The organism is Staphylococcus auricularis (assembly GCF_051172115.1).
Taxonomy (GTDB): Bacteria; Bacillota; Bacilli; order Staphylococcales; family Staphylococcaceae; genus Staphylococcus; species Staphylococcus auricularis_A.
This window is the reverse complement of record NZ_JBPIZN010000002.1, coordinates 113947-171617: the sequence shown is the minus strand read 5'-3', so window position 1 is coordinate 171617 and position 57671 is coordinate 113947. Positions and strand designations below refer to the sequence as shown.

42 protein-coding genes, 1 pseudogene and 1 riboswitch (1 of these 44 running past the window's edge) are annotated in these 57671 nt (G+C 38.6%); of the genes and pseudogenes, 10 read left to right on the top strand and 33 right to left on the bottom strand.

Features of this window, described 5'->3' with window-relative positions; translation table 11 throughout:
- The 5 genes from ACSBRB_RS05040 to pbp4 form a co-directional block, all read right to left on the bottom strand.
- On the bottom strand, positions 1-1837 hold the start of the coding sequence (locus tag ACSBRB_RS05040; RefSeq protein WP_435031880.1) for a YPDG domain-containing protein. The gene continues 3161 nt to the left of window position 1, outside the view; 1837 of the gene's 4998 nt are visible here — the first part of the coding sequence; the start codon lies at positions 1835-1837; its stop codon lies beyond the left edge, outside the window.
- 414 nt (positions 1838-2251) lie between these two features.
- Complete coding sequence (locus tag ACSBRB_RS05035; protein ID WP_435031879.1) at positions 2252-3397, bottom strand: bifunctional cystathionine gamma-lyase/homocysteine desulfhydrase; 1146 nt, start codon at positions 3395-3397, stop codon at positions 2252-2254.
- Between the two features lies 1 nt (position 3398).
- The gene (locus ACSBRB_RS05030; RefSeq protein ID WP_435031878.1) at positions 3399-4295 is read right to left on the bottom strand and encodes a PLP-dependent cysteine synthase family protein; all 897 of its coding nucleotides are present in this window, start codon (positions 4293-4295) and stop codon (positions 3399-3401) included.
- A 261-nt stretch (positions 4296-4556) separates the two neighbouring features.
- Positions 4557-5372, bottom strand: coding sequence for a MetQ/NlpA family ABC transporter substrate-binding protein (locus ACSBRB_RS05025; protein WP_150888129.1), 816 nt, complete (start codon positions 5370-5372; stop codon positions 4557-4559).
- A 151-nt stretch (positions 5373-5523) separates the two neighbouring features.
- Positions 5524-5612: riboswitch (SAM riboswitch) on the bottom strand.
- Between the two features lie 158 nt (positions 5613-5770).
- Entirely contained in the window at positions 5771-6946 is a 1176-nt protein-coding gene (gene pbp4, locus ACSBRB_RS05020) for a penicillin-binding protein PBP4 (protein WP_435031877.1), read from the bottom strand.
- Positions 6947-7319: 373 nt separating this feature from the next.
- On the opposite strand from pbp4, the gene ACSBRB_RS05015 reads away from it, so the two are divergent.
- From ACSBRB_RS05015 to ACSBRB_RS05005, 3 genes are all read left to right on the top strand, one after another.
- A complete protein-coding gene (locus ACSBRB_RS05015; RefSeq protein ID WP_059106345.1) occupies positions 7320-8678 on the top strand; it encodes an FAD-dependent oxidoreductase in 1359 nt (452 codons plus the stop codon).
- A gap of 225 nt (positions 8679-8903) precedes the next feature.
- Positions 8904-10133: an MFS transporter gene (locus tag ACSBRB_RS05010; protein WP_435031876.1), complete on the top strand. Its 1230-nt coding sequence runs from the start codon at positions 8904-8906 to the stop codon at positions 10131-10133.
- A gap of 101 nt (positions 10134-10234) precedes the next feature.
- Positions 10235-11467, top strand: a complete 1233-nt coding sequence (locus ACSBRB_RS05005; protein ID WP_203070587.1) for an MFS transporter — start codon at positions 10235-10237, stop codon at positions 11465-11467.
- 73 nt (positions 11468-11540) lie between these two features.
- Here ACSBRB_RS05005 and ACSBRB_RS05000 read toward each other — a convergent pair whose 3' ends face one another.
- The 4 genes from ACSBRB_RS05000 to ACSBRB_RS04985 all read right to left on the bottom strand — a co-directional run bounded on the left by ACSBRB_RS05000 (position 11541) and on the right by ACSBRB_RS04985 (position 15376).
- Positions 11541-12275: an amino acid ABC transporter ATP-binding protein gene (locus tag ACSBRB_RS05000; protein WP_435031875.1), complete on the bottom strand. Its 735-nt coding sequence runs from the start codon at positions 12273-12275 to the stop codon at positions 11541-11543.
- Positions 12272-12991 carry an amino acid ABC transporter permease gene (locus ACSBRB_RS04995; protein WP_435032096.1) on the bottom strand — a complete coding sequence of 240 codons (720 nt, stop codon included), beginning with the start codon at positions 12989-12991 and terminating at the stop codon, positions 12272-12274. Before ACSBRB_RS04995 ends, ACSBRB_RS05000 begins: the two co-directional genes overlap by 4 nt.
- Positions 12972-13772 carry an amino acid ABC transporter substrate-binding protein gene (locus ACSBRB_RS04990; protein WP_435031874.1) on the bottom strand — a complete coding sequence of 267 codons (801 nt, stop codon included), beginning with the start codon at positions 13770-13772 and terminating at the stop codon, positions 12972-12974. The genes ACSBRB_RS04995 and ACSBRB_RS04990 overlap by 20 nt, the downstream gene beginning before the upstream one ends.
- A gap of 461 nt (positions 13773-14233) precedes the next feature.
- Entirely contained in the window at positions 14234-15376 is a 1143-nt protein-coding gene (locus ACSBRB_RS04985; protein WP_435031873.1) for a CapA family protein, read from the bottom strand.
- Positions 15377-15664: 288 nt separating this feature from the next.
- Between ACSBRB_RS04985 and ACSBRB_RS04980 the strand changes: the two genes are divergently transcribed.
- From ACSBRB_RS04980 to ACSBRB_RS04970, 3 genes are read left to right on the top strand one after another with little or no spacing between them, the layout of a single operon-like run.
- Positions 15665-16594, top strand: a complete 930-nt coding sequence (locus tag ACSBRB_RS04980; RefSeq protein WP_435031872.1) for a VOC family protein — start codon at positions 15665-15667, stop codon at positions 16592-16594.
- A gap of 15 nt (positions 16595-16609) precedes the next feature.
- A complete protein-coding gene (locus ACSBRB_RS04975) occupies positions 16610-17671 on the top strand; it encodes an LLM class flavin-dependent oxidoreductase (protein WP_435031871.1) in 1062 nt (353 codons plus the stop codon).
- A gap of 11 nt (positions 17672-17682) precedes the next feature.
- Positions 17683-18249 carry an NADPH-dependent FMN reductase gene (locus ACSBRB_RS04970; protein WP_059106337.1) on the top strand — a complete coding sequence of 189 codons (567 nt, stop codon included), beginning with the start codon at positions 17683-17685 and terminating at the stop codon, positions 18247-18249.
- A 158-nt stretch (positions 18250-18407) separates the two neighbouring features.
- On the opposite strand, the gene betA is transcribed toward ACSBRB_RS04970, so the two are convergent.
- From betA to ACSBRB_RS04955, 3 genes are all read right to left on the bottom strand, one after another.
- Complete coding sequence (gene betA, locus ACSBRB_RS04965) at positions 18408-20108, bottom strand: choline dehydrogenase (protein WP_203070579.1); 1701 nt, start codon at positions 20106-20108, stop codon at positions 18408-18410.
- Between the two features lie 54 nt (positions 20109-20162).
- Positions 20163-21656, bottom strand: a complete 1494-nt coding sequence (betB, locus tag ACSBRB_RS04960; RefSeq protein ID WP_435031870.1) for a betaine-aldehyde dehydrogenase — start codon at positions 21654-21656, stop codon at positions 20163-20165.
- 490 nt (positions 21657-22146) lie between these two features.
- The gene (locus ACSBRB_RS04955) at positions 22147-23763 is read right to left on the bottom strand and encodes a BCCT family transporter (RefSeq protein WP_059106354.1); all 1617 of its coding nucleotides are present in this window, start codon (positions 23761-23763) and stop codon (positions 22147-22149) included.
- A 535-nt stretch (positions 23764-24298) separates the two neighbouring features.
- Between ACSBRB_RS04955 and ACSBRB_RS04950 the strand changes: the two genes are divergently transcribed.
- The gene (locus ACSBRB_RS04950) at positions 24299-25189 is read left to right on the top strand and encodes a fructose bisphosphate aldolase (protein WP_059106334.1); all 891 of its coding nucleotides are present in this window, start codon (positions 24299-24301) and stop codon (positions 25187-25189) included.
- 340 nt (positions 25190-25529) lie between these two features.
- Positions 25530-26537, top strand: a complete 1008-nt coding sequence (locus ACSBRB_RS04945; protein WP_435031869.1) for a PTS sugar transporter subunit IIC — start codon at positions 25530-25532, stop codon at positions 26535-26537.
- A 71-nt stretch (positions 26538-26608) separates the two neighbouring features.
- On the opposite strand, the gene cls is transcribed toward ACSBRB_RS04945, so the two are convergent.
- The 17 genes and pseudogenes from cls to ACSBRB_RS04860 form a co-directional block, all read right to left on the bottom strand.
- Positions 26609-28093, bottom strand: coding sequence for a cardiolipin synthase (gene cls / locus ACSBRB_RS04940; protein ID WP_435031868.1), 1485 nt, complete (start codon positions 28091-28093; stop codon positions 26609-26611).
- Between the two features lie 380 nt (positions 28094-28473).
- Positions 28474-30117, bottom strand: coding sequence for an alpha-keto acid decarboxylase family protein (locus ACSBRB_RS04935; protein WP_435031867.1), 1644 nt, complete (start codon positions 30115-30117; stop codon positions 28474-28476).
- 51 nt (positions 30118-30168) lie between these two features.
- Positions 30169-31104: a ketopantoate reductase family protein gene (locus ACSBRB_RS04930; RefSeq protein WP_435031866.1), complete on the bottom strand. Its 936-nt coding sequence runs from the start codon at positions 31102-31104 to the stop codon at positions 30169-30171.
- A gap of 340 nt (positions 31105-31444) precedes the next feature.
- Positions 31445-31912, bottom strand: coding sequence for a MarR family winged helix-turn-helix transcriptional regulator (locus tag ACSBRB_RS04925; RefSeq protein ID WP_150888147.1), 468 nt, complete (start codon positions 31910-31912; stop codon positions 31445-31447).
- Between the two features lie 168 nt (positions 31913-32080).
- Complete coding sequence (locus tag ACSBRB_RS04920; protein WP_435032095.1) at positions 32081-32983, bottom strand: glucosaminidase domain-containing protein; 903 nt, start codon at positions 32981-32983, stop codon at positions 32081-32083.
- Positions 32984-33029: 46 nt separating this feature from the next.
- Entirely contained in the window at positions 33030-33971 is a 942-nt protein-coding gene (locus ACSBRB_RS04915; RefSeq protein ID WP_435031865.1) for a hypothetical protein, read from the bottom strand.
- Between the two features lie 135 nt (positions 33972-34106).
- Positions 34107-34835, bottom strand: a complete 729-nt coding sequence (gene srtB, locus ACSBRB_RS04910) for a class B sortase (protein ID WP_435031864.1) — start codon at positions 34833-34835, stop codon at positions 34107-34109.
- A complete protein-coding gene (locus ACSBRB_RS04905) occupies positions 34829-35608 on the bottom strand; it encodes an ABC transporter ATP-binding protein (RefSeq protein WP_435031863.1) in 780 nt (259 codons plus the stop codon). Before ACSBRB_RS04905 ends, srtB begins: the two co-directional genes overlap by 7 nt.
- Complete coding sequence (locus tag ACSBRB_RS04900; protein ID WP_435031862.1) at positions 35589-36563, bottom strand: FecCD family ABC transporter permease; 975 nt, start codon at positions 36561-36563, stop codon at positions 35589-35591. Before ACSBRB_RS04900 ends, ACSBRB_RS04905 begins: the two co-directional genes overlap by 20 nt.
- A 10-nt stretch (positions 36564-36573) precedes the next feature.
- Positions 36574-37431, bottom strand: a pseudogene (gene isdE / locus ACSBRB_RS04895) (heme ABC transporter substrate-binding protein IsdE).
- Positions 37432-37469: 38 nt separating this feature from the next.
- Complete coding sequence (locus ACSBRB_RS04890; RefSeq protein WP_435031861.1) at positions 37470-39548, bottom strand: NEAT domain-containing protein; 2079 nt, start codon at positions 39546-39548, stop codon at positions 37470-37472.
- Entirely contained in the window at positions 39549-40247 is a 699-nt protein-coding gene (gene isdC, locus ACSBRB_RS04885; RefSeq protein WP_435031860.1) for a heme uptake protein IsdC, read from the bottom strand.
- Between the two features lie 268 nt (positions 40248-40515).
- Positions 40516-43089, bottom strand: a complete 2574-nt coding sequence (locus tag ACSBRB_RS04880; protein WP_435031859.1) for a CDP-glycerol glycerophosphotransferase family protein — start codon at positions 43087-43089, stop codon at positions 40516-40518.
- A gap of 214 nt (positions 43090-43303) precedes the next feature.
- Positions 43304-44227 (bottom strand): ribokinase, encoded by a 924-nt coding sequence (rbsK, locus tag ACSBRB_RS04875; RefSeq protein WP_435031858.1) that lies wholly within the window; start codon positions 44225-44227, stop codon positions 43304-43306.
- Between the two features lie 50 nt (positions 44228-44277).
- The gene (gene rbsU / locus ACSBRB_RS04870; protein WP_435031857.1) at positions 44278-45162 is read right to left on the bottom strand and encodes a ribose/proton symporter RbsU; all 885 of its coding nucleotides are present in this window, start codon (positions 45160-45162) and stop codon (positions 44278-44280) included.
- Positions 45163-45463: 301 nt separating this feature from the next.
- Complete coding sequence (gene mqo / locus ACSBRB_RS04865; RefSeq protein WP_059106320.1) at positions 45464-46942, bottom strand: malate dehydrogenase (quinone); 1479 nt, start codon at positions 46940-46942, stop codon at positions 45464-45466.
- A gap of 375 nt (positions 46943-47317) precedes the next feature.
- A complete protein-coding gene (locus tag ACSBRB_RS04860; protein ID WP_059106319.1) occupies positions 47318-47632 on the bottom strand; it encodes a hypothetical protein in 315 nt (104 codons plus the stop codon).
- Positions 47633-48060: 428 nt separating this feature from the next.
- On the opposite strand from ACSBRB_RS04860, the gene mbcS reads away from it, so the two are divergent.
- On the top strand, positions 48061-49653 hold the full coding sequence (gene mbcS / locus ACSBRB_RS04855) for an acyl-CoA synthetase MbcS (RefSeq protein WP_435031856.1): 1593 nt from the start codon (positions 48061-48063) through the stop codon (positions 49651-49653).
- A gap of 71 nt (positions 49654-49724) precedes the next feature.
- On the opposite strand, the gene ACSBRB_RS04850 is transcribed toward mbcS, so the two are convergent.
- Complete coding sequence (locus tag ACSBRB_RS04850; protein WP_059106317.1) at positions 49725-51212, bottom strand: aldehyde dehydrogenase family protein; 1488 nt, start codon at positions 51210-51212, stop codon at positions 49725-49727.
- A gap of 406 nt (positions 51213-51618) precedes the next feature.
- The gene (locus ACSBRB_RS04845; protein ID WP_435031855.1) at positions 51619-52596 is read right to left on the bottom strand and encodes a choloylglycine hydrolase family protein; all 978 of its coding nucleotides are present in this window, start codon (positions 52594-52596) and stop codon (positions 51619-51621) included.
- Positions 52597-52717: 121 nt separating this feature from the next.
- Between ACSBRB_RS04845 and ACSBRB_RS04840 the strand changes: the two genes are divergently transcribed.
- Positions 52718-54337: a glucosaminidase domain-containing protein gene (locus tag ACSBRB_RS04840; RefSeq protein ID WP_435031854.1), complete on the top strand. Its 1620-nt coding sequence runs from the start codon at positions 52718-52720 to the stop codon at positions 54335-54337.
- A gap of 131 nt (positions 54338-54468) precedes the next feature.
- On the opposite strand, the gene ACSBRB_RS04835 is transcribed toward ACSBRB_RS04840, so the two are convergent.
- On the bottom strand, positions 54469-56928 hold the full coding sequence (locus ACSBRB_RS04835; protein WP_435031853.1) for a Rib/alpha-like domain-containing protein: 2460 nt from the start codon (positions 56926-56928) through the stop codon (positions 54469-54471).
- Positions 56925-57671 (bottom strand): Rib/alpha-like domain-containing protein (locus ACSBRB_RS04830; protein ID WP_435031852.1); only part of this gene is annotated, 747 nt, incomplete at its 5' end. The genes ACSBRB_RS04835 and ACSBRB_RS04830, both read right to left, overlap by 4 nt.

Below are 57671 nucleotides of genomic sequence, written 5' to 3'. Positions count from 1 at the left end.
CGATGAGATTGTTTTCTTCGTAATTGCTGCCAGGTGTACGATGTTCATCAGAAGTAGCCAAAAATTGTGATCGTTGTCCTACAACAAACGCACTATTTCTACCCATATCAACAATGTTACCGTTACCTTTTTGCGTCACACGAATGAGTGAACCTTGACCAGTTTGCAATCTTCCATGATCACTGAAACTGAAGATATTTTGACCAGTAATTTGAACATTTGAATGATTACCAAATATCACTCTAGCACCTTGATTTAATTTAAATGCCGTATGTCCATTTGTATGTTTAAATGCATCAACTGGTGAAACATCGACACTAATGTTTGCGTTAGAACCAGTGAGGAATTCACCGTATTTATCTACCTCAAACACATTTCCTAAACCTGTACGTTGGCCTTTAATCACTGCATCATCACTGACAATAATCGACTTTGCAGTAATATTTGAACGAGATGCATGATTATCGTTACTTATCGTAGTGAAGTGTCCAACTAAATTCACATCCACATTGCTTTTACCATTTACCAAGCTATGGCCTGTATGTGTGACATTTTCAAAAGTAAGTTCTTGATTATCATGTTTTGAACGGTTGAAATAAATGAGACCTTTATCATGATTTGTTTGAATATTCGCATTTTTAAATGTAATATCAAAACGCCCTGAGTTAGGTAAAGCCTCAACGAAATATCGACCTGTGTTAATTGTATGATTGTTACCTTCTACTACGATATAACGTCCCACACCGTCTTTCAAACGTGTGTTGCTACGTGCAGTAATATCTTGGTTTAATACAATCGTTTGTACACGCTTATCATTTAACGCGTTTACAAAGCTTTGGAAATCGTTGACTTCAGCACGTTTCATCGTGTCCACTCGATGATTACCATTAGTAGCGTTAGGTTCTCTAACAGCTCTTGAAAGTATTTGAGGTGCTACAGCTTTCACTTTACTTTGTTCTTGTTCATTCGCTAAATCTTTCAATACCGCCGACACTTCTGAAGGCGATAAATCATTTAGATCTGCAGTTTGAACATTCGTCACATCATCATTTTCTGCAGGTGTAACTGCATGTTTAGGTTTAAAAACATCGTCTGCTTGTTCCACTGTTGAAGTCTCAACTTGTGCTTTTACTTCAAGTGCTTCAACGGGTTGCGTAACCGGTACTACAACATGAGTGTCAGCTTTAGGGATTGGGTTTACATCTTCTTGAGATAAATCAACTGAAGCTTTTGGTTGGTCTTCTTGTTGTTCATATTTAGAAGGTACGGGTTCACTTTGATCATTTGAATCCGCTTGTACATCTTCAACAGCTTGCTCATGATGTTGCACGACATCTTCAACGTGCATATCTGATGCTTCAGATGCTGCTTGTTTCTCCTCTTGATCGTTAGGTGTTGCTTCTGTAGGTTGTTCTGTCTCTTCGTTTACGTTTCCTTCACTTTCTGGTTGCTCCGTTGCTTGATCTGATGTTGTCACTTCATCAGATGGTGCTTGGAATGATGATGTTGTGTCTTTCGAAACGTCTGGTTCATTCTCATCTGTATCTGTAGCAGCTTCAAGAGATGGTTCAGTTGGGGCTGATGCATCAACTTCAGGGGAATCGGTTGCTGCGTCTGTGTCTACTGATTCTGCTTCATCTTCATTCGATGCATCGACGGCTTGCGTTTGTTCTTCAGTTTCTGCCGCTTCAACTTCTTGATGCGAACCAAAGATTAGCAATGTACCGATTAAGATAGAAGCTGTACCGACCGTAAATTTACGTATCGAATACTTATTCTGACGGTTAGGTAAGAAATCGAGACGTCTCTTTGATGACTTTTGATTTCGCTTGCTCATCCAAGTCTTCCCTCCATTATTAAATTATAAATATACAACATTTCTGCTGTATCACTCAAAATCGTACTATAACTCCTTCCCTTGCACAATAAAGATGTATGTTCATTTTTTTACTGTTTTTATTCTTTAAAATGAATCCAAACTAACATTATTAACGTATATTTTTAACTAATAATAAATATTAATGCATAAATCTATGTATTTAAATGATACTGAAACTTAAAATGGAAAAGATTGAACATCCCAGATATAAAAATATTTTTCTACAAAGTAGTCACACATATCGATTAATTTTTTAAAATATTAACGGTCTCCTGCATCTTTTGGAAAAATAGATAGCAAAAAAATTAAGCCGAAATCCCTATATCATAGAAATTCCGACTCTTGAAAACTGCATTTTTAAATTGGTCCGAATTATTGAAGTTGATCTAGCGCATGTTGTAAATCAGCAACTAAGTCATCTGTATCTTCAATACCTACTGACAGACGAATTAATCCATCTGCAATGCCTTGTTCTTCTCTAACTTGTTGTGGAATAGAGGCATGTGTCATCAGTGCAGGTACTGAAATTAAACTTTCTACTGCACCTAAACTTTCGGCTAATGTGAAATACTGTGTATTTGAAATGACTTTTTTCGCAGCTTCTGTATCTGCAACGACAAATGAAACAACACCTGTATGACCATCTGCTTGTTGTGTGTGAACGTCACTATTTTTATGGCTTTCTATACTAGGATGATAAACGTGTTCCACCGCGCCATGTTGTTGTAATAACTCAACGAGCGCTTGTGCATTACGTTGAATTTGTTCCATACGTAAACCGAGTGTTTTAATTCCTCTAATCAATAAATAACTATCTTGTGGTCCAAGTACCCCACCAGTAGAATTTTGAATGAATCCTAATTGTTCTGCGATGTCATCATCGTTTGTGGCAACAAGTCCAGCAACAACGTCACTATGTCCTCCGATATATTTCGTTGCAGAATGTAACACGATATCTGCACCGAGTTTAAGTGGATTTTGGAAATAAGGTGTCATAAATGTATTATCAACCACTGAGATCAAATCATGTTGTGCAGCAATATCAGCCACTTTTTTAATATCTGTCACTTGTAATAATGGATTAGATGGAGTCTCAATGTATAACATTTTTGTTTTATCTTTAATATAAGATTCAATTTGATCTACATCTGTCGTATCAACGAAATCCGCTTCGATACCAAAGCGATTAAAGACTTGGGTTAACGCACGATATGTTCCACCGTAGACGTCAGAGTTGATGATTAAATGATCGCCTTCATCAAGTAACATGATCACAGCACTAATCGCTGCCATGCCTGAACCAAAAGCGAAACCATGTTGTCCATATTCTAAATCAGCGATTAAATCTTCTAGCGCGTGACGGGTTGGATTCCCAGAACGGGAGTATTCATAACCTTTTCTTAAATCACCAATATCATCTTGTAAAAAGGTGCTTGTTTGGTAAATCGGTGTAGTCACTGCACCTGTATCTTCATCTGTTGTATGACCTCCATGGATCATGCGTGTTTTTTTATTCATATTATTCCTCCTCATAGTTAAAAATACGTTGAGACATATATCGATCACTACCATCTGGAAAAATAGTGACGATAACACCTTTTGTAATTTCATTCTTCAACTCGAGCGCACCTTGTAATGCAGCTCCTGAAGAACTACCTACGAGTAATCCTTCTCGCTTTGCCAACCGCTTTACATTGTCAAAAGCTGCTTTGTCGCTCACTGTCTTAATACCGTCAACGAGCGCTTTAGGTAAAAATGTCGGCCATTTTTCTGAACCAATGCCTTCAATATCATGATCATGTTGCGGTCCACCATTCAATATCGAGCCTTCTGGTTCAACAATAATATTCTTGACATCAAAGTTTTGAAGATGTTGCGCAACCCCTGTAAACGTACCACCTGAACCGACACCAGCCACAAAGTAATCAATGTGGTCTAATGCATCGGTTAACTCTGGTCCGAGTGTATGCACATATGCTTGCGGATTGTAGGCTGTCTCAAATTGTTGTGTATAAAAGGCATCATGTTCTTTAGCATAAGCTTTTGCAGCTTGTTGTGCACCAGTCATCCCCTCTGATTGCGCCGTACGATAAACCGTCGCACCGAGTGCTTTCATGATGTCAATCTTCTCTTCAGAAAAGCCTTCAGGTGCAAAAATAACCGTTTTGATGTTTTGTCTATTTGCCGCGAGCGTTAAACCAATACCAGTGTTTCCTGCCGTTGCTTCAACAATGGTGCCACCGGGTTTTAACGCGTCATCTTCCATCGCTTGTTCTATTAAAAATTTACCCAAACGATCTTTGACACTTCCACCTGGATTAAATTGTTCTAACTTGGCATAGATTTGTACATTTTCATCGCTAAATGACGTTAATAATACCAGTGGCGTATGCCCGATTAAGTCATATGTATTCATAGCAAATCTCCAGTTTCCTTAATTTCTGACATGTTTCATGTCTTTTGCCATCTGTTTAATTCTTACTTATATGATAAGAATTATAAACTAATAGCCAGATAAATACAACTATTTGTAAGTTGCTAATAATAATGTCCATTATTATATTTTGGCTATAACAAAAAGGACTCATGACCCTGTTTTGCAAGGTTCACAAGCCCGTAGTATGCCGTATTCAATGAAGCTCTAGTTGAAAATAAAATTCTTTATGGTCATCCCGAATTATTTTCCTTCATACGGAATGACATCTTTATCAAATTCATCTCTAATAAATTGTTTGGTATCTTCTGATTGCAATAATTTAATCAGTGTTTGGAATTTTTCATCATCTTTATGTCCTTCTTTAACGGCTAAAATATTCGCAAACGGTGAGGATTCATCTTCTACAGCAATCGCATCTTTATGCGGTGTCAATCCGTTATCTATCGCATAATTTGAGTTCATAATCACTGCGTCACCTTCATTGTTGTTGTACGTTTTCGGTAAAAATTCAGCGCCTTGTTGGTGATTGAACTCTAAATGTTTTTTGTTCTCTGCAATATCCTCAAATTTCGCATTTTCTGGTTTAACCCCATCTTTTAATTTAATGAGCCCTTCATTTACGAAAAATGATAAGAAACGACCTTCTTCAGCAGGATTGTTTGATACATAAATTTTCGCACCATCTGGGAGCTCTTTAAGATTTTTATGTTTCTTACTGTAAACGCCCATAGGTGTCGTAAACACTTTACCAACTTCTTCAATTTGATAGTGATGGGATTTTTTCTCTTCTTTTAAGTAAGGTGTGTGCTGGAAGAAATTCGCATCCACATCATCTTTATCGAGTAATTTATTAGGTACTTTGTAGTCATTGACTTCCTTAATTTCTAATGTGTACCCTTTATCTTTCATTTCATCTTGGACATGTTTCAGTATCTCACCATGTGGCGTTGGTGAAGCTGCGACCGTAATCTTTTTGTCTTCAGAATCCGCTTTACCACAAGCAGTTAATACAATACTGAAAATCACGACACCTATGAATAATAGACTCTTTTTCATACACAATAACCTCATTTCTAAAGCTTGATGTATTCAAAAAAAGAACTTCCTCTATCGATGTAGAGAAAGTTCTGAGCCTTTCTCTCATCTTCAGGGTTAAATAATGATTGGACAAGTACATCAATCTAAAATAAATTGAACCTTATTTTCTCTCTTAACCACATGTGATTTAGCACCTTTTCATATAATGACGGTTGCTGGGCTTCATCGGGCACATCCCTCCACCTCTCTTGATAAGAGTTGTTACTTTTTATTGAATTGTTATAAGCCTAGCATTTAGCGATTGCAAACGTCAACCGTATTTTAAAAATTTTCTAAAATTTTATTTTTGGCAGTGAATACGTAGCACTATCGACCGATTAACATATAAAAATGGGTCATGAGTACTCCCAGCCACATTATTCAAATAGATCTTTAAAAAATGAGGTAAAGGCGTTTTCTTTGTCAGCCTTTACCTTAGGCGCATGTGTCCCTTTTATAAATTGTCTAGGATAGTCTACATAGATTTCATCATTATCATTTACTTTAAATTTCACTTGATCCATATCTTTAGGCACGACGTCATATAAATCTGCTTTCACATTATAACGGTGATCATTGATTTTATGTTCACCTTTGCTTAACACTTTTTTATACTCATAATCTTGAAACTGTTGTTCCATCAACGCATTTGCGATCAAGTGGCGTGCATTTTCAGCAGCTTGATCTGGATACGGTTGAACATTTAAGATCGTCTCATTTAATCTAAGTCCATCGCGTTTTGCCGTTAATGCTAAGTTATATCCATCGTCGCTCGTACCTGTTTTTAAACCATCTGCCCCTCTTAGTTCGTTTTCTTGGCCTTTCAATGAAGTATTTTTAGGTGTTAACACTTCACCATGTTGTTTCGCAGACGTTTTCTTACTATATTGAAGTACGTTGGGATGGGTTTTAATAATGTGATACATAAGTTTATTCATATCACGTGCAGTGGAGGTCGTTTTACCTTCATCTTTATAAGCTTTGGGTGCAAATTCCTCTAATAATTTCGTGTCTGCTCCTGTTGGATTTGTAAAATGTGTGTGCGTCATGCCTAATTTTTTCGCTTTTTCATTCATTTGGTCTGTAAACTTAGAACTATCACCAGAAATTTTATCTGCGAGGATCAATGTAGCAGCGTTACTTGATTTTAGTGTAATTTGGTCTAAAAATTGGTCTACAGTATAAGATTCGCCCACTTTTAACGGACTGGCCGATAGATTAGGTAATTCTGTCATCTTCTGATATTCCTGTGTAATTTTAATTTCATCTGACCCTTTGATATCACCACGTTTCATCGCGTCTAACGTAAGGTACATCGTCATGACCTTAGTTAATGAAGCAGGATCAGTCTCTTCATTTGGGTGATAATCATACAAAACCTGTCCCGTCTGACTTGCAATCATCACTGATTTTGGTTGAAATTGTTCTGATATCGGTTGTTCAGCGACTTTGTTAGCATCATCGACTGGATTTGATGCTGCATATGTATCTGGACTCACCATCGTAACCATAAGTATGCATATTGCGACCAAGCGCATCCATTTTTTTAGCAAATTGTCATCCCCCTTTCTCAATAACATCCCTGCTATTCTCATTTGCTAACTGTTAATTATCATTCTTTCACTTTTATTGTATCAAGTTTATTTTCCGATTCATAGATTTGCTATCACGGGTTCTGAGTTGTTAAATTAGAACATGCAGCGAAATTGTTTATCCCACTGCAAGTCGTCGAACAGTTATGGCGTATTTGAGAATAAACTTTAATCATTTCAAACGTGGTTTTTATGAATATTTTGTGACATTTCTCATAAGAAAACGTTTCCCATGATTAGAATTATTATTTTGTGATAAATAATATAAGTAACGGCAAAGTTAAAGACATTTAATATAAATCTTTCAAGAAACAACGAGGAGGTTATCAATATTATGAAATATGTAGTAGTCGGAAGTTCACATGCTGGTTTCGAAGTAATTCAAACAGTTTTAAAAGATGACAAAGAAGCTGAAATTCATTTATTCGAAAAAGGTGACAAACCTTCATTCCTATCATGTGGTATTCAAAGCTATTTAGAAGATGTATCACCTTCATTAGATTCTCTTCATTATGCAAACGAAGCATCTTACGAAAAACAAGGTGTTAACGTACACACTGAATCAGAAGTTGTTGATTTAGATAGTGACAATAAAACTGTAACTGTTGACCACAATGGTGAACAATATACAGAGTCTTACGATAAACTCTTCTTAAGTCCTGGTGGCGTACCTAACGTACCACCTGTTGAAGGTCTTGATGAATACAACAATATCTTCTTCATGCGTGGCCGTGACTGGGCAGGTAAAATTAAAGACCGTTTATCTGAAGCGAAAAAAGTTGTCGTAGTTGGTGGTGGCTACATTGGTATCGAAGCTGCTGAAGCATTCACTAAAGCAGGTGCTGATACTAAAATCATCGACGTAACGGATCGTATTTTACCAACTTATTTAGATGAAGAATTCACTTCAATCTTAGAAGATAACGCCAAAGAACATGGCTTAGACTTCGTTGGTGGCGAAATGGTTAAAAAAGTAGAAGGCGAAAACGGTGACGTAACTAAAATTGTTACAGATAAAAACGAATACGAAGCAGACACAGTACTCTTCGCAATCGGTGTTAAACCTTCAACTGAATGGTTAGCTGATAAAGTTGAATTAAACGACCTCGGCATGATTAAAATCGACAGAAAACAACAAACTTCTGTTGAAGACATCTACGCTGGTGGTGACGCAACATTAATCCCTTACGCACCAGTTGAAGAAGAACGTTATATCGCACTTGCTACTAACTCTCGTCGTCAAGGTGTTGTAGCTGCGAAAAACATGACTGGTAGCGAAATGGAAATGCCACGCGTATCTGGTACTTCTGGTTTACGCCTATTTGACTACAACTTCGGTCAAACTGGTTTACACGAAACTGAAGCACCTGTATACGACGGTAATTTAGGTGCAACTTATGTTGAAGAACTTGTAAGACCTAAATTCATGCAAGACGAAACAAAAGTTCACATGAAAGTGGTTTACGATAAAGATAGTCACCGTATCTTAGGTGGTCAAATCATGTCTAAAGAAGACTTAGTTGAATCTATCAACACAATCTCAGTTGCAATCTCTGCAGGTTGGACATTAGAACAACTTGCTATGGCTGACTTCTTCTTCCAACCAGATTTCGACCGTCCTTGGAACTATCTTAACGTACTTGCTCAAGAAGCACTTGGCGAAACTCACGGTAGCGACCAAATGTTATTCTAATGCGTCCATCGCATGAGCAATTCAATTTAAATTAAATGTATTCAACTGTCGACAAGGTCAAGCTTTGTCGGCAGTTTTTTTATTTTGTTTAAAATATCTCGCTATCCCTTCTCAATCATCATAAAAATAATATTGAAAAGCTACACCTTTTATGGTTATATAATATTAATACCTTAATTTTCAGAATATACAAAATTGTAGAATTCACTTGTCAGGAGCGATGCGATGATTCAGAAATTTAACTCGATGAATGTTACTTTAAAAGTCAGTCTGATTTCTTCTTTTTTCCAGAGCATTATCACAACAGCATTTCTTCCTTTTATCGCTTTGTATCTTTCAGACATGGTGAATGCGCGATTCTCGGGTATCTTTTTATCCGTTCTCGTAATTATTACATTGCCTATCTCATTGGTTAGTGGTCATATTGTGGATCACTTTTCAAAGCGGCATCTCGTACTCACTTATCAATTGGGCATGGCGGTAGCGTTATTTTGTATGGCGATGGCACTACTCCAACCGGCTGAGTATCTCGTTTATTTTTGTATCGCATATGTTTTCTTTACTATCCTGAATAGTCTAGAACATCCAGCGATGGATGCCATTGTCATGGATGCGGTTACACCAGACGTTGAAAAGTTCATTTTTAAATTTGGTTATTGGCTAAATAATACAGCAACGGCTATCGGAATGCTGCTTGGAGCTGCCTTTTATCAGTCGAATAAAGCTTTAATGTTATTTATTGCTGCACTTACTTTCTTTCTCGTGTTTATAGCCTTATTGAAATGGATTCCACAAACGACGCACATAAAAATGGCATCATCCTACAATATTAAAGATATCTTTTCAAACTATGGCAAAGTCATTAAAGATAAAACGTACATACTGTTAATGTTCGCTTTCAGTTTGTTATTATCTGCGGAATTATCCATGTCTTCTTACGTCGCACTAAGATTGGAACGTACATTTGAAAGCTTTTCTCTATTTACTTTTCACATTGATGGCGTCAAAATGTTTTCAATTCTCATGGTCACGAACACCATCAGCGTCGTATTGTTCTCTTATGTGATATTGCAAGGAAATAAATACTTTAAAGAAAAACATTTCCTTATCATAGGATTTGCACTCTATCTCATTGGTTATGTCAGTTTAACCTATTTAAATTCATTCTCATTGTTACTCATCGCTATGCTGCTTGCGACGAGTGGAGAAATCATTTATTCTCCGATCTATCAAGAAAAACAATATAAGCTCATTCCAGAAGATATGCGCGGATCATATTCTGCTTTTGGTTCGTTAGGCTTTCATTTCTCTGAACTGATTTCACGTTTCGGTATCTTGCTAGGTACGTTTTTAAGTGTATTCGGCATGAGCATTTATATGACGTGTATCATCTTAATCGGTGCTATTTGTATGTATATCGCCGTATATCGGCCGTTAGATAGAAGAACGGTTTAAACTTTGGTACGCTCATTATAATCATGTGATCATTCAGTTTACCACCCTGATTCAACTACTTAAATATAGCATTTCAGCCCACATTGAAGGAGAAACCGCTTATGTCTAAATTTAATCTATTAAATCCTACATTAAAGGTCAGTCTGATTGCGGGTTTCTTTCAACAAATGATTACAACGGCGTTTCTTCCCTTTATCGCACTCTATTTAACTGAGATGATCAGCGCACAGTTTACGGGTCTCTTTTTATCGCTATTAGTCTTAACTACCATTCCTCTCGATCTCTATGGCGGTTATATCATCGATACCTTTGCGAAACGTAAAATCATCTTAACCTATCAGTTCTTTATGTCATTGATGTTACTCGCAATGGCGTTCACCCTAGTCGACGGACCGAAATATATCGTTTATTTTTGCATCGCTTATACGATATTTGTCATCTTCTTTGGCCTTCAATTTCCAGCGATGGATGCGATTGTCATGGATGCCGTCACGCCAGAGGTCGAAAACTATGTCTTCAAATTTGGTTATTGGTTGGACAACATTGCGATAGCAGTGGGCATGTTTTTAGGTGGTTATCTTTATCATTCAAATAAATCCATCATCTTATTAGTCGCAGCCGCCATATTCTTTCTCGTCTTTCTATCACTTAAAATTTGGTTACCTAAAGATACAAAGAAAGCACAAAAATCGCGCCACAATAGTAAAACGCTTTTTACCAACTATGCCAAGGTATTCAAAGATAAGCAATACATGATCTTACTAGTCTCCACCAGTTTGATTATGTCAGCAGAATTATCCATGTCTTCTTATGTCGCTTTAAGGTTACAACAGAACTTCCAAGAAATATCGTTCTTATCCATACCTATTGATGGCGTTAAAATGTTTTCAGTCATCATGATTACGAATACATTAACCATCGTGTTACTCTCTTATATTATCCATAAAGGGTATCATGTTTTCAGTGAAAAATACTTTTTCTTATTCGGCTTAATCTTTTATATCTTAGGTTATGTCAATTTAACATATCTTAATTCATTTTGGTTTCTAATCCTCGCAATGATGATTGCTGCGAGTGGTGAAATTATCTTTTCTCCAGTCATCCAAGAGAAACGATACAAGATGATTCCCGAACGTTTGAGAGGTTCTTATTCTGCGCTCGGTAATTTAGGTTACAGTCTCGCAGAACTCCTCGCCCGCTTCGGCATTTTGTTAGGAACGTTCTTAAATGTTTTCGGTATGAGTATGTATACCCTAGTCATTTTAGTCATCGGTGCAATAGGAATTTATGTATCAGTAAATAAATACTTATCGAACGAACGCCAATCCATTTAGAAAAGCATACAAAAAACCTCTAAAGAACTATTTTCATATCACTTAGATCTTTAGAGGTCATTCAACTAAGATATTAGGCATCTTCACGTATCATATTTAAAAAGCGTTGGAGTTCTGGGCTCTCTGGATGATTGAACAATTTCTCTGGATCTCCTTGTTCTCCAATCACACCTTCATGAATAAACACGGTCTTGTTTGAGACTTCCCTTGCGAAACGCATTTCATGGGTCACGATGACCATGGTCATGCCTTCCTCAGCAAGTTCTTTAATCACTTTCAATACTTCGTTTACTAATTCAGGGTCTAATGCAGATGTAGGCTCATCAAACAACATGACTTTCGGATTCATCGCTAAAGCTCTTGCGATTGCGACACGTTGTTGTTGACCACCAGATAACGCGGCGGGGTGCTGATCTTTGACTGCAGTCAGTCCTACTTTTTCTAGCAGCTCGAGTCCTCGATTTTTCGCATCTTTTTTATTCATTTTCTTAACAGTGACCAAACCTTCAATCACGTTTTCAAGCGCAGTTTTATGTGGAAAGAGATTATAGCTTTGGAATACCATGCCTGACTCTTTACGCACACGAATTTGAGATTTTTTATCATCGTTCGTATATGTCTGGCCATTTACATAAACCGTACCTTCTGTCGGTAATTCAAGGGCATTCATCATGCGTAATAGCGTCGTTTTCCCCGAACCTGAACGACCGATTAACGTCACGACTTCACCTTGATCTACCGTTAAATCAATGCCTTTAATGACGGTTTTGTCGCCGAATTGTTTCTTGATATTGTGTAATTCAATCATGAACGATAACTTCTTTCAAGATAAGATTCATAAAAGCCTTGGATGATTGAAATGATAAAGCATACGACCCAGTATAGGATTGCGACAAGCACATAGATCGTTAAGTACTCATATGTGGTTGAGGCAACCTCTTGAGCCTTTCTAAACATTTCAGCAACAAGGATAAATCCTAATAGTGATGTATCTTTGATCAAACTTAAAAATGTGTTCCCAAGCGCTGGTACCGAAACACGGATAGCTTGAGGTAACACAATACGTTGAACCGTTTGTCGATAGTTCATACCTATAGAGTAAGCCGCTTCGGTTTGTCCATCAGGTATAGACAATATCCCTCCACGGATAATTTCTGACGCATAGGCGCCGACGTTGAATGACAGACCAATAATCGCTGCGACGACCGGTGCTAACGTCCATTGCACACTTGAATCATTCGTAATCAAACGGCCTAATTCTGGAATACCATAGAAGATAATGAACAGTTGAACGATGAGTGGCGTACCTCGAATAATCGAAGTATACACCCGGGCGATTCCGCTAAGTACACGACTAGTTGAAATGCGCATCAATGCTGTAAATAATGCAATAATCAACCCCAACACAAATGTGATGAGCGTGATGGGGATTGAGTATTTAACGAGACCTTCTAACATCGGTAAGAAGGCTTGCTTTGCGGCATCTAGCGCATGTTGTTGTTCACTATTTAGGCTCAGAAACATCATCATCAAACCATTTCTTACTTATTTTAGTTAATTCACCATTATCTTTTAATTTTTTCAATGCTTTATTGATATCTTCTATTTTCTTGTCATCTTCTTTTTTAGTGAATATAAACGCAGATTGGCTTTGTTCTTCGTCACCTTCGATGGCTTTGATCTTAGCACTTGGTTTTTGTTTTTTATAATCCAAGTAAGACACGTTGTCATTAAACGTACCATCAACACGGTTAGATAAAATTAAGTCCATCGCTTGGTTAAAACCATCAACTTTCGTTACATCTGCACCTTTATCTTTCGCCATTTGACCGTAATTAGATGTAAACGTTTGGGCTAACTTTTTACCTTTCACGTCATCGAATGATTTAATGTCGTTATTATCTTCGCTGACTACAAGTACTGCGTTTGAATATGTGTAAGGATCAGAGAATTTATATTTTTCTTGGCGTTCTTTATTGATCCCTACTTGGTTAGCGATCATGTCAAAACGACCTGCATCTAACCCTGCAAACATAGAGTCCCATTGTGTTTCTTTATATTCAACTTTGTAACCAATCTCTTTGGCTACCGCGTTTGTCACGTCGATATCATACCCCGTTAACTCATCATCTTTGTTATGGAAAGTAAACGGTGCATATGTCCCTTCAGTTCCAACGACGAGTGTTTTGTCATCCCTTGAACTTTCAGATTTATTTGCTGAATCTTTGTCAGAATCATCGTTACCGCATGCAGTTAAAACCACCGCTAACAGTGTAACAAATAAACCATAAATTAATTTCTTCATAGCACTACCTCTATTCTTATTATTTTAATCGGATTTATACATAGTTTAGCCTCTCTGTATGAATTAGTCAATCCTATTTTCTTTAAAATAAACGTCTTTCATCGGCCTCGTGCGCGGCACTCACATTGTTTTAGTTACACTGTAAATAATTTTTATCATTTTGGTAGGATTTTCAAAATATATTTTAACAGTTAAGCATTCAAAACTGCCATTTGCGCATTGATTCACACAAAACTGTGCGTTCGTGATAGCGTAAATGTAGAGAACATACCACCGAAGAAAGTGGCTGACAAGGTGAGATATTGTTCAATAAATCATCGCCTTAAAACGTAGAAATCGCTCGCAGATAGCACGAGCGATTTCAAAGTATACCCTTTCCTGATTCCCAATATTTATACCTGAAGAGCGGAGTAGAAATCTTCCACAATCATGGATTTCCACCCCGCTCTCTTTTTATGATATTACATGCTTTCATCATTAAGATATTTAGCATCTATTGTATCTCTGGTGATCTGTTCGAATCGATCTCGACTCATATCGTATCCTGGGAAGCCTTGTAAACCATGTCTTTGTATCATATCATCCGTATAATCATCGAGCGGTATCACTTTAAAGTCTGTGCGTTTCATCGGATAACGCACGTCTTTGCGTTCAAAATGATTTACAAGTGATTTCCATTCGACGTTTTTCACAGTAACTTGATTTCCTTTTTCTTTAAGTGTGAATGATAAGTTACCGCCGAGTTCATTACTTTCGGTACCTGTCATTTGCGCGTTAAGAAAATTACCTAATGAATACGCAACCAATGTACGATGACCGTCTTCTCCTTTCACCCATTTAACAGGTTGAATGACGTGAGGATGTGTCCCAATGACGACATCTACATTTTGTTTCGCCAAGAACTTCGCATAATCTTTTTGAACGCGCGTCGGTTTATGACTGCCTTCTTTGCCCCAATGTACAGATACAATTACCGCATCACTTTTCTTCTTCGCACGTTGAATATCGTGTTTCATGAGCTTTTTATCCAAGTAATTGATGCTGTAGTCATGTTTCGACTTCAAACCGTTTGTCCCATACGTATAGCTCAACATCGATACTTTCATGCCATTCACTTTTTTCACAGGAATGCGGTCACGTTGAGATTGAGATTGATATTTCCCAGTAAATAATACGCGGTTTTTAAATGTTTTCCATACATCAACTTCATGTTCTAACCCTTTTGAACCTTGGTCTAATGCGTGGTTATTTGAACCGTTCACTAGGTTGAAGCCTGTATCAACAAGATCTCCCGCCACATCACTCGGGGTGTTAAAACGTTTAAAGCCAGAGTATGGTCTGTCGTCTCTTCCAAGTGGTGACTCCTGATTGACATAAGCGAGGTCCGCTTGTTTAATATCATCTTTGATTGGTTTGTACATCGGTTTAAAGTTGAAGGAACCATCCGCTTCCTCAGCATCTCTGTAAACGGCTGGATGAATTAAATTATCCCCTACTGCAGTGACATCTACCGTTTCTTCTTTTTGACTTTCATTAATGGTAGATAATCCTGTTACGATAAATAATAGAAAGCTTGTCATTACCATAATATAGTTTTTCTTCATTTCTATCTCTCATTTCGTTCATATTTTCTATTTAATAGACAGTCAACTCTATAATATCATAATCAACTATCAATAAATGCATTTTAATTGATTTATGTAAAAAATATCATTATATATTATGATACAAAGTTAAATTTTGAACATAAGCACTATCATACCGCTTCAATACGACCTGTTATAACGGCACAACCATTTCGCTCTAAACGTTCAAATGTGCCCCTGTAAGTTAAAAACTATCTTTTTTGAATGTTATACTTTATTATCTTAGAAAAAAGGGAGGAAACGACAATGAGTCATATTATCGGACACCATCACATTTCAATGTACACAAAAGATGCTAAAGCCAATAAAGATTTTTACACAAATGTCCTCGGTTTACGTTTAGTAGAAAAATCTGTAAACCAAGACGATCCATCCATGTACCATCTCTTTTTCGGTGATGAAATCGGTACGCCAGGTACGTTACTCAGCTTTTTCGAACTGCCAAATATCGGACGAAATCACCCTGGTACAAATTCCATTTATCGTCTATCTCTACTCGTTCCTTCCGAAGAGGCTCTTACATTTTTCGAGCAACGCCTTCAAGATGCCGAAGTGAAAACTGAACGCATGCGTTATCTCGGTCAAGCAGCCTTATTATTCAAGGACATCGATGACTTAGAAATTGTGCTCGTCGTCAACGGTGATCATACGTTACCGACTGCATGGCGTCACAATCGTTATACGGATATCCCAGAATTATATCAGATCTTAGGATTAGGACCGGTCGAATTACGGGTAAGAGATAAAGAGGCAACGGTTTCTTTCTTACGTGATGTCTTAGAGTATCATCAACGTGATTTCGATGAAGTTACTGTCTATACCTTAGATGACGATGGACTTTACACAGACTTTGTCGTTGTTGAACAACAAGGTGAACACGTGAGACCTGGTCGTGGTTATGTACATCATATTGCGGTGAACACACCTTCAGATGATGACTTAAATACGATTTATAAACGCATTCAAAATGAACCACGTAAGAATTCTGGCATTATCGATCGATTCTTTTTCAAATCATTATATTATCGCCAAAACAAAATCATGTTTGAATTCGCGACAGCAGAACCTGGTTTCACAGTAGATACACCGATTGAAGATTTAGGTAAAACATTAAACCTACCTGACTTCATGCAAGATCGTAGAGAAGAAATCGAACAAAACTTACATGAATTATAAAAAGGTGGATAGAAAATGGCAAAATTAACGATGAATCAAGATACGCCGCTTGAATTTGGTCTTTACTCTCTCGGAGATCATTTACTCAACCCACATAATGGTGAAAAAGTCAGCTACGAACAGCGCATACAAGAATTGATTGAAGCGAGTAAATTAGCTGATCAAGCTGGCATCAATGTCTTTGCGGTAGGTGAAAGTCACCAAGAACATTTCACGACCCAAGCGCATACAGTTGTGTTAGGTGCGATTGCGCAAGCCACTGAAAACATCAAGGTTTCTAGTGCATCTTCTATCATCAGCGCAGCAGATCCTGTCAGAGTCTTCGAAGACTTTGCGACAATTGATTTAATTTCAAACGGGCGTGCAGAGCTCGTGGCTGGTCGTGCCTCTAGAACGGGCATATTTGAATTGTTCGGTTATGACCTTAACGATTACGATGATTTATATGAAGAGAAATTAGACCTACTATTAAAACTAAATGAAAATGATCGCATTACATGGTCTGGTCGCTTCCGTCCAGATTTAAACAACATGAAAATCTTCCCTCGCCCAGTCGATGACAATCTACCTATCTGGCGCGCAGTGGGTGGTCCTCCAGCTAGTGCAATTAAAGCAGGACGTCTCGGCGTGCCTATGATGATTACGACATTAGGTGGACCAGCGATGAACTTCAAACGTTCTATCGATCTTTACCGTTCTACGGCACAAGATAACGGCTTCGATACATCACCTGAAATGTTGCCAGTATCTACGGCGAGTCTTTTCTATACTGCAGATACGACACAAGAAGCAATGCGTGAGTTCTATCCACACATTAATACAGGTATGGCTTTTATTCGTGGCGTAGGTTATCCTAAACAACAATTTGCGAATGCCCCAGATGAACGTGAAGCTTTAATGGTGGGCAGCCCGCAACAAATCGTTGAAAAAATCTTGTACCAACAGGAACTATACGGACACCAACGTTTCATGGCACAAATCGATTTCGGTGGCGTGCCGTTTGATAAAATCATGAAAAATATTGACTTAATTGGTGAAAAAATCATTCCAGAAGTGAAAAAACATTTATCTAAATAGGAGGTATAACCTTGAATATTGTGTTACTTTCCGGTTCTCCAGTAGGAAGTAAAACCCGCATTGCAATGGATGCTTTACAAGAAGCAATCCACAAAGAAGATGATTCACATGAAGTGACATTATTAGATTTACGTGAGTTGGATCTCGTATTCAGTGATGGACGCAGTTATATGGATCAAGAAGGTGACACACTGAAACTCACACAAGCGTTGATGAATGCTGACGTCATCTTTATCGGATTCCCAGTGTTCCAAGCATCTATTCCTGGTGCATTAAAAAATGTCTTTGACTTACTCCCAGTCAATGCGCTCAGAGATAAAATTGTAGGTATCGTCGCAACTGCAGGATCACCTAAACACTATTTAATTCCTGAATTTCAATTAAAACCGATCCTAGGTTATATGAAAGCACAAATCATGCAAACGTATGTATTTATTGAAGAACAAGACTTCGCAGGAAAAGAAATTGCGAACGATGATATCTATTTCCGTCTTGATACACTTGCGAAAGATACATTGCGCATGGCTAAAATCCATCAAAACATTTTAGAAGAAGAAGATAACCAATACGATTTCTAAAGTTGATATGAAAGCGAAGCACTGATATAGGGTTTGATTCCATCCCTTTATCAGTGCTTTTTTCATGTGTATACAAAAAAGAGACTATTGAAAGTCGTTATTAAACGAGCCTTTCAATAGCCTCTCTTAATTTATTTTAAACGATGATGGTTTATCAATTAATCGATAGCGCCATCTTTTTCATCGTTGACACCGTGTTTGTAGTATTCAACGTATTCTGGTTCTAATTGTTTTTTACCTAAGATCATGTCTGCTGCTCTTTCAGCCATCATGATCACAGGGGCATGTATATTACCATTTGTAGTACGTGGCATTGCAGAAGCGTCTACAACACGTAAGTTTTCTGTGCCATAAACTTTAAATGAGTTAGGATCTACAACTGCCATTGGATCTGATGATGGTCCCATTTTAGCACTGCATGAAGGGTGTAATGCAGTTTCACCATCATTTTTAACCCATTCAAGGATTTCTTCGTCAGTTTGAACAGAAGGTCCTGGAGAAATTTCACCAGCGTCATAAGGTTCTAACGCTTTTTGAGATAAGATGTTACGAGCAACTCTGATTGCTTCTGTCCATTCTTTTTCGTCTTCTTTTGTAGAAAGATAGTTGAACACGATTTCTGGTTTTTCAAATGGGTCTTTAGATTTAATTTTCAAGCTACCGCGAGAGTTAGAGTACATTGGTCCAACGTGAACTTGGTAACCGTGTGCTGTATTAGCTTTTTGACCATCGTAACGAACTGCAATTGGTAAGAAGTGGAACATGAGGTTAGGATAATCCACTTCATCGTTTGAACGTACGAATCCGCCACCTTCGAAGTGGTTAGAAGCTGCAGCACCTTTACGAGCAAAGATCCATTCTAAGCCGATGAATGGCATTTTTTTGATGTCTAAGCTTGGTTGTTCAGAAACAGGTTGTTTACAAGCGTGTTGAACGTAAACTTCAAGGTGGTCTTCGAAGTTTTCACCTACACCTGGTAAGTGGATACGTGGTTCGATACCTACTGAACGTAAGTGTTCTGAATCACCGATACCTGATAATTGTAATAGTTGAGGTGTATTGAATGCACCACCTGATAAGATCACTTCTTTAGCGTTCACTGTGTGATATTTACCGTTACGTTTGAATGTCACACCAGTCACTTTATTACCATCGAAGTGTAATTCAGTTACGAATGCACGTGTTTTAACTGTTAAGTTTTTACGGCTCATCACTGGGTGTAAATAAGCTCTTGAAGCAGAAACACGACGACCGTTGCTGACGTTACTGTCGAATGGTCCAAAACCTTCTTGACGGAAACCGTTAACGTCAGGTGTTTTGTGATAACCTGCTTGAACAGCTGCGTCGAAGAATGCTTGGAATAATGGGTTTGTAGCTGGACCACGTCTTAATTTAAGGGGACCATGTAAACCACGGAATTTGTCGTCTTTGTCGGCTGCGAATGTTGTTTCTAAACGTTTGAAGTATGGTAAGCAGTGAGCGAAGTCCCAGTTTTCCATACCTTCTGGTTCTGCCCAACCTTCATAGTCCATTGGGTTACCACGTTGATAAATCATACCGTTGATAGAACTTGAACCACCAAGCACTTTACCACGTGCGTGGGCAACTTTTCTGCCGTTCATATGTGGTTCATTTTTTGTTTCATAAATCCAGTCATAGAAACGATTACCTGATGGGAACATTAATGCGGCTGGCATTTGGATAAGTAAATCCCATGGATAGTCACTACGGCCTGCTTCTAAGATAAGCACGTCGTTATTTTTATCTGCAGTAAGGCGATTACCTAATACTGAACCTGCAGTACCTCCTCCGATGATGACATAATCGTATGTTTTGTTATTTGTTTCTTCATTACTCATACACTATATCCTCCTGTTTCAATAAATTAAATCTTTGCTTTACTGCTCTACGTCTTATTTACTAAACCAGTCTACCGGTTCTGGATATTGGTTCATGAGAATGTGTTTAGTATTAAGATATTCTTCTAATCCTTCTTTACCTAATTCTCTACCAATACCTGATTGTTTGTAACCGCCCCATGGTGCTTGAGCGAAGTATGGGTGGAAGTCGTTAATCCATACTGTACCCATTTTCATTTTAGAAGCGACGCGTTGCGCTTTACCGATATCAGATGTGAATACCGCACCTGCAAGACCATAAATTGAATCGTTCGCAAGTTGGATTGCTTCTTCTTCTGTATCGAATCCTTCTACAGTTACAACTGGACCGAATACTTCTTCTTGAACGATGCGCATTGAAGTATCGCAATCAGTGATGACAGTTGGTTCAAAGAAGAAACCGTCTTGTAAGTCTTCACGATTAGGACGTTTACCACCTGTAGCGATTGTTGCGCCTTCTTCTTTAGCAATGTCAATATAGTTTTCTACTTTTTCACGGTGTTCTGCTGAAATAAGTGGACCCATTTCAGTGTCGTCATCAAAACCATTACCGACTTTAATTTTTTTAGCACGGTCGATTAATGTTTGTTCAAATTTATCTTTAATACTGTTATGAACGATGATACGTGAACCTGCTGAGCAAACTTGACCAGCGTGGAAGTAAGCACCGTTTAATGCTTGGTCTACTGCGACATCAAAGTCTGCGTCATCGAAAATCACGTTAGGGTTTTTACCACCGAGTTCTAACGCAACGTTAGTGACATGATCTGCCGCTTGTTTCATGATGTGTTTACCAGTTTGAATACCACCAGTGAATGATACTAAGTCAACTTCTTTATGAGATGACATTACTTCACCGATTTCTGAACCTTTACCAAGTACAAGGTTAATAACACCTTTAGGGAAACCAATTTCTTCCATTAATTCAAATACGCGGATTGTAGTTAATGGTGTGATTTCACTTGGCTTCATAACTAATGAGCAACCTGAAGCTAATGCAGGTGCAATTTTCCATGATGCTTGAAGTAAAGGATAGTTCCAAGGTGTGATTTGAGTTACAACACCAAGTGGTTCTTTAACGACTTTACTTTCAGTATTTGGAATAGGTGACTCAATTATTTCTCCGCCATCTTTATCTGCGAGACCAGCGAAATACATGAACACATTATGGATATCATCCATATCACCTAATGATTCTTCATATGTTTTACCAGTATCTAATGTTTCAAGTTGTGCGAGTTCTTCTCTGTGTTCTTTAATTGCATCAGCCACAGCACGCACTTTTTTACCACGTTCTTCACCAGTCATTTGTTGTGAATATTCGCCTTCTTCAAATGAACGACGTGCTGCTAAGATAGCACGTTCTGCATCTTCAGCTGTACCTTCAGCAACCTCGAAGATATTTTCTTGGTTGTATGGGTTTATAATGGTACGCGTTTCTTTATTTGAACTTTCTACCCATTCACCATCAATAAATTGACGATTAGATAACTTATCTACAAGTTCCATCAAATCACCCTCCGTTAAGTTTGTTAAATTTTTATTTAACGAATTTATCTATACCATAGTAGCATATGCCGAAAAATGATGTCAACTTGTGCTGACTATTCACGCGGGACTGAAGCGTCGTTAAGCTGCGCTACGACCGCTATGACTATGTACTATGCGTCAAAGATTATGACGTTAAATGGTGTACGCTATTGAATACTCAAACAATGTAAACGTTACTTTATTTCTATACCACTTACATAAAATATCTAACACAATTTACATGAAACTCATCATTCTATCATTCGGATTTGATGACACGTTACCCACTTATGATGTTTGCTTTTCAAAGTGGATTACAATTGTTATCTGTAACAAGCATTCTATGATAAGTCAAACAATGACAAATCTATGTGATAAAAGGTAAACCTGAGCGTGAATGGATTTCATTTTCCAAAAAAAACGACGAAACCTCAAATATTATAAGGTTTCGCCGTCAAATCATATCGCGTTATAAATTATCATCGTGTTCTTCGTCGTCATGACTTTCACGAACTTGGACAATCCGTAACGACCGTCGTTCTATATCTTTATACTTATCGGCTCGCCGTTGTAGTTTAAGCCGGTCGCCCGACAAGGTTTGTAAGAACGATATCATCATGATGACGAATATGACTATCAGAGGCACACTCGCCAGTAATGATGCTGTTTTCAGTACGTCTAGGGCTTGGTCCCCACCTACTAACATAAGTGAGAATGGTAATAAACATAATGCGAAAGCCCAGAATAAACGGTTCGCTCTTAATGGTTCACCGAGCACTTTGTTTTGTGTAGCTGCGGCTAAGATATAAGAACCTGAGTCGAATGTTGTTGCCAAGAATAAGAATGCTGAAATTAAGAATAATATAATGATAAATGTTGGTGCAGGTAATTGGTGCATAACCTCGATGATAGTTGCTTCAGTACTATGACTGTTTAAGAAATTGATCACGTCGAATTGACCAGTCAATTGTAAGTAAACTGCATAGTTACCAAAGATACCGAAGAATAATACGCAACCTAATGTACCGTACACGATCGTACCAAGGATGACTTCTTTTAATGTACGACCTTTAGAAATACGAGCGATAAAGAGTCCGATAAATGGTGCGTAAACAATCCACCATGACCAGTAGAAGATTGTCCAGTCTTGTGGGAAGCCTGTTTTTTCACGACCACCGATACCGCCAAATGGTTCTAACCATGAAGCCATTTGGAAGAAGTTTTTCAACATGTTACCGAAGCCTGTTACCGTCGTTTCCATAATAAATACTGTAGGACCGACAACGAATACAAAAATAAGTAAGAAGAATGATAACCAAACGTTGACGTCACTTAATTTTTGAATCCCTTTTTTCAATCCTGTGTATGAACTAATTGCGAAAATAACTGTAATTGTTAAAAGAATCGCACTGCGCATGACCATGTTATCGGCATCTAAACCAGTTAAGCGTTCGATACCTGAAGAAATTAATGGTACACCAAGTGCTAATGATGTTGCGGCACCGCCGAGTAAACCGAAGATGAATAAAACGTCAACGATTTTACCGAGCAATTTGTCGGTTTGACCTTTGAGGATTGGTCGGCAAGCTTGACTGATTTTATAAACCGGTTGTTTTTTAACGAAAACTAAATATGCGATCGGTAAGGCAGGTAATACGTAGATTGCCCATGCGATAGGTCCCCAGTGGAACATACCATACATGGTTGCAAGGTCTAACGCTTCATCTGTCATACCATCTGCACCGAGTGGCGGCACTTGATAGTAGAATGCCCATTCGATGACACCCCAGTATAAAATATCTGAACCGATACCAGCACAGAAAAGCATTGAAGCCCAACTGAAGTCATTGAATTCAGGGCGATCAGTGGATTTACCAAGTGTAACTTTACCGTATTTACCAAAAGCTATGTATAATACGAAAGCAAGAATAACTAATCCTAAGAGTAAGTACACTGCACCGATCGAGTTAGATATCATATCATTAAGACCAGTAATGACATCTTCACTCGCTTTAGGGAAGACCATCATCGGTATTACAGCCATAAGTAATATAATGACGGATCCTATAAAGGTCGGCCAGTCCATGATTTTACTTTTCTTATTCACTTATCAGCACCCCTTATAGAAAATATGTAACTATAAAACTATTAATAGTTTTATATATGGTCTTTATAAACATAAAGGGTAACTAATAATTAGAATTCTTGCAAATTGGCTTCATAAAATATAGATATTTATAATGAATATTTATATATTAAATTGTTATATAAAAGTGGGTCAGAATGATCAAAAGTATTGTTAATTTTATATTTAATGAATTTTAGTAAATTAAACCTAAGTGATTTTTGCATCTATATACACAATATATGCATTTAAATTTATTTATGTTTTTTGATGAGGCGTCGTAATCATTTCTACTATTTTATGAAATTGCATGTTCTTTGATTGGTTATACAATTTTTAGATTTAGCGGCCTTTTATTTATGTTTTTTAAGCTGCAAAATGCGCATGCTTATGCGGTTCATACAAAAATTCAAAATATTAAGGGAAAGCAGTTGCGTTATGCTCTCATTTTTATCATACTGTAGGTAAATAGGAAACAGAGGAGTGAAAGTAAGAAATGAATAAAGAACAATTCGACAAAATTAAAAACGGCAAAGGATTCATTGCGGCATTAGACCAAAGCGGCGGTAGTACACCTAAAGCGTTAGCTGATTACGGCGTTGCTGAAGATCAATATAGCAACGATGATGAAATGTTTACCCTCGTGCACGAAATGCGTACACGCATCGTAACATCACCATCATTTAATGGCGATAAAATCCTTGGTGCGATTCTTTTCGAACAAACAATGGATCGCGAAGTAGAAGGTAAACATACTGGTGACTACTTAGCTGATAAAGGCATCGTTCCTTTCTTAAAAGTAGATAAAGGTTTAGCTGAACAACAAGACGGTGTTCAATTAATGAAACCTATTTCTGACTTAGATACATTATTATCTCGCGCAAACGATCATAAAATCTTCGGTACAAAAATGCGTTCTAATATCTTAGAATTCAATAAAGAAGGTATCGATCAAGTTGTGCATCAACAATTTGTGATCGCTAAAGAAATCATCGCTAAAGATTTAGTTCCAATCATTGAACCTGAAGTTAACATTCACAGCGAACAAAAAGAAGAAATCGAAGCTTATTTAGCTGAAGCAATCAAAAAAGAATTAGATCAATTAGATGAGGATCAATATGTCATGTTGAAATTATCTATTCCAACTAAAGCAAATCAATACAACGAATTAATCAACCACCCTAACGTGGTACGTGTCGTTGCATTATCTGGTGGTTACAGCAGAGAAGATGCGAACAAATTACTTAAATCGAACGACGGCTTAATCGCAAGCTTCTCTCGTGCGTTAATCAATGATTTAAACGTCGATCAATCAGAAGAAGAATTCAATCAAGTCTTAGCAGATACAATTGATTCTATCTACGATGCTTCAGTCAATAAAAATTAATTTTACACATCGCATCCTATAACTTGATACAATATAGAGTGGAACAGACTCCTGGTTTACTCGCCAGTGGTTCTGTTCCACTTTTTTGTTTTAAGATAATTTGTGAAGTTGAAAAACATCTTCGTACCCATTTTTAAGAAATAGGTACGAATGTCCCCCTATTTATTAATAAGGTTATATCTTTATCGCACTCCATTTTAATCACTTTCATAAGGAGATGCACAACGTTTTTTGAACGTTGTTTTAAAATTGTGAAAAACTGTTTTGTAACTTTACACGGGTAGTGTTATACTTATATCAATTTATTTATTAAATCTAAACTTTGGGGTGGTTAATTAAAATGGTTAAATATTTAAATAGATGGTTCATAGAGGCACTGAGTTACATGACCTTTGGGCTATTCGGCTCACTGATCATCGGCCTTATTCTTGAAACCATTGGAAATCAAACACTGATACCACAACTGAACCTCAGCTTTTTAGCAGATATCGGTGAAGTTGCGGGTAGTTTAACAGGAGCAGCGATTGGGGTTGCCATAGCACATGGTCTGGGCGCTAAGCCGCTCGTCATTTATTCCTGTGCCATCGTAGGGACATTAGGTTTTGACACATTTGGTGGTGGCGCAGTCGGAGCATACATAGCAACCCTTGTCATCGTAGAATTAAGTCAGTTTTATGCAGGCAAAACAAAAATCGACATCATTGTCGCGCCTATGGCAACAATTATCGGTGGCGGTGCGATCGCATTGCTTTTCGGTCCAATCTTAAACAGTCTCATGACTGCACTTGGTGGCATCATTAATGCCGCGACAGACCAACAACCTTTCATCATGGGTATCATCGTCGCAGTTATCTTTGGTTTTGCACTAACAGCACCAATCTCTAGTGCAGCCCTCGCATTAATGTTAGATTTAAGTGGTTTAGCAGCCGGTGCCGCAGCAATTGGCTGTTGTTCACAAATGGTCGGCTTTGCGGTTAACAGTTATAAAGATAACGGTTGGAGTTCACTCATTTCTGTCGGTATTGGCACAAGCATGTTGCAAGTTCCGAATATCTTAAAACATCCGTTAATCTTAGTGCCGCCAACTTTGGCTAGTGCCATCATCGCACCGATTATGACGACACTCTTCCCTATGACGAATAACGCTGCAGGTGCAGGTATGGGTACGAGTGGTTTTGTTGGTCAAATTATGACAATCAAAGTGATGGGCGGTACGTTAGATACTTGGATCCTCATCGCAATTTTCCATGTGATCTTACCAGCAGTCGTTAGCTTCTTGTTATATAAAATCATGTTCCATCAAAACTGGATTAAAGCAGGCGACCATCAATTAGATATTGTCGATTAATAGATAAAACAAAACCAGCGGCGCTGATTGAGCGTACCGCTGGTTTTTTATGTTTAAAATATGTTTTTTCATTAAAGTAATGGTGAGATGAGTTTCGCAATTGCCTCTTTGAATTTAATCCAGTTAGAACGATTTTCGTAACGTTCTTCTGTAAGTTGTGTACTTTTCTTAATGTCGTTATCGAAGGCTTCACTCAATTGGCGCGCGAGTTTTTCATTATAAACGAAGGCATTGATTTCAAAGTTGAGTTCGAAGCTACGTAAATCCATACTAGCAGAACCAACACTCGCAACTTCATTATCAATGACCATGGTTTTAGAATGAAGAAATCCATTATCATACGTATATACTTTGATACCATCCTTGATGAGTTGTGCCACGCTATCCCATGTTGCCCAGTAAACTAACGGATGGTCCGGTTTACAAGGAATCATAATTGTCACATCAACACCCGCTTTAGCAACAATACGTAATGCATTAATGAAACCGCGGTCTGGAATAAAGTATGGACTATGAATACGGATAGATTCTTTCGCACTCATGATCAGTTTCATGTAACCAAATTCAATTTGATGCCATGTTTCATCAGGTGCACTTAACGCAATTTGCATTGCGACGTCACCATCATCATGTGAATTCGGTGGGAAGTATTTTTTATTGAATTCAAGTTGTTCTCGATCTGCTTGAGAGTTCCAATCTTGAATAAAGCTAAGTTGTAATGCATCCACACCATCACCGCGAACGCGTAAATGCGTATCTCTCCAATAACCCATTTTTTCGTTGAGACCAAGATAGTCATCAGCGATATTAAAGCCACCGACGTAACCAATCTTACCATCGACGACTAAAATCTTACGGTGGTTTCGGTTATTAATACGGAAGTTAATGAGTGGAATCTTAGAGTCAAAGAATGCTTCAACTTGTCCGCCTAATTCTTTTAAGCGATCAAAGGTATGTTTCTTCACACTTTTCGTACCGACAGAATCGTAAAGTACTTTAACTTCTAATCCTTCTTGTGCTTTTTGTTCTAAAATTTCTCTTACCTCAGTACCTAAGCCATCCATTTCAAATTTGCAATACTCTAGATGGATGTAGTCTTTGGCGTTACGTAAGTCTTCTTTAAATTGATCATATAAATCATGACCATCTGTATAAAGGTCGACTTTATTTGTTTCAGTTAAGAATGACATTTGATCGTGCAGCAACATCTGAACGATATCGCTATGTTTACTCACGATGTCATTTTTAGTCGTAAATTCATCATTTTTATAATTTTCAAGTTGTTCATCCACCCTATCCAGGGCGTCTTCGATTGCCTCTCCGGAGACTTGTTTTTTACGTCTCATTCTGAGTGCACGGCCGACAAACATATATAAAATAAAACCAAAGATTGGCATGACAAAGAGTAATAGTAACCATGCCCATGTTGCTGTAGCGTCTCGGCGATCACGGTCTAAAAATACGATGACCGCTGCTAAAAAGATATTCAATACTAAGAAACAGATTAAAACAATTCTGTAAACCAGACTAATACCTGGGTCAAACACGATATGCATTGGCTCGCCTCTTCATAAATATGGTCCTGACTTAAGCTGCTTGAGATGCGAAAAGTATGTATCTATGTGGTGCATCTTCAGTTGAACTTAAGGTGTGTATACACATTCAGTACCCATTTTGGGCATATGTACAATCATTATTATAGAGAACTCTTTCCCCTTGTACAATGTTATGAACATCATAATGAATAAATTTATCTTTTTATATTAAAAATGAGAATTTTATCCACTTTTTGATCTTAACAATTAATATGTTCATTATGATTCAAGGAGTATGAAGAAAGAAGTATCCAGTAAAATGTCAAAAGAGCGGCAAAATGCCGATTAAAAGAGAGAAAGCAGTCTCCGGCTAGACAACCCGAAGACTGCTTGAAAGTCTATTATTTATTTTGATTAGCGAATGATTTAGCGATTTTATTTAATTTAGCGGGTGCATCGTCTTTCGTCATTTTCACTTCGACAAAGTGCATGTGTGATGCATCATCGTTTATTGTATCCATAGCTGTTTTAAGATCTTGGCTTGTTTGAACGTCATGTACTTTCACTGTATCTTTTCCACCGAAGACAGCAGGTAACATTTGATAGTCCCACATACTGATATCGTTGTACGGTTCTTTCTCACCGTGGATTTTACGTTCAACAGTATAACCATCATTGTTAATGACGAAGAGTACAGGTTTGATATCTTGGCGAATCATTGTCGCAATAGATTGTACTGTAAGTTGTAATGATCCTTCGCCGATGAGTAACACGCTACGACGTGATGGATCAGCGATTTGCGTACCGAGTGTTGCAGGTAATGTATAACCGATAGAGCCCCATAGTGCTTGGCCGATAAATTTATTATTCGCAGATAAGGTTAAATCATAACCGCCAAAGAATGAAGTACCTTGGTCAGCGATAATGACATCATTCGGTTGAATAAATTGTTGCATCAACTTGAAGTATGTTTGTTGCGTTAATGGTTCATCGTTGATTTCATAATCATCGTCGTAAGCCGCTTTGTGGTCTGGGAATGATACATCAGCCACATAATCGATATCGAGTAAACCTTGTAATAAATCAGGAAGCGCAATTTCGTCACTGACGCGATCTCCGAGTTTAAAGTTGCGGTGATTTAAATTCACAACGTTTGCATCATCAAACTGATATGAGAATCCTGCTGTTGCAGAGTCTGTTAATTTTGCACCGATGAGTAAAATCAAGTCTGAACCATCGACATATTGTCTTAAATCATCTTCTGCTACTTCACCATCATAGACGCCCATGTAGTACTCGCTTTCTTCGTTAAAAGCACTTTTACCTAATGATAATTGGGCTACAGGAAGATGTGTTTTCTCTACAAATTGTTCTAACTGTTCATGTAAACCAAAGCTATTAATTTCGTGACCTGTTAAAATGACAGGTTGTTTCGCTTGTTCTAATTGTTGTTGAACTGCTGAAACATAGTCGCTGACATCTTCAGTTTGTGCTTCAGGTAATTGATAAGGCGCATCGACTTCGATTTCTGTCGTAGTCGTATCAATCGGTAAATGCATGTGTACCGGACGTTTTTCTGCAAGTGCAGCATTGATTAAACGTGGAATTTCAGTCGTTGCATTTTCCGGCGTAATATAACCTTGTGCAGCTGTGATATATTTAAACATGTTTCTGTAATCGTCGAAAGTACCTTCACCAAGTGAATGGTGCACATATTTTCCAGCGCTTTCTACTGCTGTGGTTGGCGCACCTGTAATTGCTAATACTGGTACACGTTCTGCATAAGAACCTGCGATCCCATTCACAGCATTTAATTCACCTACGCCAAATGTAGTCACTAATGTTGAGAGACCTTTCATGCGTGCATAACCATCTGCAGCATAACTTGCGTTGAGTTCGTTCGTGTTACCTACCCATTCCACATCTGGATGTGCCACGATGTCATCTAAAAAAGCTAAGTTGAAATCACCAGGCACACCAAAAATCTTTTCTACACCTGCTGTACTGATACAGTCCATTAAATAAGTTCCAATACGCTTTTTCATGTGTTCATTCCGCCTTTTTAAATTGATTTATAGTAACATATATCTTTAAGTTTAATCGACGTGGGATAATTCTAATTGATGTACAAGATGTGTTAACAGTTTGTTGTTCGGTGTTTCAATACCGAGTTCGTCACCGTATTTTGCAATTTGCCCGTTTAAATAATCCACTTCCGTATAACGTCCACTATATAAGTCTTGGTGCATCGAAGGATAATGTAAGCCTTGTGTCTCCTCAGGGTATGTGGCTTCGATCTTGTCGATTAAAGCATCTTCACTTAACTGAACGTCACGTGCAGCAGCGACCGCGACGATTTCTTTAATAATCGGTTTAATCATGTCAAGCGTTGCTTCATATTCTGCAAATGCACCAATGCGCTTATTAAGAATGGTACATAACGGATTTACCACACTATTCAATGTCGCTTTCGACCAAACAGATTGGAAGACATCTTCACTAATCGTCGAATTGAGTCCTGCATCATTGAAGATATCGTTAATAGCAGAAGTTCGTGCATCCGCTTCTCCATCTGCGCGTTGCAATTCAATACCACCAGTGCCTTCTAACAATAACTGTCCAGGCCCTCTTAAACCTGCAGTCCAAACTGTGACGGCTAGGAAGATTTGTGACATCGGTATCACTTGCGAGAACCGCTCGTGGTGTCCTAAACCGTTCATCATCGTTAGTACTGTTGTATCCGGTTTAATCGCATCATACCGTTTCAAGTCTTGTAACATCTCGACAGATTGCATGGCTTTCGTAAGGATAATGATTAAATCATACTGTGTGTCGATTTCATGAGGATGAATGGCTTTGATATCTAATTGATATGTGTCATCTTCTGTTTGTATTTCAACCCCATGTTGTTGAATTTGGGCTACGTGTTCATCCCAATAATCAATCAATGTAACATCGTAACCAGCTTGTTTAATCATCGTGCCAATGCGACCGCCCATCGCGCCTGCACCTGCAACTGCAATTTTCTCCATAGAATCACCCTTTGTCTGATAGAGAGGTTTAGCTAAATGTCGCGCTCGGCCTCTCTTAAAATGCGAGTTCATTTACACTACGAATATAATGAATATGTTCAAAATAAACTCAGTTCATTATATTTTGCTTACGAAGACAAAAGATACGCTATCGCACTTTGACTTCGCTTCTTTCTTTATCATAAGTGCCACTACTAAAAAGGTCAATGTGTTTGACCGATATGTGTGCAAGCATGTGAAACGCTTACAACTACGTCTATTTTACCACCCTGTGTCTATATAACAAAGTAATCACACTGGTTAGCGCACCAGTACTAAGAGGAGGCCACCCTTTATTCATTCAATCATTATTCTGGTGTGCTTGCATATGTTTTAAATGTTTAACTTCGCGAAATCCAGGGCGACGTTCCGCAAAGGCTTCCATGATCGCATACCAATCATGCCCCACGTCTTGTTGGATCTGTTGAAATAAATCATTCTGTGCTTTATTTAATGTTCTCACTAATTGTTGTCCTTGTTCAGTCACGTACAACTGCTTCACGCGTTTATCATCGACCGCTTGTTTTTCTACGATAAGCCCTTCTTCTTTTAGTTTACGCAAAGTCGCATGACTCCCTTGTTTTGAGATTTCTAAACTTTTGAGTAAGTTTTTAATCGTAATCCCCGGTACTTTATCAATAAAGAAGAGAAAGCGATGGTGTTGACGACTCAAACCATATTGTTCGATGATTTCATCAGCTGTGTTGATAAATGTTTTATAGGCAAAATAAAACAGTAAATGTTCGTAATCACTATTATTTGATGACACAGCTTCCCATCCTTCATCTCATGTATACTACTGATAAACATAGCACACTTCTTAGAGAAAGTGTAAACTCAGTTCACTACACGCTCAACCGTTGAAGGAATTATATACCGTTGTTTTAATTACGAAAAACGCGATAAGATGATTGATTTCTTACCGCGTTGAATGAATTTATGATGCACGTTCAGGACTAATATAACTTAATTGTTGTGCGTCTGCTTTAGAAATGACACGTTGCGAAATCACACCTAAGCCTTTCACATTAGATTCTGAAATGACGATAGACCCATCCGCTTTTACTTCTTCCACAAAAGCGACGTGACCATATTTACTATCCGAATGAAGTTGACCTGGTTCAAATGAAACGGCTGTATGCGCTTTTGGTGTATGAGACACCGTATAACCTTTCACTAAAGCGTTATGAGCCCAGTCCCCGCCATTGCCCATCACAGTATCTACATGTAAATCAAATTGTTGTAAACGATTATAGACATACCATGTACATTGACCGTAAGGATAAAACGCTGTAGCACTTGGCGCAACTTCTTCGAACGGGAGATAATCTCCGTTTTCAACTGGAGCCGTATGTGACAATACTTTATTGATCTTAGGCATCTTCTTATGATCGAACGCATCTAGATGGTAATGTTCAATAATGCTGTTTAACTTTTTATCGTAATCTGGATCCGTCGCATATTTGCCTGTTAATGCACGTGTCGCATGGTGATGGGTTACACCTGGAATCTTCCAAGTGTCTTGATAAATATTAGGATTGCCATCAATCCCTTTCTTCATGAGCTGTGCATAATCCTCAAGAGATGCCTTGTGGTTTGGATATTGTTTAAAGCCAGCATTGATACTATACAATGCGCCATTCTCATCCGCTTCAAGCGTATCAAAATGAGCCGTTTGCCCTTGATATGCCCCCTTAACCCCAAATAAATTATGGTATGGATTTTGGGCAAGTTCACTCTGTCCAGAATTGGACTCCAGAATCGCTTGTGCAATAATCACAGAAGCATAAAGTTCTTGTTGTTGACCGATATCATGCGCATCCTTTGCGACTTTCTTAATGAATTTACGCGTCGCTTCGCTATCGACGACTTGATATGAATCAGATTCATATCAAGTCGGTTAAATTCGGTTGTTGGAAGACCATCGTACTGCGTTGTGTCGTTTGAGACTCTGTATCGGTTGGATCAACGCTTTGAACAGGATGATGCTGTTCGTCTTCTGTCGATGGTAACTGTTCATTTGCCTGATGTTGATGGGATAATCGTGGTGCTTCAGTAACCTCTGGCATGTCGTCTTCACGTGAACTCTGTAACTTTCTGATCAACACTTCGTCGTTTGGACCTGCTTGATTGTATGTGCTCGAGTGCGCTGGCAAGTCACTTTCATATGCTGCAGCGGTTTTAATTTTATTGATCAACACCTCATCTGAAGGCGTACTTGATGCCTCAGAAACTGCTTCACCGCCCTGGGATGTTGACTCAGATTGAGAGACTTGTGCTGAAGAAGGTTGTGCCTTAGATGACGTTTGTGCCTTTATCATCTTATGTATCAGTTCTGCGTCACTCGGTGGTTGAGATGTTGACTCACTATGACCTGATACTAACGATGCAGTGTCAGATTGCGAGTCATTTTCACGTGTTGTCGGTTCAGAATTTGATGTCACTGATGTATCATTTATTGCTTCAGTGAACGTTCCATGATATGCCACTTCGGCTATCTCAGGAATAGGAACTTCATCCTCTGTAACGACTTCATCTTGTTGTTGAGTCTTTGAAGATTGTGTAGTTCCACCTGAGTGTACAGTTTCGTTTGATGCGTTTTTCTCATTTTTAGTGGCAAATGGTTCTAATGCTTCCAAAGTTGAACCAACCGTGGCATTAGCTTCATCGGTTGATGATGAATTCGTATCGGCTTGTTCCTCGTTGATTGTCTCACGAAGGAGATTCGCTGCATCATTGGTCACGGCATGTGCAGTAAATGGCGAACTCACAATTTGTGATACTAAGGTTGTGGATAATAAACAGACAGCTACTTTGTTGACTTTCACTTAGCATTCCTCCCCATATTTTAAAATCATTAGACGTGATGCAAATGTCAGTATCTTTGTTGTTGAATAACAATGTGTTTCACATATATGGGCTATTGGGTCTAGCCATGCTGTGTCCCCTTCGCTATTCAATTTTTAGTGCGCTTCTACGAGTTTCGCTACGACGACGATACGTCCCGAAGTCGAGCGATATGCATCTTCACACGTAGAAAGTGTCACAATCTTATCGTTTTTATCTACAGTTGTATTCGTGTTGATTTGAGATTTTTTCATCGTTTGTTTTAAAAATTCGTCATAGGCTGCTTCGCTTTCAAAATCCGTTTGAATGTAATTATCTTCAGTCGTCGTTTGATAAGCGCTCAGCACTTCGAGTTGATATTTGCCATATTTTGTATCGTATTGAAGGGTAGGATGTTGATCATAAAACGATTGGTCTAAATATTTTTCTACCGTATCAAACATGCTGCCATCCCCTACATGATGTCCATAAATCACAGTATTAAGACTTGGATGCTGAACATCATTGCGATAATCCATGAATACGCTTCCTTTTCTACTCTCCTCGTGTTCAAAATCTTCATGGAGATATTCTTTGTTATCTTCCCCTTGTAAAATCGGATAGTTCAACTGAGTGCCTGGTAAATTAATCCATCCAATGATGTCTTCGTTATGTTGTTCAAGTTGTTCAAATTGTGGCCGAACCTCTTTCGTACCTGTTTGTACGGTGGTGTATTTGCGTTGTAATTCGGTGTAACGTGCTTCTGCTTTCTTATCTTGTTGATACGTAGCAAACATTTTATAACCAGACCAAACAATGACCGCAATTAATAATATTTGGCATATTCTAATGAACGTTTTCAACATCTTCTATCACCCCTCTTTCTACATATCATCGTGCCACATGCCTCATCATGAATAATTTTCGCATCAATATGATACATCTCTTTGATCAATACCGTAGTAATGACATCCTTGGGTGCACCTTGTGCTAATACACGTCCGGGTGCTAAACAGATCAGTTCATCACTATATTCGATGGCTTGGTTGATATCATGTAATACCATCACCACCGTCAGTTGATAGGTGTGTTGTAACTCTTTCACGATATCTAACACTTGATACTGATAATGCAAATCTAAATAAGTCGTTGGCTCATCTAACAGTAAGTATTCTGGCTCTTGTGCCAGTGCTACGCCGAGATGTACACGTTGACGTTCTCCACCTGATAATGCTTTGACGGGTTCATTTTCAAAAGCTTGTAAATTTAACTGTTCAATCACTTGAGACACCACTTCATCTTTATTGGTATCTTTAGCGAATAACCCTTGATAACTGTAACGTCCCGTTTCAATCATTTGTCTGACAGTAAAATCATCTGGTGTTTGGCTTTGTTGATGAACGGTCGCTAAACGTTGCGCTAACTGTTTTTGACTAAAGTCATTCAATGATTGTTCATTTAAATAAACGACGCCATGTTGTGGTGTTAAGTTATGGGAAAGCAATTGTAGTAATGTTGATTTTCCACAACCGTTCGGACCGATAATTGTTGTAATCGCATTAGACTGCAATGAAAGATTCAAATTTTCAAATATAGGTCGAGTAGCACGGTACTGAAAATTAACTTGATCTGTGCGCATGCGATAACGCTCCTTTACAAATCATATAGATTAATAATGGTCCTCCAATCATCATCGTAAAGACATTCGCAGGTATTTCGAGTGGCGGATGAATCGTACGTCCAAGGGTATCTGCTGCTAGTACAAGCAACGCTCCACTTAACACAGAATACGGTAAGACGCGTTTATAATTACCACCGACCCACCGTCGTATGACATGGGGGACAATCAATCCGACGAATGCCATTTGCCCGACGATAGCTGTCGCACTACTTGCGAGAAAGACTGCGATCAGCCCCACAATGAACCGATAAAGCGTGATGTTAAAGCCAATGTTATTCGCCTGTTTATCATCTAAGGCGAGTAAATTCACCTTTTGCATAAAAAAGAGTGCGATCCCTATGCCGATGACTGCAGTCGTTACGATAATGTAAACGTCATTCCATGTCTTCATCGTTAAACCTTGTGGTATTGTGAGAAATGGGTCTTGCTCAAACAATGCCAATGCACCATTTAAAATAGAATAGAGCGCTACGCCGACGAGAATCATACGTGCAGATGATAAGTGATACTGTTTCATCAATAAATACAAAATCCCGAAAGGCACTAACCCACCAATAAAGCTGAAGATAGGAATATAGAAAAATAACCCGGGTAATAGCATCATGATGATACTGCGCATAAGGAGTGCACCTGCTGACACACCGATAATATTCGCTTCTGCAAGTGGATTTCTGAATACAGCTTGCAACAATGCGCCGGAAACAGCTAACATCGCACCTACACCTAAGGCAATAAATATACGTGGTAGTCTTAAATCGATGATTGCGTCGATACTTGGCTCATGCCCTGTGGTGATCTTAGTCATGACTTGGTGAAATTGCAGCGGAATCTTACCGACGATAAACGCGATGTAAATCGTTACCGTTAGTAAGATGATTAACACAATTAGACTAACTTTTGGATATTGCTTCATCGTGACCTCTTTACTGTTGATATTCTTTATAGAATAAAGTATAAAGTTGCTGCATCGCATCAGGTGCATCTACATTTGCAGTGATGCCAAATGGGATTTCTTCTAAGTCATAGACATGATCATTTTGCACCGCGTTAAAATGTTTCCAAATATCGTTCTCTTTGAATTCTTTTTGGAACATTTTCTTCACTTCTTCCGGCATACCATGTGGTAAGCGTAAGATGATATCCGGGTTTGTGTTAACTAAATTCTCAGTATTAGAAGAAATATACTGTTTCGACGTGTCTTTAATGACGTTTTCTCCACCGGCAATCTTCACTAAGTCCCCAATATAAGAATTGTCTGTTGCGACTAAATAACTTCCTGGGACACCCAGCAAGATTAATACTTTAGGATGGTAAGACTGTTCAGATGCTTTCGTTTCAATGTCTTTTTTCACATCATTAATATGCTGATTTAACGCTTTCGCTTGATCTTCTCGATTAAATTGCTCTCCTAAACGGGTAATCGATTTTTCCATACCGTCAATGCTATCGTAATCATAATATTCACCTTTCATGCCTAATTGTTTATAGAAAGGTTTCATCTCTTCTTTAATCGTATCGACACTTAAGACATGCGTCGGGTTCACTTGTTTCACCGCTTCTACACTTGGTGCCATCGGTTGACCGACTTAAGGCACATCATCGTAACGTTTCGGCAATGTTTTATAAGATGTAGGCTTACCAACAATCGGTAGGTCTAACTTATCGAGTGTCATCGTCAACGCGACAGTAGTCGGAACGATACGGAATTTCTTTCCTTCCGCATCGACATTTTCTGTCTCTGCTTTATCCTTAGACGAGTCATTGCTACAAGCTGAGAGCACGAGTAACAGGATAGCTAAAAAGGTAATGAGTTTTAATTTCACTTGCTTTCTCCACGCTTTCTATTAATGAAGTAAGTGGCGATCAAGCCGATGATCGAAACCGCAAGTAATATGCCAAAGATGATATAATCCTTCAGATGTTCATTTTCTTTATCTGGTTTAGCTTGGTTGCTATCCGTGCTATAAGCATGATCTGCATCTCGGTTAAATGCTGGGTTCGCTTTCGATTGATCTGCGCCTTGTTGTTCTGTTGTTGCTTGTTGAGATGATGGTGAATGTGATGCTGTCGAGTCTGACGGTCGTGTTGCTGATGACGATGTCGTCCCCGCTCCTGTTGATATATCTGGGTTCGCTGATGTCGGTTGGCTCACGTTATCGTTACTTTGTGACGCTTTTGACGGAGCGAACTGTGTTGAATGATTGTTCGATGATGATGGTTGGGTTGTTTCATTACGTGTTGCAGATTCAGGTTGTACTGTTTGGGATTTTGAACGTTGCTCTGATGTTGCAGAATCATTGGTGTTTGCTTCAGGTGTCTTAGGTTGTTCTGCTGGCTGATTGGATGTTGTCGAAACTGTTTCGTCCTCACTTCCTGACGTTCCAATGTGCTGTTCTGAGTCGTTCACTGTTGACTGTTCTGTCGATGAACCTGCTGAAGATGGGGCTTCAGTCTTTGAACCAGAAGCCTCTTGTTCAGAACTATCTGTAGCGGTTCCACCGTCAGATGCTAGTGCTGGAATCGGCGTACTAAATTCAATGTGCGTCGTTACTTGTTTTTTAAAATCAAGATCTGGTATCTGTAAATGTCCTTTTAATAGGAGTTCCTTCATTCCTGCTTTCACAGGCACGCCAATCGTCACGGTATCTTTTTGATCGTCACGCTCGATTTCACGCGTATTCAGTTTACGTTTTCCATCATAAAGGTCATATGACTTCCACTGTGATGCGTGTTTCAGCGTCAACTGTAGTTCATATTGTTTGTTGTTTAAGACGATGCGAGCAGGATGGGTCATATAATCATTAAGCGGAGAATGTTGTTTACGATCTTCTGTCTTCACAACGTATTTAATCTGTTTTGACACTGTTTTCGATTTTACAGGTACATTCGAAGTTTGATGTGGCGATAACGCATGTCCCGGTGCAGCAGGCTTGACCGCATCTTCTCCTTTATTCGGCTTAGTCCCAGCTGTGCCTGGAATTTCCACTTCATCTTGCTCTTGCTGTTGATCTTGCTCATTCTTTCCGCCCTGTTCATCCTTTTTACTATCTTCGGCTTCAGAAGATTCGGAATGATGATCGTGATTATGTGTCTCATCCGTTGTATCTTCTGTCACGCCTGGGTCTGCTGGTTGGTCTAATTGAACATGAGGTGTGAGTTCAATCACAGTTTGATACGTCTCATTGTACGCGAGTTCTGGTATTTCAATACGTACCTCGGAGTTTATTGATGTTGTCTTTTCAGAAATAGGAATTCTGAGTGTCGTTTCATCCTTATCTTGATCACGACTCACCTCTTGGACATCTAATTTTTGCGCTCCGTTGAAAAATGCGTAAGACTTCCACTTTGATGCATGGGTTAATACCATTTCAAAATAAAGCTGATCATTCACAGTCACGCGCTTGCCTGGGTGTTTCACGTATTGGTCCATGATTGAAGCCTGGTGACTCTCAGCTCGTCTCACATAAAAACGCACACGTTCTGACTTAGCTTCGGTCGAGGACATAGACGGTACTTGTGCTTGACCCGGTATTTCTATTTGGTTGTGTTGAAACTTCTCGTTTTCCTTGTCTAATTGTTGTGATGTTTGTTCATCACTATTATCTTCTTTCGCATCCGCTTCAGTTGTCGTTTCTTGGACCTGTCCTACTTCGTTCTGTTCAACTTCCGTGAATGATTGAGCGTCTGTTGCTGGCTCATTTTCAGATGAAGCAGAAGAAAGCGTATCAGAGGCCTGAGTGCTATTCACCGCTGTCTGTGCTTCATTAAAAGCCGATGAAACACCTTCTTTTTCATCGGCTCTTACAACATTCATAACGCCATGATTGAATGGTGAATAGCTTGAAACTGTCGACAGGACTAAAGACGTTGCCAATACAGTTTTCAAGCTCTGATTCATCTAGTTGTTCCCTCTTTTCACGCGTCTCATAATAGAAATGCTTAACACTAATAACACTAAAGCGACAACAGGAATTAAATACATGTAAATCGGTGTCCCTGCATTCGTTTGTGGGTTTTCAACTGAAGTTGTTGAAGTAGATGTTTTATCTGAATTATCTGACATCAAATCATCTTTAGTTGAGTCCGTTGTATCTGAACCTGTACCGCCATTTTCAGATTTCGTAATGCCTGCTGTTTCATCTTTACTATCACTACCATTTGCTGCACCTTTTAAAAGGTATGTAATATTGTAGTGATGATCGTATTTAAACGGTTTACCATTGACTTCTTCATCGATATAAACAGAGATTTTACCGTCTACTTTTCCAGAAGTTTTGCTAATAGGAAATTCGATTGTACGCTCATCTTTCCCTTTGTCTTCATTGATGATTTGTCCTTGATTGCCTTCAATACTCATATCTGTAATCCAGTGACTATGGTTAACTGTGATTTGAATGTGTTGCTTGCCGTCTTTATCAATCAACTTCGCTGGCTTGTTAAAATAATCATTCGCTATTGACACATCTTCTGTATTATATTTCAAAATCTCATAATCAAGATCCTTTGAATCTGCAGCAGATGCTGATTGTGTGTAACCACCTAAAACAATGCCTACTACAATTAATAAAACGCTTACAATTTTAGTGAAATTCGCCATCTCTACATCGTCCTCCTCGTGTTATGTCTTTGCTGAAAAATGTTACTTTGCAATCTTTATTTTAATTGATAACGATTATCGGTGTCAACACTATATATTATTATTGTTTTAAAGTTATATATTTTTTCATTTAAAGTACAATTCCTTAAATAGAATAATGAATAAACCTTTAATTTTACAAACATGCATCCCTCCATTTTCACATAAAAAATGCCTCAAAGTGATAGACAGCACTTAGCTCATGCCTATACTTTGAAGCAAGTTTAGATTAAAGTTGTTTAAGTTTATAACAAATCGCTTCATACACACGTTCACAATTATGATGATCGACTTGATCGAAAATGAGGTCCAATGGTTGATCTTCGCGTGCTTTCTGTTGTTTAAGCACGGACTCAATTTGATTGATCAATCCTTTTTGATTATAAGCAATTTTACCAATGAACGTCTCTTCCACAGGACGTAAAATACCCTTTCTAAAGAAGCGTTCCACATCAAAATGATAGAATAGTACCGGTTTATGCATATATGAAAAATCAAAGCTAACACTGCTGTAATCTGTAATTAAAATATCATGATCGATTAATAACGATTGCACCGTTTGTTCCCCTAACTCGACATAATTCACAAGGCTTTCACTCTCTGCTAAGTATTCTTTGAAAAAGGCTTGCGCTCTGTAATGTGGGTAGAAGTTTATTTCAACATGATATTTTTCGCTTAAAGCTGCTAAGTCAGGATCATTTAGTAAACTTAAGTAGTTGTTCAAATAGTCACTATGACTGAACGCATAATCACTGTTCAACCAATCCCGCCATGTTGGCATGATTAAAATTTTAGTGATATCGTCAGCGGGTTCAAGTGGCAAACGATCGAAGCGTGGTAAACCTGTCACTGCCACATCTTCTGATGCATAGCCTAAACGGTCAATCACGACATCATCCTTTTCAGCCTGACTTGAAACATGAACTAAATGGAAAGGTAGGTCATAATTCGCTTTGTCATATTCAACATATTTACGACCCATCACACCATGTTGAAGGAAAATACGCACACAGTCTTCGTAACCAAAGAAACCACGAGCTGTTTTGTACGGTAAGATATTTTCCAAATCGTGCGTAGATACGAGCACTTTTGCTCGAGCTGCCACTTCAAAGTGTGACGCTGAGCCAAATGGAACGACGCCCTCCAGATGTTTGATATGTGCGTAATCTTTAGCCTCGGCATCGATAACGTAATATGCTTCAATATCGGTATGTTGTTTTAACCAATAAAATAATTGAATCCCATTATCTTGGGCTGTATCGGTACGCTCACCAATCAACCAGACGTTCGGATCTTTCACTCCTGTTGTCAGTGTGTGATATTGAGCATCTGTAAGTTCAAACGACTCAAATTTAATGTTCTTAAATGGCGTTAACGTCAACATGTAATAAGCACGTTTACCTTCTCGTTCAAGCGCTTTATAAGTTAAGTAATTATCTTTTTTGTAGTCCCCAAGTTTAAACTTGATCTTATCTTTTCGAATTATGGTCTCTCCATCATAGATTGTAATGAAGATATCAATGATATTTTTAGGTGATGATTTTAACGTTTCGAGTTCATTGTAAGGTATCGTTATATCCTGTTCCCCACGTGTAATGGGTATTTCATAACGTTGTTGTGACGCACGCTCTTCAAACGTAAAATAAGATTGATAGCGGTCATATATCGAATGCGGTTGATAAAAAATGTTGAGCTGCTCAGGACTCACCGCATTTACACCCATTTTCACTTTCGGTTTTTTCGCTACGAAGGTCACACTCGGACTTTTCTTCACCGTTAATTCGTAGATTTCATCTTGTACACGCATGCATGCTTTAAAATTGATACGTTGTCTACTTTTCAACATGACGTAAATATTGGTTTCAGTTGATGGGTTTTCAAATACTGCAACTAATTTTTTATTCGTAAGGTCTTCTAATGTTTCGACATCTAACTGACTATGAATGAATGCGCCCGTTACCGTTGTCGGCAGGGTTTGTATCACGCTCATATCACTATTCACTAATGCTAGATGTACTAATCTTTGGTCCGCTTCTGTCTCCGATACTTCAACTTCTGTATTCAAATGAAGTGACGTTTCGTTCACCATCGTTGTGACATTCACGTAAGACACTTCAATATGTTGAGGTTGCACAGTTAAACGTTGACCCATCCAATAATAGTTCAACATTAAATACTGAGTTGTGCTCGGTGATTGCATAATCAGTGGGTAAAGCATTTGATCGCTCACGCCATAAATCACATAGCTTTGTTTGGTGAAGAATGGCTGAATATCTTCCATTGCAACACGTTGATGCACAATCGGAACCTCTACTTGCCGTGATCGATTCATCACCACTAAAGCATCAAAGATTTGACCACTATTTGATTGAAGGAGCGCTGAATCTCCTCGTTGCTCGACTGTAACTAGTTGTACAGTTTTAGCCAGTGGATAGTCCGTTTTGTACTGATTCACATAAATACTTTGATCGACATGCATGATATAGATCGCATCACTCCACTCATGAATGTCTTTCACCTCGTGATCCATTGTCACCCATAATTTTTTACCATTGTAATAGACATCAATACGATTTGAATTCGTATTCAATGCATCAATTGGAATACGTACATCGTACAATGCGTTTGCGCGTTTTTTCTTGGTAAAAGGCACATTTTTGCCACCAATGATGAACTTTAATTTATATGCTTTAAAATCGATAAAGCGTTGTAATTTAAACTGCATGACGACCTGTTGTTGCTCAGTATAAAAGTCAAATAGTTCAAACTTTCTTCTTAATGATTGTCTTACTCTCGTTAACAACGTGACACCGCCTTTTTAAAATTAAACCTTATTATAATATGTAAATGGCCCATTTTCAATTTGTATTAAAAATATAAGTCAAAAGTTGTACTTCTAAATAAAGCAAGATATAAATTGTTTTGAGCTAGCGTAAAACGGGACACACTAAAAAAACCCAGATTCTCTACATTATAATAAGAGAACCTGAGCAAGCATCATTTATTTTAATAGGCAATTATTCGAATGTCGCGTCGTCTGTCTCCTGCTGTATCGGAATAGAAACTTGTGCTCCCGCTTTTTGTACGGTTAAGGCAGAAGCACGATTCGCATACGTAATGGCCTCAACCAAATTCATTGATACCTCATCGAAACGACTCACAAAGGCACCGATGAACGTATCACCAGCTGCCGTAGTATCGACAGCTGTCACTTTATTTCCCGGGACATGTTGTTGTAGCGATGCAGTCGCAACATATGCACCCGCTTCACCTAACGTAACAATGACGGTTTTGATTCCTAAATCTTGAAAATAAGCAGCCGTTTTATCACAAAATTGCTTCTCCTCAAGAGACGCACCTGAAAGTAACGCCGCTTCCGTTTCATTAGGGACAATGATATCCGTTAACTTCAACAATGACTCTGGCAGCTCTTTCGCAGGGGCAGGATTCAACAATGTTGTCACGCCATAACGACGCGCGATTTCAAACGCATGTGTCACCGTTTCAATCGGAATTTCTAATTGCGCAACAATCATATCAGCATCTTTGATCGCCTCTGTCGCTTGTTCAACATCTTCAGGTGTCAGTTCCATATTCGCACCGCCATAAACATAAATCATGTTGTGACCTGCTTCATCGACCGTAATAAATGCTTGGCCTGTAGCCACATCTTCAGCTTGTGAAATATATTGAATATCCATACCGGCTTCTTTAAAATCAGTTAATTCAAAGTCGGCCAAGCCATCGTTTCCTATTTTAGAGACGAATGTGGTATTAGCACCAGCACGCGCAGTGGCAAGCGCTTGATTGGCACCTTTTCCGCCGCCATAAATCCCTTGCGCGTTATCCACATGAAGCGTTTCACCTTCTTCTGCAAAACGTGTCACATTTAAAACATGGTCGACACCTGTGGATCCGACGACTACAATTTTTTTCTTCATAAAAGTCACCTCATTATTACAGTAAAACTATGACAGCTTTACTGAACGTATTATCTAATAAATACCGTTACAGCTGCAGCTCCGATGATCAATACTAAACCGACGATGGTCACAAGGAGTTCTTTTGGTGTCTTCCGTTGATTTAAGAAGAAGATACCTGTCAGCGTTGCGAGCACAACAGATGTTTGTGACAAGATAAAGCCTGTCGCAAGTCCATTCATATTTGGTTGTGCTGAAATTAAGTAAGTTAACGCCGCAAATGCGAAGAAGAATCCTGAAATAATTTGTAACCAAGACACTTTTTCGGCAAATGGATTGATGCCTTGTTTCATCGTCATCAGACCGAAGATGACCGCAACGATGACCATCCCAATCGCTTGAGGGAAGAACGCCGTTGTACCTGATAAATCCGTCGCTTGTGGCGCTGCAGAATATGCCCAATACCCAATTTCACCGATGAGTAATAAGAGTACAGCTTTTCTTAAATTTTTACTGTTTTTCGCTTCACCATGTTCACTCCAAACGGTCATATAGGCACCGATAATAATCACGATAAGCGCAGAAAATCCAATGATTTTATTAGTGAGCGTTGGCCAATCTCCTAACGCAAACACACCCCATAATGACGCACCTAACAGTTGAAAAGCGGTCGTTATCGGCATGGTCCGTGATGAACCAATTAAACTAAATGCTTTAAATGTATAAATTTGACCAAAGCTCCATCCAGCACCTGAAATCAGTGAGAAAAATAAATTCCATCCTGTAGGGAAGGAAGTCGGGGATAATAATAAAAAGACAGCACTAAAAATAAGTGTTCCCACTGTGGCACCGATGATTTGGTTGACTGGTCTACCGCCGATGAGTGAAGCTACGGTTGGAAAGAGCCCCCACCCAAGCAACGGACCTAGTCCTATGAGTAATGCCGTGACATCCATACTTACACCTCTCTGTTTTTTCGTAAGAACTGTGTTAAAACATCTTCACAAACGTTTTACCAACATAGAATAACACGTTTATTTTTTAAATGCATACGCTTTCCTATTTCATTTTGAAAAAATTTTTTGAGCGTGCAAATAGATTTGAAAACCATCGAAGCCTGGGCTGGTACAAACAAAAAACAGCGATTCTTAACTTAATAAAAATCGCTGTCTTCAGCTTAGCACTTTGAGACAAACAGAAATTAGGAAAATGTCATACATTGATAGCTATTTTTCTATCCTGTCTGCATCAACTCAATTATTTATCTAATTGTAATGTTTTATTCGTTTGTTTACGGATTTTATGCATTAACTTCGTATCTGTAATGAGTGATTCGCCATATGATGGAATGATTTCTTTAATTTTATCTGACCAACCATATTGAGCGAAGTTACGTTCTAATACTTCTAATGCCACAGATACAGATGTTGAAGCCCCTGGAGATTCACCGAGTAATGCGATGACAGAGTGGTCTTGAGAGTTCACAACTTCTGTACCGAATTGAATGAAGCCGCGACCATGGTCTTTCGTATCTTTAATGACTTGGACACGTTTACCAGCAATGTGTAATTCCCAATCTTCATCTCTCGCATCAGGCACAAAGCGACGTAATTCTTTCATACGATCTTCTTTTTTCATTAATACTTGTTGAATCGAATATTTCACAAGTGGGAAGTTTTTCAAACCTGCTGAAGCCATCGTTAATAAGTTGCTTGAGTTCAACGATTTGAATAAGTCTAGGTTAGAACCATTTTTTAAGAATTTCGGTCCAATCGCCGCAAATGGTCCAAATAATAGACTGATACCGCCGTTAATGTAACGTTTGTCTAAGTGAGGCACAGTCATTGGTGGTGTGCCAGGTGGTTCTTTACCGTAAACCTTCGCATCATGTTGTTCCACGACTTCTGGTTTACGACATACGAGGAACGCCCCACTGATTGGGAAACCACCCAAGTGTTTACTTTCTGGGATACCTGTTTTTTGTAATAACGGAATCGCATGACCGCCCGCACCGATAAATATGTAGTCTGTAATATGTGTTTCGACAGTATTATCTCTTAAATCTTTAACGCGAACTTCCCATTTTCTGTCTTTACGTTGATTGAAGCCAACGACTTCATGACGATAATGAACGGTTGCGTGATCAGATTCGCTTAAGTTTTTCGCCATTTGACGTGTAAGTTCACCGAAGTTCACATCTGTACCGTAGTCGATTTTGCTTGCTGCTACAGGCACATTAGAATCACGGCCTTGCATCATGAGTGGCATCCATTGCGCTAATTTCTCTTTATCTTCTGTGTATTCCATACCCTCGAACATAGGGTGTTGAGATAATGTCTCGAAACGACGTTTTAAGAAGCTCACATCTCTTCGACCCATAACGAAACTAATATGTGGTAATGGACGAATAAACGCTTGTGGGTCTTCGATTTCTTTATTTTGAACTAAATAAGACCAGAATTGTTTAGAAATTTCAAACTCTTGGTTGATTTCTTTGGCTTTTTCGATATCGATAGAGCCGTCTTTTTGTTCGACCGTGTAGTTTAATTCGCAAAGTGCTGCATGACCTGTCCCGGCATTGTTACTTTCGTTTGAACTTTCAATTGCTGGACGATCGAGTCGTTCATACAAAGTGATGTTCCAATCAGGTGCAAGATGTTTTAGCAACGTACCAAATGTCGTACTTAACACGCCTGCACCAATCAAGATCACATCTTTAGATTGTGTGTTACTCATAATGTTCCACCTTCCTAGTTGATAATAAGGAAATCATCGTACTTTACCGTATTCAATTTTTCCTATGTTAACAATCCAATTTATTATAAACGCAGTTCAACCTCACTATAACCACACATGAGACCAAACCGCCTTTACTACATTCTACTTATTTTTTATATCTTTTTTTGGCTATAAAATGAATTTTTGAAGCTTCTAGTGCTTATTTTAAGCTAACGCCCCATGAATGTAAATGTCCAATGAGTGAAATGTTAAAAAGGGCGCATTGAAAGCGATGAAGAGACTATCAAAAGCATATAACGTGCTTCCAATCTCTATCTATTTAGTATTAAGCGCCACATATTCTAACTCATCACTACAATTCGTTACATAGTATTAATTTTCCTCAGAATAATAAATATAATAAACCTCATCTATAAAATCTTGGATCATATCTTCCTCATAGTCATTCGCAATTTTTTCACAATCTTCATTTTGATAACTTTTATATTGACTTATATATTCAAAATAATGGCCTACTTCATGGGCAAATATACGTAATATATTTAGTTCTGCATCGAAATCCCCCATCTTTTTGAGAAGCCTTTGATAAGAACTAGTAGAAATATTTACTTTTGGGTAACGAATACAATGTAATATCATATAACGAGTAATAAATCGTTCTTGTTCGCAAATCAACTTGGCAATCATTCCAATCTCCATAACTGATGATAGGTTGATCATGTATCACCAGCGTGAATTCGTTTTTAAAATCTCTATAACGCATGAGCCAAGCTACAAATTCTTGCAAAATATTTTTGTATTTTACTTTCTGAGACTTGAACTCTAAATTAACATTTACCATTTGAATCACTTTCTCTTCTTATTAGATCCTCTCGTTTTTTACCGCCTTTTAGCTGACCCTTCTTCCACTTATTTTTCAACTTAAATATACCACGAATCACTTTTAAAATGTTGCCAATTTTCAAAATAAAATGGTCAGTATGACGCATGGTCATCGTCTTTCGTAGCAACGCGCATCTTACTGGATAACCGTTTTCGGTAAATTTTTTATTTTCAATATGATATACTCAACACATTGTAGAATGTATATCATAAATGAATTAGGAGACTTTAAAATGGAGAAAGCAGATTTAATTGCACCAGAACAATATAATATCGTGACTGCATTTGAACAATATGCATCCGACGAGTCAAGAAAAGCAGTGATTCTGCAAGACGAAAAGAATGAAATAAAGGAAATTACATATGCGAACCTAATCAAACGTGCGAATCAAATCGGTAATATGTTTTTAGCACATGGTTTACAAAAAGGGGACAAAGTGTTGATCATGATGCCTAGAGCCATTGAAACATATGCCCTCTATATTGCAGCATTAAAAATAGGTCTCATCATTATTCCTTGTTCAGAAATGTTAAGAGCGAAAGATTTACAGTACCGTATTACACACAGTGAAGCAAAAGCGGTCGTGTCTATCGCTAAAGGGACTGAAGAATTCGCAGGTGTAGATGAATTCGACCAACTAACTAAATTTATCGTAGATGGTTCAGAAACAAATTGGGTTTCACTTGAAGACGCTGCTGAAAAAGAAAGCACTGAACTCGAAACAGCTGCTACATCAAGAGATGATATCGCCTTCCTTCCGTATACTTCAGGTACAACAGGCAATCCAAAGGCTGTCATTCATACACATGGCTGGGGTTACGCACACTTACGCATGGCACCAGAACACTGGTTATGCATCCACAAAGATGACATCGTGTGGGCAACAGCAGCACCCGGCTGGCAAAAATGGGTATGGAGTCCATTCCTTTCTGTCTTAGGTTCCGGTGCTACCGCTTTCGTCTTTCAAGGTCGCTTTGAAGGTAGTAAATACCTCGAACTATTAGAAAAACATCAAATCAATGTCTTATGTTGTACGCCAACGGAATACCGCATCATGGTTAAATCAGGACATTTGAGTGACTACGATTTAAGCCACTTACACAGTGCAGTGTCCGCAGGTGAACCATTGAATAAAGAAGTTGTAAACCAATTCCAAGACAACTTTGATATCACTGTTCGTGATGGTTACGGTCAAACTGAAAGCACATTACTCATCGGTTTCTTAAAAGATACACCGTACCGACCAAGTTCTATGGGTAAAGCCATCCCAGGAAGTTACGTCACAATCGTGGATGATGACGGTCAACCACTCGGCCCTAATGAAGTCGGTAATATCGCTGTACCGTTAGATTTACCTTCATTATTCAAAGGTTATTACAAAGATAAAAAACGTACAGAAAATCCACAACGCGGTGATTATTTCATCACTGGTGACCAAGCGTTACAAGACGAAGATGGTTATTTCTGGTTTGATGGCCGTAAAGATGACATCATCATCAGTTCAGGTTATACCATAGGACCGTTCGAAATCGAAGACTCACTAACCAAACATCCTTCCGTGAAAGAATGTGCCGTCGTCGCAAGTCCGCATGAAATCAGAGGTAATATCGTTAAAGCATTCGTTATCCTAAACGATGATTCAGAAGCAACAGACGATACTGTCAAAGCCTTACAACAATACGTCAAACAAGACGTTGCACCTTACAAATATCCACGTGCCATCGAGTTCGTTGATGATCTACCAAAAACAAACTCTGGTAAAATCCGTCGTGTTGAATTAAGAGAGCTCGAACAACAACGTTTCGAAAATAACAAAAATCACTAATCATTTATTATAAAAAAATCCCGGCGTCAAAGTGAACGCCGGGATTTTTGTGTCTTGTTTTATTGTATGGCTTAATAGAAGCCCATACGTTCGTTGCTTGTATCAATATAGATATTTTTAACTTGTTGATAGTTTGCAAGGGCATCTTTATATGTTTCTCTTCCGATACCAGATTTTTTGTAACCGCCGAATGGAGCGCCTTCATTCACTTGGTTGTAAGTGTTAATCCAAACGCGACCTGTACGAACTGATTTTGCAATGTTAAGTGCACGTGTAATATCTTGAGAGAATACGCCACCAGCGAGGCCATATTCAGAGTCATTTGCGATGCGAACCGCTTCTTCATCATCTTTGATCTTGATAACTGAAAGCACTGGACCAAAGATTTCTTCTTGTGCTAATTTATTTTGGTTATCTGGTAGTTCAATGAGTGTTGGTTCAAAGAAATAACCTTTTTTAAGTTCACCATCAGTTAAACGATGACCGCCGACAAGAATGTTGGCATCAGATTTTTTCGCATGGTCAACATAGCTTTGAATTTTATCAATTTGTTCTTCACCAGTTTGACTACCCATTTGTGTATTTTCATCTAATGGGTCGCCTACTTTGATATTGCTGAATGCTTCTTTCAAGCGAGAAATGACTTCGTCGTAAATATTTTCATGAACGAGTAATCGTGAACCAGCACTACATACCTCACCTTGGTTGAATAAAATACCGAGTTGAATACCTTCGATAGTAATATCAAGGTTTGCATCATCTAAGATAATGTTGGCACTTTTACCACCAAGTTCAAGTGTAGCAGGAACTAAACGTTGTGCTGCGGCATCTGCAACTTTGTAACCCACTGATGTTGACCCAGTGAATGAAAGTTTCGCAATATCTTCGTGATTAAAGATTGCGTTACCAGATTCAGAACCTTTACCAGTTAAGATATTTACGACACCTGCAGGTAACACTTCTTGGAAAATTTTAGCAAGTTCAATCAATGTGAGTGGTGTTGAAGATGAAGGTTGAATCACTACAGTATTACCTGCTGCAATCGCTGGTGCAAGTTTCCATGATGCAAGAAGAAGTGGGAAGTTCCATGCTACGACTGCACCTACCACGCCGATCGGTTCATGGCGGACGATACTCATTGTATTTTCGTCGAGATCGTTTACTGTACCTTCATCTGTTTCAATAACACTACCGAAATATTTAAAGTGACGTGCTGCATTTGGAACATCGATCGCACTTGTTTCACGAATCGGTTTACCATTATTCAATGTTTCGATAGTCGCAAAACGATCTTTATTTTCTAAAATTTTGTCGCCAATTTGTTTTAAATATTCAGCACGTTCTGTATTAGAAGTACGGCTCCAGCTTTCAAATGCATTTTTCGCAGCGTCTACAGCTTTATCGACATCAGATTCGTCGGCTTTAGCGACTTTAGATAACAATGCACCCGTAGCTGGGTTGTATACTTCGATTTGTTCACCTGTTGAACTAGGGACAAATTCGTTGTTAATGAATAAATTGTAACTATCATCTATATAATCTTTAATGTTAATTGCCATAAATATCTACTCCCTTGTAGTTATTACGTAGCGTATTTGCTTCGTTTAAAGCTAATTCAAAAACGTATATGGACTTGATACAAAGACATTCATTACTTTGATTGAAAAAGAACGATGCCTTTACTGTATGCATTTTCCTTTCACAATCAACTTTAAACTTAAAAACCGATTACAATTTTAGTTTGTTAACGTATTATTGTAGCAAAGTTGTTTTGTAAACGTTTACATAATTATTTTCTCATGTTTTCGCATAAAATAACACTATCTTGCTTGAACACTCAATGTACATATAAAAAGAGTGACACAGCCGCCATTGAAGTTCGCTGTCTCACTCTAAATAATATAGTGATTTATATGATAAAGCTGAAGTAAAAATTGATATGATTTCGTGTATATTAGTGAGCGGTTAATTTAACTTACGCGTCACAAAAGCCGTTTCAGGTTCAAAGAACGTCATTTCATCTCTCGTAATCAATGATTCAGTAAGTTCTAATTCCGTAATTTCCGTACTGTCATACCATTTCACATAGAGCGCCGGTTTCGTTAAATTCAATACAGTCACATAAAGCGTATAGTGATACGGATCCATATTCGGTGATAAGACCCCTTTTGGAATGGTGACCGAATTTAATATTTTAAAAGCATCTAAAATATCATGTGATGGATATCCATCATGTGCAATATATTGTTTAAGAAAAGCAGCACGTACAAAACGTTCAGGTGACGTATAACCTCCTGGTAAACCATATGTGCCATTTTCGTTACCTTTATATGACACGTTATCTTCAAGGTCAATAGAATCATGTTGAGCAGGTGTAATATGTTTATAGCGTTCTAAATTACGATAATGCCAGTCTAATCCAGGATCATTCGTCAATACCCCTACAGGATTCTCTGTTAAATTAAAGCTCCCATCTTCAAAGATTAATTCTACTGAACGCCCTGTCGCATCTGAAACATGATAATGTACAGGTGGTGCCTCAGAAATATCATCTAACACATCCGCGACGAGATTAACCTCACTTTTATTTCGTTCCAAATCGTCGATATCTTGATTATATCCAAGAATCCAAAAGATGGTTTCTGTATGGGCAATGTTCATTTTCCCAGGTTTAATTTCTGTACCGTAACTTGCATAACCACGTGCATACTGTACAGAGACGGCTAAGCCATGTTCATTGACACCATCACCGTAGAGATAACCACCCATGTCACAACCTGTGCCAATGAAGCCATATTTGGTGCGTCCTTTATAATCTATACGTGATTCCCAGTAGTAGTTACGCGGCGTCACAGAAGGCATCCCAGCTAATGGAAACGTATAATCCATCGTACGCCCCATAATCACTTGATCATTTGATTTAAATGTAAAACCAGTACACATCCATCTTCACTCCTCTGCGAAAACTATCTTCAGTTATTACCTCTCATTATAACGACACTCTATATACGATACCAGTCAATACAATTATAAATAATGATTTTATAGAAAAGAGGCTCCTCATTTGAAAAATCCCCGATTACTCTTTAACGTCATATCTACTACGCTTCTACTTTCAACTTTCACTACTGCGACGACGATTGCGACGACCGATCAAAGTAAGGTTAACCAGACAGACCCTCCTAAAAATGACGCTGAGTCAACGGATGTGCAGAAAAAGAAAGAGGTAAAGATGGAATCCGAGCCTGAATCAGCTCAGGCAAAGCCAACAACTGAAACAATTGATAAAAACAATGTTCCAACCTCAGAGGTGAATTCAAAACCAGCTAAACAAGAGACACCATCCACTGAAAAGCCTAAAACGCCTGAATCCCAAACTCCTGCGCGCAACTCTAATGTAGAACCACATAAACCTTCACCTACACAGAATCAAGCATCTCCTCCAAACCAAACGAACCATGTCCAAAAGCAACCTCACGTTGAGAGAGCTCCAAAAACAAATAAAGAAAATCCTCAAACTCAAAAGACAAGCAAAGAAAAACCCCACAATTCTAAAGAACAAAGTAAGAAGGAAAAGGCCAAAGAAACAAAAACTGATTCAGTTAAAAAACACACAAGCAAAAAACAGGAACCTAAAAAGAAAGAAGCCTCTGACAAACCGCACAAGAACACGGAAAAATCTGCACGTGTAGAATCGATAACTAACACTAACATATCTCATACTGAAGCCGCACCCGATGAGCCTTTCGTCATTGTAGATAGCAAAGAAACACGACAATTTATTAAATCGATTGCTAAAAAGGCACATTGTATCGGACAGAAGCAAAATTTCTATGCTTCTGTACTCATCGCGCAAGCTGTTCTGGAATCTGGTTCTGGCCAAAGTCAACTGGCCCAACAGCCTAACTATAATTTGTTTGGAATTAAAGGAAATTACAAAGGAAAATCAGTGCAGTTTAAAACGCTAGAAGTAGATAAAGACCAACGAACTTATAAAACGTATGCGACATTTCGTAAATATCCTAATTATAAGGCGTCACTCCTCGACTATGCTCAGTTATTAAAACACGGCATAGACGGAGATGCTTTATTTTATCAATCGACTTGGAAGAATAAAACGCGTTCTTATCGTGATGCGACCCATTATTTAGCTGGCACATACGCTTCAGACCCCAATTACGCACAAAAGCTCAATGCGCTCATAGAACATTATGATTTAACTCGTTTTGATAACAAGAAACGTCCGAATCTCGATGCCTTTGTATCAGAAACATCTGCGCCGTCATCTCATCATTTTGTTCCTTTTAAAGAAATAGCTACAAATGGGGTTTATCCATATGGTCAATGTACATGGTACGTCTACCAACGTATGGCACAGTTTAACAAATCTATTGGAGCAGACTGGGGCAATGCCCACGAATGGAATAATCAAGCTCAAATACAAAACTATCGTATTCTTTCATCACCTGAGCCTCATACCATCGCAGTTTTTGAAGCAGATCAACTAGGCGCCCATCCACAATATGGACACGTCGCATTTGTAGAAAAAGTACATAAAGATGGTTCAATTACGATATCAGAGTCCAACGTGAAAGGCCTAGGTAAAATCTCTCATAGAAAACTAACTGCAAAAGATGTTGGAAAGCTCAAATATATAGAAGGGAGAACAGTAACTCAATCATAGGAGTGAGTAAACAGATACCGTTTCACGTGGAACGACAAGCAGATTGGAGTAGCATCAAACGCGAATTAAACTTCCTAAATAAAAAGAAAAGAGGCCGAGCATTTAAGCTCGACCTCTAATCATGGGATCAATTATTTTTCTTCTTTATCTTTACGTCGTCTACCGAATAAGAATATAGAACCAAGAGCGGCGAATAATCCACCTAAAAGCGTCGCGTTTTGGTTAGAAGTTTCACCTGTATCAGGTAATTTTTGATCTTTCATTGCTGCAGCATCATCATGATGTTTCGCATTGTCATTGCTCATAGATTGAGATTGATTTGCTTCAACATTTGATTGTTCATTAGCCATGTTAGATCCTGATTGATCACCCATGTTTGGAGAAGATGTTGAATGATCTCCACCATTCATGTCAGAACTTTCACCGTTTTGCGTATCAGTATTTGAACCTGATTCATCTTCTGTGTTTGATCCTGTATCAGTACCTGGTCCTGAATTACCTCCATTATTCATGTCTGATCCTTCTTTCACAGTTACTGGTACTTTGATGTGGTCTTTAGAACCATCTGGATATTCAATTGTCACATCGATTTCAGTTGTACCCGGAATACTACCATCTGGTAATTGTCCTGGATTATCAATCGTTACTTTTGGATGATCTCCATCGATTGGATAATTCGGAATTGAGATTGCTCCGATAACATCGTCCGCTGTAATTGGTGTGCCATGTTCTTTTGTCACTTTATCTACATGCGGTTCATATTTAGAAGCATCTGTTTCTTTACCGATTGTAATTGGTACTTTAACGTGATCTTTCGATCCATCTGGGTACTCAACTGTCACATCAATTTCATATGTGCCTGGTGTATTTCCGTTCGGAATTTGACTATCTTCAAATGTAATCTTAGGTGGTTGGCCATTTGTTGGATAGTTCGGAATTGTAATCGCATTTGCGATGTCTTCCGGTGTTACCGGTGTACCGTGATCTTTCGTCACTGTTCCTGGTACTGGCTCATATTTAGATGCGTCAGACTGTTTACCTATCGTTACTGGGACTTTCACTTTGTCTTTTGAACCGTCTGGGTACTCAACCGTTACATCCACTTCTGTTGTGCCTTCCGTATTTCCGTTAGGAATTTGACTATCTTCGAACGTAAATTTCGGTGATTTACCATCCGTAGGATAGTTCGGAATTGTAATCGCGTTTGTGATGTCTTCCGCTGTTACTGGCGTACCGTAATCTTTCGTCACTGTTCCTGGTACCGGCTCGTATTTAGATGCGTCCGATTGTTTGCCAATCGTTACTGGGACTTTCACTTTGTCTTTCGTACCATCTGGGTACTCAACTGTCACATCGACTTCTGTTGTACCTTCTGTGTTTCCATTTGGAATTTGACTATCTTCAAATGTGATCTTAGGTGGTTGTCCATCACTTGGATAGTTTGGAATCGTAATCGCATTTGTGATGTCTTCTGGTGTTACCGGCGTACCGTAATCTTTCGTCACTGTTCCTGGTACTGGTTCATATTTAGAAGCATCTGATTGTTTGCCAATCGTTACTGGGACTTTCACTTTGTCTTTTGATCCATCTGGATACTCAACTGTTACGTCGACTTCCGTTGTACCTGAAGTGTTTCCGTTAGGAACTTGACTATCTTCAAACGTGAATTTCGGTGACTTACCATCCGTTGGATAGTTCGGAATTGTAATGGCGTTTGTGATGTCTTCCGGTGTTACTGGCGTACCATAATCTTTATTCACTGAACCCGGTACTGGTTCATATTTAGATGCGTCGGATTGTTTCCCAACTGTCACTGGTACTTTCACTTTATCTTTCGTGCCATCTGGGTACTCAACCGTTACATCCACTTCCGTTGTGCCTGGTGTGTTACCATCAGGTACTTGATTTGGATCGAATGTAATCTTAGGCGGTTGACCATCCGTTGGATAATTAGGAATCGTAATCGCATTCGTGATATCTTCCGGCGTTACCGGTGTTCCATGATCTTTCGTCACTGTGCCTGGTACCGGTTCGTATTTAGAAGCATCTGACTGTTTACCGATCGTTACCGGAACTTTCACTTTGTCTGTTGATCCATCTGGATACTCAACTGTTACGTTGACTTCCGTTGTACCTGAAGTGTTTCCGTTTGGAATTTGGCTATCTTCAAATGTGATCTTAGGCGGTTGACCATCCGTTGGATAATTAGGAATCGTAATGGCGTTTGTGATGTCTTCCGGTGTTACTGGCGTACCGTAATCTTTCATCACCGTTCCTGGTACTGGTTCATATTTAGAAGCATCCGATTGTTTGCCAATCGTTACTGGGACCTTCACTTTGTCTGTTGATCCATCTGGATACTCAACTGTCACATCAACTTCATATGTTCCCGGTGTGTTTCCATTAGGAATTTGACTATCTTCAAACGTGAATTTCGGTGCCTTACCATCCGTTGGATAGTTCGGAATTGTAATGGCGTTTGTGATGTCTTCCGGTGTTACTGGCGTACCATAATCTTTATTCACTGAACCCGGTACTGGTTCATATTTAGATGCGTCGGATTGTTTTCCAACTGTTACTGGGACTTTCACTTTGTCTTTCGTCCATCTGGGTACTCAACCGTTACATCCATTTCTGTTGTTCCTTCCGTATTTCCGTTAGGAATCTGACTGTCTTCGAACGTTAATTTCGGTGACTTACCATCCGTTGGATAGTTCGGAATTGTGATCGCATTTGAGATCTCTTCTGGAGTAACAGGCGTACCGTAATCTTTCGTCACTGTTCCTGGTACCGGCTCATACTTAGAAGCATCCGATTGTTTGCCGATTGTCACTGGAACTTTTACTTTATCCGTTGAACCGTCTGGATATTCAACTGTTACGTCGACTTCTGTCGTTCCTTCTGTGTTTCCGTTAGGAATTTGACTATCTTCAAATGTGATCTTAGGTGGTTGTCCATTTGTTGGATAATTAGGAATCGTAATCGCATTTGAGATCTCTTCTGGAGTAACAGGCGTACCGTGATCTTTCGTCACTGTTCCTGGTACTGGTTCATATTTAGATGCGTCAGACTGTTTACCGATCGTTACTGGTACTTTAACGTGATCTTTCGATCCATCTGGGTACTCAACTGTTACGTCGACTTCTGTTGTTCCTTCCGTATTTCCGTTAGGAATTTGACTATCTTCGAACGTTAACTTCGGTGGCTGACTATCCGTTGGATAGTTCGGAATTGTGATCGCATTTGAGATCTCTTCCGGAGTAACAGGCGTACCGTGATCTTTCGTCACTGTTCCTGGTACTGGTTCATATTTAGATGCGTCAGACTGTTTACC

What these genes read in the sequence shown, in the direction of transcription:
- ACSBRB_RS05035 (WP_435031879.1), bottom strand. Translation starts at nt 3,397, where the DNA reads ATGAATAAAAAAACACGCATGATCCATGGAGGTCATACAACAGATGAA.
- ACSBRB_RS05030 (WP_435031878.1), bottom strand. Translation starts at nt 4,295, where the DNA reads ATGAATACATATGACTTAATCGGGCATACGCCACTGGTATTATTAACG.
- ACSBRB_RS05025 (WP_150888129.1), bottom strand. Translation starts at nt 5,372, where the DNA reads ATGAAAAAGAGTCTATTATTCATAGGTGTCGTGATTTTCAGTATTGTA.
- ACSBRB_RS05015 (WP_059106345.1), top strand. Translation starts at nt 7,320, where the DNA reads ATGAAATATGTAGTAGTCGGAAGTTCACATGCTGGTTTCGAAGTAATT.
- ACSBRB_RS05010 (WP_435031876.1), top strand. Translation starts at nt 8,904, where the DNA reads ATGATTCAGAAATTTAACTCGATGAATGTTACTTTAAAAGTCAGTCTG.
- ACSBRB_RS05005 (WP_203070587.1), top strand. Translation starts at nt 10,235, where the DNA reads ATGTCTAAATTTAATCTATTAAATCCTACATTAAAGGTCAGTCTGATT.
- ACSBRB_RS05000 (WP_435031875.1), bottom strand. Translation starts at nt 12,275, where the DNA reads ATGATTGAATTACACAATATCAAGAAACAATTCGGCGACAAAACCGTC.
- ACSBRB_RS04995 (WP_435032096.1), bottom strand. Translation starts at nt 12,991, where the DNA reads ATGTTTCTGAGCCTAAATAGTGAACAACAACATGCGCTAGATGCCGCA.
- ACSBRB_RS04990 (WP_435031874.1), bottom strand. Translation starts at nt 13,772, where the DNA reads ATGAAGAAATTAATTTATGGTTTATTTGTTACACTGTTAGCGGTGGTT.
- ACSBRB_RS04985 (WP_435031873.1), bottom strand. Translation starts at nt 15,376, where the DNA reads ATGAAGAAAAACTATATTATGGTAATGACAAGCTTTCTATTATTTATC.
- ACSBRB_RS04980 (WP_435031872.1), top strand. Translation starts at nt 15,665, where the DNA reads ATGAGTCATATTATCGGACACCATCACATTTCAATGTACACAAAAGAT.
- ACSBRB_RS04975 (WP_435031871.1), top strand. Translation starts at nt 16,610, where the DNA reads ATGGCAAAATTAACGATGAATCAAGATACGCCGCTTGAATTTGGTCTT.
- betA (WP_203070579.1), bottom strand. Translation starts at nt 20,108, where the DNA reads ATGAGTAATGAAGAAACAAATAACAAAACATACGATTATGTCATCATC.
- betB (WP_435031870.1), bottom strand. Translation starts at nt 21,656, where the DNA reads ATGGAACTTGTAGATAAGTTATCTAATCGTCAATTTATTGATGGTGAA.
- ACSBRB_RS04955 (WP_059106354.1), bottom strand. Translation starts at nt 23,763, where the DNA reads ATGGACTGGCCGACCTTTATAGGATCCGTCATTATATTACTTATGGCT.
- ACSBRB_RS04950 (WP_059106334.1), top strand. Translation starts at nt 24,299, where the DNA reads ATGAATAAAGAACAATTCGACAAAATTAAAAACGGCAAAGGATTCATT.
- ACSBRB_RS04945 (WP_435031869.1), top strand. Translation starts at nt 25,530, where the DNA reads ATGGTTAAATATTTAAATAGATGGTTCATAGAGGCACTGAGTTACATG.
- cls (WP_435031868.1), bottom strand. Translation starts at nt 28,093, where the DNA reads ATGCATATCGTGTTTGACCCAGGTATTAGTCTGGTTTACAGAATTGTT.
- ACSBRB_RS04935 (WP_435031867.1), bottom strand. Translation starts at nt 30,117, where the DNA reads ATGAAAAAGCGTATTGGAACTTATTTAATGGACTGTATCAGTACAGCA.
- ACSBRB_RS04930 (WP_435031866.1), bottom strand. Translation starts at nt 31,104, where the DNA reads ATGGAGAAAATTGCAGTTGCAGGTGCAGGCGCGATGGGCGGTCGCATT.
- srtB (WP_435031864.1), bottom strand. Translation starts at nt 34,835, where the DNA reads ATGTTGAAAACGTTCATTAGAATATGCCAAATATTATTAATTGCGGTC.
- ACSBRB_RS04905 (WP_435031863.1), bottom strand. Translation starts at nt 35,608, where the DNA reads ATGCGCACAGATCAAGTTAATTTTCAGTACCGTGCTACTCGACCTATA.
- ACSBRB_RS04900 (WP_435031862.1), bottom strand. Translation starts at nt 36,563, where the DNA reads ATGAAGCAATATCCAAAAGTTAGTCTAATTGTGTTAATCATCTTACTA.
- ACSBRB_RS04890 (WP_435031861.1), bottom strand. Translation starts at nt 39,548, where the DNA reads ATGAATCAGAGCTTGAAAACTGTATTGGCAACGTCTTTAGTCCTGTCG.
- isdC (WP_435031860.1), bottom strand. Translation starts at nt 40,247, where the DNA reads ATGGCGAATTTCACTAAAATTGTAAGCGTTTTATTAATTGTAGTAGGC.
- rbsK (WP_435031858.1), bottom strand. Translation starts at nt 44,227, where the DNA reads ATGAAGAAAAAAATTGTAGTCGTCGGATCCACAGGTGTCGACCATGTT.
- rbsU (WP_435031857.1), bottom strand. Translation starts at nt 45,162, where the DNA reads ATGGATGTCACGGCATTACTCATAGGACTAGGTCCGTTGCTTGGGTGG.
- mqo (WP_059106320.1), bottom strand. Translation starts at nt 46,942, where the DNA reads ATGAGTAACACACAATCTAAAGATGTGATCTTGATTGGTGCAGGCGTG.
- ACSBRB_RS04860 (WP_059106319.1), bottom strand. Translation starts at nt 47,632, where the DNA reads ATGATTGCCAAGTTGATTTGCGAACAAGAACGATTTATTACTCGTTAT.
- mbcS (WP_435031856.1), top strand. Translation starts at nt 48,061, where the DNA reads ATGGAGAAAGCAGATTTAATTGCACCAGAACAATATAATATCGTGACT.
- ACSBRB_RS04850 (WP_059106317.1), bottom strand. Translation starts at nt 51,212, where the DNA reads ATGGCAATTAACATTAAAGATTATATAGATGATAGTTACAATTTATTC.
- ACSBRB_RS04845 (WP_435031855.1), bottom strand. Translation starts at nt 52,596, where the DNA reads ATGTGTACTGGTTTTACATTTAAATCAAATGATCAAGTGATTATGGGG.